The 57,671-nt window shown below is 54.7% G+C and carries 52 protein-coding genes (1 of these 52 running past the window's edge); 14 read left to right on the forward strand and 38 right to left on the reverse strand.

The genetic code is table 11. The features are described from left to right. Nucleotides 1-425: 425 nt before the first annotated feature. The 4 genes from GGR95_RS14900 to GGR95_RS14915 all read right to left on the reverse strand — a co-directional run bounded on the left by GGR95_RS14900 (nt 426) and on the right by GGR95_RS14915 (nt 7,010). The gene (locus tag GGR95_RS14900) at nt 426-1,232 is read right to left on the reverse strand and encodes a crotonase/enoyl-CoA hydratase family protein (protein ID WP_184567256.1); all 807 of its coding nucleotides are present in this window, start codon (nt 1,230-1,232) and stop codon (nt 426-428) included. Nucleotides 1,233-1,391: 159 nt separating this feature from the next. Continuing rightward, a complete protein-coding gene (locus GGR95_RS14905) occupies nt 1,392-4,514 on the reverse strand; it encodes an efflux RND transporter permease subunit (protein WP_184567258.1) in 3,123 nt (1,040 codons plus the stop codon). Beyond that, on the reverse strand, nt 4,514-5,680 hold the full coding sequence (locus GGR95_RS14910) for an efflux RND transporter periplasmic adaptor subunit (RefSeq protein ID WP_184567260.1): 1,167 nt from the start codon (nt 5,678-5,680) through the stop codon (nt 4,514-4,516). Before GGR95_RS14910 ends, GGR95_RS14905 begins: the two co-directional genes overlap by 1 nt. A 262-nt stretch (nt 5,681-5,942) precedes the next feature. Continuing rightward, a complete protein-coding gene (locus GGR95_RS14915; protein WP_184567262.1) occupies nt 5,943-7,010 on the reverse strand; it encodes an alpha/beta hydrolase in 1,068 nt (355 codons plus the stop codon). 261 nt (nt 7,011-7,271) lie between these two features. Here GGR95_RS14915 and GGR95_RS14920 point away from each other — a divergent pair, with 261 nt between their 5' ends. Next, complete coding sequence (locus tag GGR95_RS14920) at nt 7,272-11,228, forward strand: Hint domain-containing protein (protein WP_184567264.1); 3,957 nt, start codon at nt 7,272-7,274, stop codon at nt 11,226-11,228. A gap of 239 nt (nt 11,229-11,467) precedes the next feature. Then, entirely contained in the window at nt 11,468-12,235 is a 768-nt protein-coding gene (locus GGR95_RS14925; protein ID WP_184567266.1) for a tyrosine-protein phosphatase, read from the forward strand. Between the two features lie 41 nt (nt 12,236-12,276). Here GGR95_RS14925 and GGR95_RS14930 read toward each other — a convergent pair whose 3' ends face one another. Then, nucleotides 12,277-13,131, reverse strand: coding sequence for a 2-dehydro-3-deoxygalactonokinase (locus tag GGR95_RS14930; RefSeq protein ID WP_184567268.1), 855 nt, complete (start codon nt 13,129-13,131; stop codon nt 12,277-12,279). Nucleotides 13,132-13,286: 155 nt separating this feature from the next. Between GGR95_RS14930 and GGR95_RS14935 the strand changes: the two genes are divergently transcribed. Beyond that, entirely contained in the window at nt 13,287-14,270 is a 984-nt protein-coding gene (locus GGR95_RS14935; protein WP_184567270.1) for a class 1 fructose-bisphosphatase, read from the forward strand. Between the two features lie 3 nt (nt 14,271-14,273). Here GGR95_RS14935 and GGR95_RS14940 read toward each other — a convergent pair whose 3' ends face one another. The 10 genes from GGR95_RS14940 to GGR95_RS14985 all read right to left on the reverse strand — a co-directional run bounded on the left by GGR95_RS14940 (nt 14,274) and on the right by GGR95_RS14985 (nt 26,639). Further along, nucleotides 14,274-14,927, reverse strand: a complete 654-nt coding sequence (locus GGR95_RS14940; protein WP_184567272.1) for a GntR family transcriptional regulator — start codon at nt 14,925-14,927, stop codon at nt 14,274-14,276. A 70-nt stretch (nt 14,928-14,997) separates the two neighbouring features. After that, nucleotides 14,998-16,491, reverse strand: coding sequence for a glycerol kinase GlpK (gene glpK, locus GGR95_RS14945; RefSeq protein ID WP_184567274.1), 1,494 nt, complete (start codon nt 16,489-16,491; stop codon nt 14,998-15,000). Further along, on the reverse strand, nt 16,488-18,065 hold the full coding sequence (glpD, locus tag GGR95_RS14950) for a glycerol-3-phosphate dehydrogenase (RefSeq protein WP_184567276.1): 1,578 nt from the start codon (nt 18,063-18,065) through the stop codon (nt 16,488-16,490). Before glpD ends, glpK begins: the two co-directional genes overlap by 4 nt. A gap of 172 nt (nt 18,066-18,237) precedes the next feature. After that, nucleotides 18,238-19,638: a M20 family metallopeptidase gene (locus GGR95_RS14955; protein WP_184567278.1), complete on the reverse strand. Its 1,401-nt coding sequence runs from the start codon at nt 19,636-19,638 to the stop codon at nt 18,238-18,240. Nucleotides 19,639-19,642: 4 nt separating this feature from the next. After that, nucleotides 19,643-21,211: a gamma-glutamyltransferase gene (locus tag GGR95_RS14960; protein WP_184567280.1), complete on the reverse strand. Its 1,569-nt coding sequence runs from the start codon at nt 21,209-21,211 to the stop codon at nt 19,643-19,645. A gap of 17 nt (nt 21,212-21,228) precedes the next feature. After that, the gene (locus tag GGR95_RS14965; protein ID WP_184567282.1) at nt 21,229-22,218 is read right to left on the reverse strand and encodes an ABC transporter ATP-binding protein; all 990 of its coding nucleotides are present in this window, start codon (nt 22,216-22,218) and stop codon (nt 21,229-21,231) included. Next, nucleotides 22,215-23,222 (reverse strand): ABC transporter ATP-binding protein, encoded by a 1,008-nt coding sequence (locus GGR95_RS14970; RefSeq protein WP_184567284.1) that lies wholly within the window; start codon nt 23,220-23,222, stop codon nt 22,215-22,217. The genes GGR95_RS14965 and GGR95_RS14970 overlap by 4 nt, the downstream gene beginning before the upstream one ends. 2 nt (nt 23,223-23,224) lie before the next feature. Continuing rightward, the gene (locus GGR95_RS14975) at nt 23,225-24,121 is read right to left on the reverse strand and encodes an ABC transporter permease (RefSeq protein WP_184567403.1); all 897 of its coding nucleotides are present in this window, start codon (nt 24,119-24,121) and stop codon (nt 23,225-23,227) included. 7 nt (nt 24,122-24,128) lie between these two features. Further along, a complete protein-coding gene (locus GGR95_RS14980; protein WP_184567286.1) occupies nt 24,129-25,046 on the reverse strand; it encodes an ABC transporter permease in 918 nt (305 codons plus the stop codon). Between the two features lie 96 nt (nt 25,047-25,142). Next, on the reverse strand, nt 25,143-26,639 hold the full coding sequence (locus tag GGR95_RS14985; protein ID WP_246423410.1) for an ABC transporter substrate-binding protein: 1,497 nt from the start codon (nt 26,637-26,639) through the stop codon (nt 25,143-25,145). A gap of 203 nt (nt 26,640-26,842) precedes the next feature. Between GGR95_RS14985 and GGR95_RS19120 the strand changes: the two genes are divergently transcribed. The 9 genes from GGR95_RS19120 (at nt 26,843) to GGR95_RS15030 (ending at nt 34,419) form a co-directional block, all read left to right on the forward strand. After that, nucleotides 26,843-27,619 carry an IclR family transcriptional regulator domain-containing protein gene (locus tag GGR95_RS19120; RefSeq protein ID WP_184567288.1) on the forward strand — a complete coding sequence of 259 codons (777 nt, stop codon included), beginning with the start codon at nt 26,843-26,845 and terminating at the stop codon, nt 27,617-27,619. Nucleotides 27,620-27,774: 155 nt separating this feature from the next. Beyond that, nucleotides 27,775-29,184: a cytochrome ubiquinol oxidase subunit I gene (locus GGR95_RS14995; protein WP_184567289.1), complete on the forward strand. Its 1,410-nt coding sequence runs from the start codon at nt 27,775-27,777 to the stop codon at nt 29,182-29,184. 3 nt (nt 29,185-29,187) lie between these two features. Then, nucleotides 29,188-30,192, forward strand: a complete 1,005-nt coding sequence (cydB, locus tag GGR95_RS15000; RefSeq protein WP_184567290.1) for a cytochrome d ubiquinol oxidase subunit II — start codon at nt 29,188-29,190, stop codon at nt 30,190-30,192. A gap of 212 nt (nt 30,193-30,404) precedes the next feature. Continuing rightward, nucleotides 30,405-31,325, forward strand: a complete 921-nt coding sequence (locus GGR95_RS15005) for a nucleotidyltransferase domain-containing protein (RefSeq protein WP_184567291.1) — start codon at nt 30,405-30,407, stop codon at nt 31,323-31,325. A gap of 308 nt (nt 31,326-31,633) precedes the next feature. After that, a complete protein-coding gene (locus GGR95_RS15010; protein ID WP_184567292.1) occupies nt 31,634-32,068 on the forward strand; it encodes a hypothetical protein in 435 nt (144 codons plus the stop codon). After that, nucleotides 32,068-32,733 carry a MotA/TolQ/ExbB proton channel family protein gene (locus tag GGR95_RS15015; protein WP_184567294.1) on the forward strand — a complete coding sequence of 222 codons (666 nt, stop codon included), beginning with the start codon at nt 32,068-32,070 and terminating at the stop codon, nt 32,731-32,733. The genes GGR95_RS15010 and GGR95_RS15015 overlap by 1 nt, the downstream gene beginning before the upstream one ends. Beyond that, complete coding sequence (locus GGR95_RS15020) at nt 32,726-33,103, forward strand: biopolymer transporter ExbD (protein ID WP_184567296.1); 378 nt, start codon at nt 32,726-32,728, stop codon at nt 33,101-33,103. Before GGR95_RS15015 ends, GGR95_RS15020 begins: the two co-directional genes overlap by 8 nt. 3 nt (nt 33,104-33,106) lie before the next feature. After that, the gene (locus GGR95_RS15025) at nt 33,107-33,496 is read left to right on the forward strand and encodes an ExbD/TolR family protein (protein WP_184567298.1); all 390 of its coding nucleotides are present in this window, start codon (nt 33,107-33,109) and stop codon (nt 33,494-33,496) included. Next, nucleotides 33,493-34,419: an energy transducer TonB family protein gene (locus GGR95_RS15030; protein ID WP_184567300.1), complete on the forward strand. Its 927-nt coding sequence runs from the start codon at nt 33,493-33,495 to the stop codon at nt 34,417-34,419. The genes GGR95_RS15025 and GGR95_RS15030 overlap by 4 nt, the downstream gene beginning before the upstream one ends. A gap of 61 nt (nt 34,420-34,480) precedes the next feature. Here GGR95_RS15030 and phoB read toward each other — a convergent pair whose 3' ends face one another. From phoB to phnG, 18 genes are all read right to left on the reverse strand, one after another. After that, nucleotides 34,481-35,170, reverse strand: coding sequence for a phosphate regulon transcriptional regulator PhoB (gene phoB / locus GGR95_RS15035; protein ID WP_184567302.1), 690 nt, complete (start codon nt 35,168-35,170; stop codon nt 34,481-34,483). Then, entirely contained in the window at nt 35,170-35,886 is a 717-nt protein-coding gene (gene phoU / locus GGR95_RS15040) for a phosphate signaling complex protein PhoU (protein ID WP_184567304.1), read from the reverse strand. The genes phoB and phoU overlap by 1 nt, the downstream gene beginning before the upstream one ends. Before the next feature lie 11 nt (nt 35,887-35,897). Further along, nucleotides 35,898-36,695: a phosphate ABC transporter ATP-binding protein PstB gene (gene pstB / locus GGR95_RS15045; RefSeq protein ID WP_184567306.1), complete on the reverse strand. Its 798-nt coding sequence runs from the start codon at nt 36,693-36,695 to the stop codon at nt 35,898-35,900. A gap of 25 nt (nt 36,696-36,720) precedes the next feature. Further along, on the reverse strand, nt 36,721-38,022 hold the full coding sequence (pstA, locus tag GGR95_RS15050) for a phosphate ABC transporter permease PstA (RefSeq protein WP_184567308.1): 1,302 nt from the start codon (nt 38,020-38,022) through the stop codon (nt 36,721-36,723). Between the two features lie 10 nt (nt 38,023-38,032). Further along, nucleotides 38,033-39,409, reverse strand: coding sequence for a phosphate ABC transporter permease subunit PstC (gene pstC / locus GGR95_RS15055; protein ID WP_184567310.1), 1,377 nt, complete (start codon nt 39,407-39,409; stop codon nt 38,033-38,035). Nucleotides 39,410-39,479: 70 nt separating this feature from the next. Beyond that, nucleotides 39,480-40,517 (reverse strand): substrate-binding domain-containing protein, encoded by a 1,038-nt coding sequence (locus GGR95_RS15060; RefSeq protein ID WP_184567312.1) that lies wholly within the window; start codon nt 40,515-40,517, stop codon nt 39,480-39,482. 106 nt (nt 40,518-40,623) lie between these two features. Beyond that, the gene (gene arsJ, locus GGR95_RS15065) at nt 40,624-41,886 is read right to left on the reverse strand and encodes an organoarsenical effux MFS transporter ArsJ (protein ID WP_184567314.1); all 1,263 of its coding nucleotides are present in this window, start codon (nt 41,884-41,886) and stop codon (nt 40,624-40,626) included. Continuing rightward, nucleotides 41,883-42,881, reverse strand: a complete 999-nt coding sequence (locus tag GGR95_RS15070) for an ArsJ-associated glyceraldehyde-3-phosphate dehydrogenase (protein WP_184567316.1) — start codon at nt 42,879-42,881, stop codon at nt 41,883-41,885. Before GGR95_RS15070 ends, arsJ begins: the two co-directional genes overlap by 4 nt. Then, a complete protein-coding gene (locus GGR95_RS15075; RefSeq protein WP_184567317.1) occupies nt 42,878-43,729 on the reverse strand; it encodes an arsenate reductase/protein-tyrosine-phosphatase family protein in 852 nt (283 codons plus the stop codon). The genes GGR95_RS15070 and GGR95_RS15075 overlap by 4 nt, the downstream gene beginning before the upstream one ends. Before the next feature lie 47 nt (nt 43,730-43,776). Further along, nucleotides 43,777-44,919, reverse strand: a complete 1,143-nt coding sequence (locus GGR95_RS15080; protein WP_184567405.1) for an alpha-D-ribose 1-methylphosphonate 5-triphosphate diphosphatase — start codon at nt 44,917-44,919, stop codon at nt 43,777-43,779. A gap of 209 nt (nt 44,920-45,128) precedes the next feature. After that, complete coding sequence (gene phnN / locus GGR95_RS15085) at nt 45,129-45,689, reverse strand: phosphonate metabolism protein/1,5-bisphosphokinase (PRPP-forming) PhnN (protein ID WP_184567319.1); 561 nt, start codon at nt 45,687-45,689, stop codon at nt 45,129-45,131. Beyond that, the gene (phnL, locus tag GGR95_RS15090) at nt 45,686-46,369 is read right to left on the reverse strand and encodes a phosphonate C-P lyase system protein PhnL (protein WP_184567321.1); all 684 of its coding nucleotides are present in this window, start codon (nt 46,367-46,369) and stop codon (nt 45,686-45,688) included. Before phnL ends, phnN begins: the two co-directional genes overlap by 4 nt. A 9-nt stretch (nt 46,370-46,378) precedes the next feature. Then, complete coding sequence (gene phnK / locus GGR95_RS15095) at nt 46,379-47,155, reverse strand: phosphonate C-P lyase system protein PhnK (protein WP_184567323.1); 777 nt, start codon at nt 47,153-47,155, stop codon at nt 46,379-46,381. Next, nucleotides 47,152-48,003 (reverse strand): alpha-D-ribose 1-methylphosphonate 5-phosphate C-P-lyase PhnJ, encoded by an 852-nt coding sequence (locus GGR95_RS15100; RefSeq protein ID WP_184567325.1) that lies wholly within the window; start codon nt 48,001-48,003, stop codon nt 47,152-47,154. Before GGR95_RS15100 ends, phnK begins: the two co-directional genes overlap by 4 nt. Next, nucleotides 48,000-48,599: an HAD-IA family hydrolase gene (locus tag GGR95_RS15105; RefSeq protein WP_184567326.1), complete on the reverse strand. Its 600-nt coding sequence runs from the start codon at nt 48,597-48,599 to the stop codon at nt 48,000-48,002. Before GGR95_RS15105 ends, GGR95_RS15100 begins: the two co-directional genes overlap by 4 nt. After that, complete coding sequence (locus tag GGR95_RS15110; RefSeq protein ID WP_184567328.1) at nt 48,596-49,684, reverse strand: carbon-phosphorus lyase complex subunit; 1,089 nt, start codon at nt 49,682-49,684, stop codon at nt 48,596-48,598. Before GGR95_RS15110 ends, GGR95_RS15105 begins: the two co-directional genes overlap by 4 nt. After that, nucleotides 49,684-50,247, reverse strand: a complete 564-nt coding sequence (phnH, locus tag GGR95_RS15115; protein WP_184567330.1) for a phosphonate C-P lyase system protein PhnH — start codon at nt 50,245-50,247, stop codon at nt 49,684-49,686. The genes GGR95_RS15110 and phnH overlap by 1 nt, the downstream gene beginning before the upstream one ends. Next, complete coding sequence (gene phnG, locus GGR95_RS15120; RefSeq protein WP_184567332.1) at nt 50,247-50,702, reverse strand: phosphonate C-P lyase system protein PhnG; 456 nt, start codon at nt 50,700-50,702, stop codon at nt 50,247-50,249. The genes phnH and phnG overlap by 1 nt, the downstream gene beginning before the upstream one ends. 82 nt (nt 50,703-50,784) lie before the next feature. Here phnG and phnF point away from each other — a divergent pair, with 82 nt between their 5' ends. After that, nucleotides 50,785-51,507, forward strand: coding sequence for a phosphonate metabolism transcriptional regulator PhnF (gene phnF / locus GGR95_RS15125; RefSeq protein WP_184567334.1), 723 nt, complete (start codon nt 50,785-50,787; stop codon nt 51,505-51,507). On the opposite strand, the gene GGR95_RS15130 is transcribed toward phnF, so the two are convergent. The 5 genes from GGR95_RS15130 to phnC form a co-directional block, all read right to left on the reverse strand. Beyond that, the gene (locus GGR95_RS15130) at nt 51,504-52,121 is read right to left on the reverse strand and encodes an LbetaH domain-containing protein (protein WP_184567336.1); all 618 of its coding nucleotides are present in this window, start codon (nt 52,119-52,121) and stop codon (nt 51,504-51,506) included. The genes phnF and GGR95_RS15130 overlap by 4 nt on opposite strands. Further along, complete coding sequence (gene phnE, locus GGR95_RS15135; protein WP_184567337.1) at nt 52,108-53,448, reverse strand: phosphonate ABC transporter, permease protein PhnE; 1,341 nt, start codon at nt 53,446-53,448, stop codon at nt 52,108-52,110. The genes GGR95_RS15130 and phnE (GGR95_RS15135) overlap by 14 nt, the downstream gene beginning before the upstream one ends. A gap of 1 nt (nt 53,449) precedes the next feature. Beyond that, nucleotides 53,450-54,322, reverse strand: a complete 873-nt coding sequence (gene phnE, locus GGR95_RS15140) for a phosphonate ABC transporter, permease protein PhnE (RefSeq protein WP_184567340.1) — start codon at nt 54,320-54,322, stop codon at nt 53,450-53,452. A gap of 61 nt (nt 54,323-54,383) precedes the next feature. Then, entirely contained in the window at nt 54,384-55,289 is a 906-nt protein-coding gene (gene phnD / locus GGR95_RS15145) for a phosphonate ABC transporter substrate-binding protein (protein ID WP_184567342.1), read from the reverse strand. Nucleotides 55,290-55,342: 53 nt separating this feature from the next. Next, nucleotides 55,343-56,158, reverse strand: a complete 816-nt coding sequence (gene phnC / locus GGR95_RS15150; protein ID WP_184567344.1) for a phosphonate ABC transporter ATP-binding protein — start codon at nt 56,156-56,158, stop codon at nt 55,343-55,345. 224 nt (nt 56,159-56,382) lie between these two features. On the opposite strand from phnC, the gene GGR95_RS15155 reads away from it, so the two are divergent. Beyond that, nucleotides 56,383-57,671, forward strand: the 5' portion of a protein-coding gene (locus GGR95_RS15155) for a YbaY family lipoprotein (RefSeq protein ID WP_184567346.1). 136 nt of this gene lie beyond the right edge of the window; only the first 1,289 of its 1,425 coding nucleotides appear in the window; its start codon is at nt 56,383-56,385; its stop codon lies beyond the right edge, outside the window.

Consider the following 57,671-nt stretch of genomic DNA (forward strand, 5'->3'; position numbering starts at 1 on the left):
AACCCGTCCGCTGCCCCGTAGCTCATTGCTGCGCTTCGGTAGAGGCGTTCTAGGGTTTACTCAACAATCCCGCAACCCGATTCCGACATAAAAACCAAAAAATCCGAACCTTTCTGCCCTAACCGCCTGAAGAATACACAAATCTGTCATATTTATATGGCCATACTAAAAGTTCGCGCTACTGAATAAATGCGCTAGGGCTCGCGCAACTATGCCCCACAACACCACAAATCCCCCCAAATCCAACGCCATCCAGCCCGACCACACCCGAATCCGACACAAAAACACAAGAATCAAACCCAGAATCAGGAATCGCTGAACACCGGACCGCACAAAAAACTCTCAGCATTGAAGTTTAGAACGTGAAAGGAGGCGGGGGCTGACCCAATCTCGGAAACGCCGCTCCTATCGGAGCGGCGACCTTGTTATGTGTTGGGACGGACCCTTGCCGCGCTTTTATCTGCAAAAGCGGCAAGGCGGGCGCGGGCATCCGGCTGTGTATTCACAACGCCTGCCACAACGGCTTCGGCATAGGCCGCATCCATCGCCGACATGTTCTGCATGTGGCTTACCGCCGAACAGATGGCAAAATTCGACAGCGGCAAGTTTTGCGCAGTTTTGCGCGCCAGTTCCAAAGCCGCATCAAAACTGGAGCCTTCTACGATATATTGTGCCAGTCCCAGATCAACGGCCTCTTGGCCCTGATAGACGCGGCCCGTCAGCATCATGTCTATCATACGTGATTTACCAACCAAGTCTGTCACACGAATGGTTGCGCCCCCTCCGGTGAACAGCCCACGCTGGCCTTCGGGCAGAGCGAAGTAAGCGGTTTGATCCATCACACGGATATGCGCCGAGCTGGCAAGCTCAAGCCCACCGCCGACAACTGCTCCTTGCAGCGCGGCGATAACGGGAACACCGCCGTATTCCATTTTGTTAAAGGCTTCATGCCAACGCAAGCATACATGCATGAAATCGGCAGGGCTGCGGTCTTGGTCATGGTGCTCAATCAAATCGAGCCCAGCGCAGAAGTGATCGCCACTGCCTGCCAGCACAACGGCCCGCACACCAGCACGGGGCGCTGTGGAGAAGAACTCGACCAGTTCTTCGATGGTGTCGATGTCCAGCGCATTACGTTTGGTGGGACGATTCAGGGTCACCACCCAAACGCCATCATCATGGGCTTCTACCGCAAGGTTGGTGTAGCGGGTGGGATCAATTGTGAGGGCCATCGGCATATCCTATCCAGATCAGAAAACATTCTGCCAATTTGGTCCTTCATTTTGTTTCAGATCACAAGCTCCAGCACGCCTTGCCGTACCATCATGACGAAGTGACGCGGCGTCAGGATGATGTGTCACCCACCTTGCCTGACGCCAGATAACATCACCTCACTCTGCTGGTTGAGCCTGCGTTGCTTTGCGGTTTGCTTTGCGTTCTCCCAGCATCAACATCGCGGGTGTCACCACAAGGGTCAGCACCGTTGCTACGATCAACCCGCCCGCAATGGCCGAGGAAAGCTCTGTCCACCATTGGGTTGACGGGGCGCCGTAGACAATTTCACGGGTGAAAAAATTCAGGTTCAAGCCAATCACCATCGGCATAAGGCCAAGCGCGGTTGTGACCGACGTGAGCAAAACAGGACGCAAGCGTTGCGCCCCTGTGCGCAGAGCAGCCTCCCGGGGGGATTGGCCCATTTTCCTGAGGTCATTATAAGTGTCGATCAACACGATGTTGTTGTTCACCACGATACCCGCCAATGCAATCACCCCGATCCCGCCCATAACGACGCCAAAGGGCCTACCTGTAATCAGCAATCCCAGCAGCACGCCTGCGATGGAAAAGACGATCGCACTCATCACAACAAAAGCTTGGAAGAAGTTGTTGAACTGGATCACGAGGATCACAAACATCATAAAGATTGCCGTGAAAAACGCGCCCATCAGAAAGATCATACTTTCTTGCTGCTCTTCTGCTTCACCGGCAAAGCTAAAGGCGACGCCATCGGGTAAGTCAGCATCTTCCAGCGCCGCAGTCAGAGCAATCACCTGATCGTTGGGTAACACCCCTGGCGCGACGTTTGCTTCGATTGTGGTCACACGTTTTTCATCGATGCGGCGAATTACGCCCGTGCGCTCAGACGGCGCGAAGGTCACGAAGTTGGAAATAGGCACGAGACCGGACGCTGTCGGCACCCGCAAACTGGCCAGCTCAGAGAGCGAGCGTTCTTCGCGTGGGAAACGCACGCGGATATCCAACGATCCGTCCACATCATCAGGGCGATAGTCAGCCACTGTTATCCCTTGGGTCAAAAGCTGCACGGCTTGACCCAGCAAACTCACATCCGCACCAAAACGTGCGGCCTCTGCGCGGTTCACAAGAATTGACACCTCGACACCGGGAACGGGGCGGGTATCAGTCACATCGGTAAATCCCCCGACGCCATCCATGATGTCGCGCACCTGCTGAACGGCGTCTCCTTGTACGGATTGGTTACGCGCCGTGATCTGCAAGTTCACGGGTTTACCCGCTGTCGGGCCGCCGCTTTCGGTTTGGACCTGCACATCAATGCCCGCGATGTCAGACACGCTGCGGCGGATGTCCTCGCCGATCTCGGCGGCCGTGCGGCGGGTATCCCATGGCGTCAGTTCAAGCTGTAGGGTGCCGATGGTTTCCTCATCCCCCTGCCCCGCACTCATCATCGAGCGTGCATAGATGCTGGCGATCTCGTCATAGCCCAGAATGCGGTCTTCAACAGCACGCACCAGCGCGTCGCGCTCAAAAATTGAAAAGTTATCGCGAGCGCGGACTTGGACCTGCATAAAGTCAGGCTCAACCGATGGGAAAAAGCTGATGCCCTTGCCGAAAGCGCCATAGAGGCTAAAGCCCCCCAACAGCAATGCAATCGCCAACAACAGTGTCGCACCCGGACGCAAGATTGCCCACTCCAACAACCGCACATATCGCCCTGTGAAACCGCCCATATCACGCGGATCGCCCAGCTCGGCTGCATGCAACCCTGCTTTTGCAATTGCGGTTTGGGGTTGGCGTTTGCCTATCAGGCCGCCCACAACGGGAATAAACACCAAGGCCATGAACAAAGACGCGGTAAGCGTCAGGATTACAGTGATGGGCAGGAACTTCATGAACTCCCCCATCATACCGCTCCAGAACAGCAGCGGGAAAAACACACTTAGGGTGGTCGCGGTAGACGCAATGATCGGCCAAGACATGCGCTCGGCGGCATAGGCATATGCCTCTTTTGGGGATGCCCCCTCTTGCAGTTTTCTATCCGCAAGCTCGGTTGTGACGATCGCACCATCCACCAACATTCCAACCACAAGGATCAGCGAGAAGAGGACAACGATATTCATCGTGTACCCCATAACCCACAGCGCAATCACCCCCGCCAGAAACGCACCGGGAATAGAGAGGCCCACAAGGATCGCAGACCGTGTGCCCAGTGACAGCACAATCACAATCATCACAAGGATCACGGCGGCGATGACGTTGGCCTCCAGATCGCTCAACATATCTTTGACCTGTTTACTCTGGTCTTGCAGATAGGTGATTTCGATGTTGTCAGGCCAATCAACGCGCAGTTCTTCTACCCGCGCCTTTACCTGATCCACGGTATCAATGATATTCGCGCCCGAACGTTTTGTAACCTCAAGCGCAAGGGCAGGCTGCCCATTGATCCTCGCAAAGGAACTTGGGTCTTCAAAGGTGCGGCGGATCGTTGCGACATCGCCAAAGGTGACAACGGCATTGCCACGCACTTTGACAGGCATCGCCATCACATCCTCAAGGCCCTCAATCAGCCCCGGCACCTTCAACACAATGCGGCCTGACCCAGTTTCAATCGCGCCTGCTGCTATCAGACGGTTGTTTCGCTGTATCTGCCCGATCAATTCGTCAAATGACAGATTGTAGGTTTGAAATACTGTCGGATCGATCAGCACCTCCAAAAACTCAAACCGCTGCCCCCCGATTTCCGCCTCCAAGACCCCCTCAAGACCCTCGAACTCTTCCTGAAGCTGCTCTGCCAGCTTGTTCAGCGTCCGTTCTGGCACGGGACCAGACAGGATCGCCGTGATGATCGGGAAAAGGGCGGTATTGATCTCGGTAATAACAATGTCATTGGCATCTTCTGGCAACTCGGATTCCACGCGGTCCACGGCCTGACGCACCTTATCCAAGGCCTCGTCATTATCCCCGCCTGCTTTGAACTCCAGTTGGATGCTCGCAAACCCTTCGGAGGCATCCGACTTCATACTGTCCAGCCCTGCGATGGACGCAAACTCAGTCTCCATCGGTTCCAACAACAAGCGCTCGGCGTCAGAGGGGCTAATGCCGTCCAAACCCGTGGAAATATAGAAAAACGGCAAAGGGACTTCTGGGTTCGCCTCTTTGGGGATGGCACTGTAGGCAAAGGCACCCACAGCCAAAACCATCACAAGAGCCATGACCACGACACGCGCGCGCGAAAAGGCTGCGTCGATAATAACCTTCATTATTTTGGCTCCGCAGTCGCTGGCGCCACCGTTTCGCCCGCGTTAACATAGCCCTGACCAACAGTGATCACGTCCACCGCTTCTGGCAAACCAGTGACCCAAACACCGTCAAGCTGCGCCTTTACGATTGTGATCGGAAAGAAGGCGACAATATTTTCGGCATCAACAGTTTTCACGCCCAATGTCCCTTCGGTATCAAGCGACACGATAGAGGCGGGCAGAAAATGCGCAGTCGTCTCACCTGTCGGGATGACAACCTCGGCGGAAATACCCGCTGGAATGGCACCATCGTCATTGGCAACTTCGACTTCGGCAAGAAAAGTACGTGTTTCTGACGCTGCGGAGGAGCCTACAAATGTCAGCGTCCCTTCCCGTTCTTCTCCTGTGATGAAATTCACGGATGCCGCTTGGCCCACACTCAGACGGGTTAACGATTGCTGCGGCACCTGAATGGCAACAGTCAGCGGCGTAATGTCAACCAAACGCCCGACTTCGGCACCGACCGAGATGTATTCACCTTCGTTCAAATCAAGCGTTTCGATCCGCCCAGCAAACGGTGCTGTAATCGTCAACGCCTTGGCTTCTTGCGCAATCGCAGTGACTTGTGCTTGGGCCGAGGCAAGCGCCGCACGCGCCTGCGCCAAGCGGTCAGCGGTGGCCACGCCCCGTTCCAGCAGGCTGGCGGCATTGTCGAATTCACGCTGCGCACGCGCCAGCTCTTCTGCTGCGCGATTGGCGTCTGCGGTGTTATTGGTCGGGTCAAAACGCGCAATCACTGCGCCCGCGGCAACATCCTGCCCTTTGGAAACCAGAACCTCTGTAATGTCCCCCGCAGCTTCGGCACGCAGCATAGTGTCGCGATCAGGCTGTGCTTGCCCTTCCGCGCGGTAAAATTGCGTCACAGTTTCAGCAACGGAGGCAACAACAGCAACGGAAACAGGTTTGGGGTCTTCGCGTTTGGTGACGGGTTGTTCGTCCTCTGACGGCAAGACAAACCCGCTCCCCATCCATGCTACAATCCCAAGCACCAAGAAGCCCGCAATCCATGTCGAACGAGAAGCCCCTTTATCAGAGCTGAAGGTTAAATCCTGTCTAGATGGCTCGCTTGCATCTGTTTGCCCCTCGGATGCTCGCCCTGATAGGGTTTCTGTCGGCTTACTGGTCAACTGTCGGTTCCTCAAACGCGGCCGATGGTGGCCCCTTGCTGTGAAAGACTTAGCGCCAGCATTGCATCAAAGGAAACATACATGACTTCGCAAAGAGGTCATGTGTGGTTTCAACATCAATGGCAGGTACGGCGCTTCGTTCCCAAAAATACTCCACCCTATATAGGGCTAAATCACGCATTTCCAATTCGCCCAAAAATTAACTGCGTCAATCTTCAAAAAGGTCACAGTTTCAAAAGTGATCAGCAACACAAGCCTTCCATCAGCCCGAAGATGTACTGAGCCCCATATTACCCAGCGTAATCCGTACCGGGCCAAAGGTGACATTGACCGACATGGACGGTGAGGCGTTGCGAAACCCGCGCATTACGGCAATGGCTGTCGGTGAAGACCCGGCCAGAAAATGGTTGCCCCCGCTGCCCCCTGCTTCTGTCAAATCAATAACCAAAATCCCCAAATCCCCAAGCAAGTCTAAATCATCAACCGTTCCTAGCCGCTGTCGACCGCCTGAAAGACCTGCTGATATTTTCAACAACCGATCATTTTTAGCGACGGCAACGGTAAAGGGCTGCGGCAACGGCGCAAGGCTGCGTGCCTGCATCTTGAACAAATCAATGTCGATGTCAGGAGATATAAGCACGACATTCGCCAGTCGGTCCAATATCTTCCGGTCGCCTTGCAACGCAATCTGGCGCAGCGCTTCCATAACCAGAAAACCGCCCATAGAATGACCAACGATGGCTAGTTTTGGCTGATCGTGCTGCAAAAGCCGCAACAACGTTTCAACCAACCCGTCGCGCGCGTGCAGCGCACTATCCCGATCTTCGGTATAGGCCAAAGCATGTGCCGCAGACGCCCAAGCAAAGTGAATTTGCGGCCCTTTCATATCATAGTCCCAAGCAATCTGGGCCTGTCGATAAACACCTTCGGCGAAATTCGTGTTATAGCCGTGGACAAACAGCACAGCCTCTTGCGCCCCATGCGCTTGCTCGCGAACGGCGCCAGCAAGCGCCTCAAGATCGGGCAGCAACTGTGCGCCCACCAATGCAAAGTGTTTTTGCGGATCGGGGTTGTTCCCAGAGGGCCATTCAATGTGGCCTGTTTGATGCACAGGCGGAATTGAGACTGCGAGCTGGGCAAATTGCGCGCTATCCGCACGGTCTGCCCCATAGGCAATCGGTGCGGGATCAGCAACGCGTAAGGTCGCGACCAATAGCTGCTGTACCCCTGTCGCATCTTCAGCATCTGCGCGCCCGAATTGCCCACGTGGACTGCACGCAGCTAAGCCGCTGGCGGCCAAATAGGTAAGGAGAGCACGTCGGTTATTCATATTGCCGTCCACCCAAGGGACACCCTTTTCTGCGCTAACTCGCCCCAGCTATCACATTGTAATAATGATGTAAAATTCCTCATGCTCCTCAATCGTTAGATTTGAACACACAATCGGGAACCTGCGCTGCACAAACTGTGGCTCAAATAAGGAAATATTATGACATCTCCTCCTATCTTGTCCTCAACTTGATTTTCTTGACCGCGAATCTTTCATCAAATGCTGACGAAAGCCGAGCGCCGCAAATAGGTGTATAGTCTTATGAGTGTCGATATTTCCACGAACAGCCTCTATGAATATAATGGCGATCTTACTTCTCTGCTGAACCTGTCTATTCTCCCCGATGTCTCCGGCCCTATGTCAGGCACCATAACTGATGATAACGGGCTACTGGGTACAGGCACCCCAACCACAGTCACTATTGGTGGTGTGGAATCCGAAATTGTTTACATCGGTGCCGGAACAGTTTCTCTCACCATCGCGTTCATCACGCTCGACAGTCGCGAGATTGCGGCGTTTTCCATTGATGGTCAAATCTATCTCTACGCTCCTGACGGGTTTTCGTTGCTAGCCGGCGTCGTTGCGACCTTTGAATTTAATGAAGGCGTTCCCTTCAGGTTGTACGATGGGGCTGTGGATGGTTCGGATATTGGTCAAACCATGGGCTTTGGGTACTCCGATGTCGATGGTGACAGCATCACCACGGGCGCCGACACGATTTTTGGCAACGGGGGCTCGGATTACATTTCGGGGCTTGCCGGGAATGATCTGATTATCGGCGGCACTGGCAACGATACGGTATTAGGTGGCACCGGAAATGACACTATTCACGGCGATGAAGGTGACGATTCTCTTTTAGGCGGCGACGGCGCGGATTCCATCGAAGGCGGCATCGGGGATGATACGATCGATGGTGGCGCTGGAAACGACACCCTCTATGGAGACGAAGGTAACGACACCATAAATGGCGGCGCGGGCGACGACGCCATTTATGGTGGCGACGGCAACGACGTTTGGCGTGATAGTGGTGAGAATGGGGGATCTGATACCGTTTATCTTGAGGACGGCGATGATTATGCTGAGGTTGGATACCTCATCACCGGTGTCCCCGAAATTGTTGATGGCGGCAGCGGGAATGACACCATCGCCTTGGATGCGGCGATTACAAACACCCTCGACTTGGACCTTACCTTAAATGATGATGGGACCAGCAGCTCTACCTCGATTGGCAGCGTAATTTCCAATTTCGAAAATGTCCGCGGTAATGCGGGCGAAAACCAGATCGCGGGCAACATGCTCGGCAACCAAATCTGGGGTCTCGCGGGCGATGACTCTCTGAGTGGTGGTGGGGGCAGCGACACGCTTTCTGGTGGCGATGATAACGACACAATTGATGGTGGCGATGGTAACGACCTCATCTATGGGGGCACGGGCGATGATAGCCTAACCGGCGGTGACGGTGATGATCAGTTTTTCTATTCTAACGGTGCCGATACAATTTCCGATTTTGGCACCGATGACAGTGGTTCTGTCGATGACGGCGACCAAACAAACAACGACTTCATCAACTTAAGTGGATTTTATAACGGCACGAGCACGGCATCCGTAAACAGCGCCGACGCAGATCCAAGCAATGACTTTGCTGGGGCGCTAGAAATGTTGCGCGCAGACGCCGCAGACGGGCGCATCGACGCCGTCATCGGGGGAGTAGATTACAGTGCCCTGATTGGCGACATAGATTTAACCCTGCTTTCAGGAGGGTCTGCCGTTACCGGGGCGGATTTGACCTTTGACAATACGGGTGTATCAGGCGCGGGCGTCGGATCAGACGGGATCGTCAGCGGAACAGGTGGCAACGACACAATTGACGTAAGCTATACCGGCGATCCTGACGGCGATATGGTCGATGCGAACGACAACGCCGCTGGTAACAATGATGATATTATTGATGCTGGCGATGGCGACGACTTTATTATCGCTGGTGAAGGGGATGACTTCGTTCTGGGTGGCACCGGTGTCGATACTATTTATGGCGGCGACGGCAATGATCAGATCGATGCTGGCGAAGACGCGGGCATTGTGTCTGGCGGGGATGGCGGTGACGTCATTCAGGTTTTCGGCGGAACCCGTGCAGATGAGATCGACGGCGGCAGCGGGATCGACTATTTCTTTATCGTACAGGTTGATACCTCTGGCAGCGCAAATCTGGGTCTAATCGCGGGCGGCGATGGCAGTGACTTCATCGATGTCATTGATTCAGACATCGGCGAAATCTACGGCTCGGACATAAGCGGTACCGATCTTGGCGGTGCCGGATATGATACGTTTAACATTTATGGCGACAGTTCCGTTGACCTCATTTGGACCGGATATTCCAGTGATGAAACGGGCGGCACGGATTTCATCACCATCTCGGACACTTCCACTGTCGACCAAGTCTCGATCACCACGCTAGATCAAGACGTCGCCATCACAATCAACGACCAAGGACAATTGGGGAATGATACGTCCAATCCGACCGTCGACGGCTGGAGTGGCGCACAGACAGTTACGGTCAACGACAACGGTGTGATTGACGGCTCTGGCTCGTTCGATTTAGGGGCTGGTAATGATACCATCACGTTTAACGACGCGTCGACACTCGACACAGTGCTGGATGCGGGCCTTGGCGATGACCAGATCGCATTTCAGGGCAATGCCACTGCCCAAGCCAATGTGCTGGGCGGCGATGGCAATGATGTCATCATCTTCGCCGGCACCGCCACAACCACAGGTAACATCCAAGCAGGCGTGGGCGATGACCTGATCTTTGCAGGTATCTCGGATGACGTTATTTACGGCGATTCAGGCAATAACACCCTTTCTGGCGGTAGCGGCGATGATACGATCTACAGCGGTACGGGTGACGACGAGGCCCTTGGTGGCAGCGGCGACGACGTGTTCATTGCCACGGGTGCGCTATCGGACAATGATACCATCACAGGCGGTGAATCCGGCGAAACCACTGGCGATACGATCGATTATTCTGGCGTTACCGATAACCTGACGGTTGCCTACTCTGCGCTTGAGACCGGCACGATCTCTGGCGGGGCCGGTACGCATACCTTCAGTGAAATCGAGAACCTCATCTTGGGCAGCGGCGACGACACGGTTGTCGGGGCTGCGGGTGCTGACAACATCGATGGCGGCGCAGGGGATGACAGCCTCACTGGGGGCGATGGCGATGACACTCTTCTAGGCGGGGCGGGTAACGACACCCTTTCAGGCGGGGCAGGTGCCGATTCACTTGTAGGGGGCACAGGGGATGACACCTTTACTTACAATGACGGAGATGGTGCTGATACGATTTCAGATTTTGGCACCGATGACAGCGTACCAACTGAAGACGGTGATCCAACCAACAATGATTTTGTCGATCTCAGCAGCTTCTATGATGCCGCATCTCTTGCAGCGGTAAACGGGTCTGACGCCGACCCGAGCAATGATTTCACACATGCGCTGCAAATGTTGCGTTCTGACGCAGCTGACGGGACAATCGACGGCATCATCAACGGTGTCGATCATAGCGCATTGATCGGTGATATTGATCTCACCCTGCTTTCGGGTGGCGCGGCGGTTACAGGCGGTGACCTTACCAATGATAACACCGGTGTGGTTTGTTTCACATCCGGCACAGCAATCCGCACGCCGCGCGGCGATGTCCTGATCGACGAGTTGAAAGTTGGGGATTCGGTCACCACGATGGATAATGGGCCCCAGCAAATCCGCTGGATTGGCACCCGTGAGCTGAAACAGCCAGAACTAAACCAGAATCCGAGCCTGCGCCCCATCCTTTTCCCCAAAGGGGTTATGGGGGCCGAGCGTGATCTTTTGGTTTCACCGCAACATGGCATGTTATTTCGAAGCACCCAACATCTGGCACGCGCCAAACATCTGACAACCAGCGAAAAGCAGGTCCGCGTTGCCAATGGTAAACGTGAGGTCACATACATCCACTTGATGTTCGATGCCCATCAAATCATCTTTGCGGAAAATGTCCCATCCGAAAGCTTCTTCCCCGGTCCAATGGCCTTCAAAATGCTGAGCCACTCCGCCCGCCAAGAGGTATTGGAAATCTTTCCTGAACTTGGGCAAATCACAGATAGGACCTCAGCGTTTACGGCCTACGGAATGTTGGCGCGTGAGTTTTCAAATGATAAAAACGTCCTATGCCGTTAGATGCGTAGGCACTTCGCCACACGGGTTTTTATGCTTCCAGCAACCCTCGGTGGAAGCATAAAACCAAATATGCCTGCACACTTGGCCATGAAACAATGCGTAAGCGGCATTCTGACAGGCATGACCCTCAGCAAAGACAACAGGTTGACCCAAGCCCCGGCGCAACACTATCACAAAAAGAAACTGCTGCGCCCTATCGGCTTCTTGTACGCCTCAGAGCACGGCGATAAGTGGAGATCATGACAGCATCACACCCCGCAAGACAGCTCACCGTACGCGGTGCCTATAACATCCGCGATCTGGGCGGCTATACAACCGCCCAAGGCACGCCCGTTCCGTGGCGGAATTTCTTGCGCGCCGATTGCCTACACCGATTGGACAAAGGTGAACCCGAGCGCTTGCATTTCGAAGGCCTCTGTATGGTTGTGGACTTGCGCACAGCGCGTGAAGTCCGCGATGCGCCCAGTTGTCTGGAAGGTATGCGAGGGGTTGATTGGGTAAACCTGCCGCTCTTTGATGCGCTGTCCCCAGCCGCACTGGCCGAGGTAGATGTGCCAGAAGGCGGTCATCCGCTGCTGACCATGTACATCACTGCCGTTGAAACACGGGCAGAGGCGATCACCAACATCCTGAACCGAATTGCGCAGGTGGAACAGGGTACAGTTCTCTTCAACTGCACCGCAGGCAAAGACCGCACTGGCGTGATTGCTGCACTCTTGCTGGGTTTGGCTGGCGTGTCCCATTCGGACATCATCACCGACTACGCTCTGACAGAATCCCTGATCCCCGAATTGGTTTCCGAATTCCTTAGCCTGTCGCGGAGCAATGGTGGCGACGTACAAGCCTATGCAACGCTGCTGGAAAGCCCAGCGGATGCAATGGCCGGATTGTTGGCGCATCTGGATGCCAACTACGGCTCTGTCACGGGTTACCTAGACCATATTGGCGTACCTCTAGAGACTTTATCCCGCCTACAGGATCGCCTAGGTCTAAACGACAGCCATTAACGGCGATTTTTTGCGAAAGCTCGGTCAAAGGAACTTTTACTCTAATCCTTTTGCCCCGCATAAGCATGCGCCACCCCCCGAAAGGCCATATCGACAGCGTCGCAACACGGCGCAATGACACCCTGTGTCCGCAAAGCCGCTTGATACTGCTCTGCCACCGCAGCTTCTCCGATGATCGCAACATTTTGGCCCAGCCAGTAAGGCCGCGCAGCCGCCATTTCCATCCCGATCCACATGCCTGACAGGCGCGCCCGCGCCTTGGCGGGATTATGCCCCACCAGCCGCTCTTCTGCATGTAGGGAAAACAGCGCCGCGACCGCGCGTTCGGGACGTGACATTGCGTCAGACAATGCAACTTCGAACGCGGCATCGTCCCAACCTGTACCTTCCAGCGCACGGCTTAAAGCAGAGTCCGCTGCCAGCATCTCAATCACCTCACCGGTCATAAAGGTCTGAAAGCTCACAACTTCGCCAGCACTGATGTGAACCCAATTGCTACGCGCACCAGCCAAGCACAATACCCCGTCCCATTCAGGATTGGCCGCAAGAAACCCCAAAATCTGTGCCACCTGCCCGTCCATGACATCTGCGGGCTGCGTCTGCGCCATGCCATCAAGGCACATCACAGCAACACGCGGATCGATTTCTTGCAACGGCACAAAACTACTTGGCGGCACAGCCGGAACATTCACAAGATTCAACGCGCTTGGCCCAGCAAAAAGAATGGGTAAAACGCTGTTCTCTTCTAAAAAGGGGGCAAGCATTTGCAACAGCGAACCTGTGTACGATGCCGTTGTGAGCGTTTCACTCATGTCGGTGACTGCGCCCGCATTGTGCACGCGCAGATGCAGGGTCTTGCCGATCAAAACTGCCGCGGCCCATCTATCGTCGTTCATATCACACCCATTGTTTGTCGCGCTGACCGTACCTTGTGTCTGGGGGGGCAGCAACGGGCAGCCGCATCAGAATTTAGCTGCTGCACGCTTGCCCTCAGGAGCGATAGCCTCCAATGTCGCCACAACAGCCAGAGACGGCTTCAAGAGGGCAAAACATGACACAAACCACACTCCGCCAGCACCTACAGGCACAACAAACCGACACCGATTTAATGATCCTGATGGAAGACATCGCCACAGCTTGCCGCATGATCGCGGACCGTGTGCGCCATGGTGCTTTTGCTGGTGTTCTAGGGGCCGCAGAGACCGAGAATATTCAGGGCGAAACACAAAAAGAACTGGATGTCATTTCTGACGAGGTATTCCAGCAGATTGTCGGCGGCAACCCGTCACTGGCCGCGCTGGTATCTGAGGAAGTGGATGAAGTGAACTGGCGCAAAGAAGCGCCCCAAGCGGGCGATTTTGTCGTTTATTACGATCCGCTGGATGGGTCATCTAATCTAGATGTGAACCTGTCCGTTGGTACTATTTTCTCCATCGTCCGTCTGGATGCCGCCATTTCGCCCCAAGCAGATGCCGTCAAGATCAAAGGCACTGAACAGGTCGCAGCGGGTTATGCCATTTATGGCCCCTCTACGGGTCTGGTAATCACAACAGGTCAAGGCGTCGATGGCTTTACTCATCACCCTGGATCAGGTGAGTTTTTGCTGACCCAGCCAGAAATGAGCATCCCTGCCGAGACACAAGAATTTGCAATCAACGCGTCGCGCTATGACATGTGGGACACCCCTATTCGCGGTTACATCGACGATTGCCTACGCGGCGCAAACGGTCCGCGCGGTAAGAAATTTAACATGCGCTGGTGTGCTTCGATGGTGGCAGATGTCCACCGTATCCTGACACGGGGCGGCGTGTTTTTATATCCTGCGGATAGCGGCAACGCGGCACAGGGCGGTAAATTGCGCCTGATGTATGAGGCAAACCCGATGGGTATGTTGGTTGAGCAAGCTGGCGGTGCCTCATCAACAGGCACGGGCCGCATCCTCGAAGTTGCCCCCACAGGCCATCACCAGCGGGTGCCAGTGATCCTTGGATCACGCGATGAGGTCGCTGTGATCGAAGGATATCACAAAAAGTAGCGCCTATTCCGCCTCGTCGAGGCCTTTGGCAACTTGGCTATGGCCTTGCAAAATATCGCTGTGGATCGCTTCGCCCACTGCTTCATAGTCGCCATCACGCAACGCACTGATGGCGACTTCGTGCATATCGGGCAGCTCTTCCGTCTGGGCCTGTTTTACCATCACGCGCAACGACGGACCAATCCGCAGCCAGTGTGACGCCGCCGTTGCCATCAGAATTTCCGCCTCTGAATGGGCATAAAGCGCCCAATGGAACCTATGATTATGGCGCAGGTAGGATTGGATATCCCCTGCTGCAAGCGCCGCATTCACGTGAGAGTCGATTTCTTCCAACGCGTCGATGTCGGCAGACTCCATGCCCACTGCAGCCAAACGCGCGATCTGCGGCTCAATCCCTGTGCGGGCGTATGTCAGTTCTTGCAACTGTTCGATCGTCAGTTCAGGCACCATGATCCGGCGGTTATCACTTGCGCGCAATGCCCCTTCCGCTGTCAAACGGCGAATGGCTTCGCGGGCGGGCGTAATGCCTGCATCCAGCCGCTCAACAATACCTTGAATGGTCACAGCTTCACCCGGCAACAACTCTCCGAATAGGATCAGATCACGGGCTTTGCGGTAGATAATTTCATGTGAGGGTAGCGAGGAGGTTAGGGTCATAATGTGCCTGTGACTGTGACTGTGACTGGTAAAGTATCATGGCAAAGATTGATCCCTTTGACCATGGCGATCAGACGCTCAGCGTTGCGCGCACGGCGCGGCCCCATGCGGCATAACGATCTTCGCGGGTGCTTTCATCCATTTGCGGCGCAAAGGTCTGTTGCAACGCCCACGCTTTGGCAAAGCCCTCCATCTGAGGATAGAGCCCCGCCCGCTGGCCTGCCAGCCATGCCACACCCAATGCGGTTGTTTCCGTGATATGCGGACGGTCCACAGGCGCACCTGTGATGTCTGCTAAAAACTGCATCGCCCAATCGCTGGCTGCCATGCCACCGTCCACACGTAATGTCGGATCGGCATCATGGCTTTTCCAATCGGCATGCATGGCCTCAAGCAAGTCACGCGTCTGAAAACCGACGCTTTCCAATGCGGCGCGTGCCATCTCGGCAGGGCCGGTTGCACGTGTCAGGCCAAAGGCCGCGCCACGGCAATCAGGGTTCCAATAAGGCGCACCTAATCCGGTAAAAGCAGGCACTAATATGACGTTTTGCGATCTATCCGATTGCTCTGCTAAGACACTGGTTTCGGCGGCATCGCCGATCACGCCCAGCCCGTCCCGCAGCCATTGCACAACGGCACCCGCCACAAAGATTGAGCCTTCCAGTGCATATGTCGGCACACCGTCCAACTGATAGGCGATGGTTGTCAGCAAGCGGTGTTTGGACGCCACGGCGGTTTTCCCCGTGTTCAGCAACGCAAAACACCCCGTGCCGTAGGTGGATTTCAACATCCCCGGCTCAAAGCACGCTTGCCCGACGGCAGCGGCCTGTTGATCCCCCGCCACCCCGAAAATCGGAATCGCCGCCCCCAGTATGTCAGGATCAGTCTTGCCAAAATCGGCAGCGCAATCTTTGACCTGCGGCAGCATCTCCATGGGAATATCCAACAAGGCGCAGATGTCTTTGCTCCAGACACCTTTGTGAATGTCATAGAGCATCGTACGTGCGGCATTTGTCGCGTCAGTCACATGGGCACGGCCCCCCGTCAGGTTCCAGATCAGCCAACTGTCTACTGTGCCGAATTTCAGCAACCCTGCCCGCGCCTGATCCCTTGCGCCTTCATGATGATCTAGAATCCATTTCAGCTTTGTCCCTGAAAAATAGGGATCCAGCAGCAGACCTGTTTGCTCAGCAACCAATTCTCCATGCCCAGCCTCTTGCAAAGCATGGCACATATCTGCGGTGCGGCGGTCCTGCCAAACGATAGCATTGCCAATAGCCGCGCCTGTCTCGACATTCCAAACCACGGTGGTTTCGCGCTGGTTTGTGATTCCGATCGCGGCGATATCCGCTGCAGTACAATCAGCCGTTTCCAACACCTCACGGCAGGTGGCCAGCGTGGAGCGCCACAGGTCTTGGGGATCATGCTCCACCCAACCGGATTGCGGGAAATGTTGCGCAAACTCCTGTTGTGCGGTGGCGGCAACCTTCAGGTCTGCGTCAAATATAATCGCACGCGAAGAGGTAGTGCCCTGATCAATGGCCAGAATATTGTTTGCGGTCATGAGGCCTCCTTTACGCCACGCATAAAGACATCAAGCGCAGCAATTTGGGCGTTGTCCATCCGCAGTCCCAATTTTGACCGCCGCCAAATGACATCATCCGACGTGGTGGCATACTCGTAGGTCATCAGATAACGGACTTCAGCTTCGGTCAATGTCGCCCCGAATTCCTGCCCCAAATCCTCAGCCGTCTTGGCATCGCCCAAAACAATCTGCGCATGAGTACCATAGGCGCGAAACAATCGTTTGGCCCATTTTTCTGTCAGGAAAGGGTATTCACTAAGCAGCGCAGCAATCCTTGTACCCACCTCTGCCACAGGGAAATCCCCCCCAGGCAAAGCAACGCCAGCGGTCCATTTCGGCTCTAACGTTGGGATATAGGGTAATAGCTTGTCCATCGCGTCTTCGGCCAACACGCGGTAGGTTGTGATCTTGCCGCCAAATATATTCAGGATAGGCGCACCCGCGTCATCAACCTTGAGCACATAATCACGCGTCGCAGCAGTGGCCGATGTCGCCCCGTCATCATAGAGCGGGCGCACGCCTGAATAGGTCCAGACCACATCATCAGCGGAAATGTTACTCTCGAAATACTGGTTCGCAAATTGAATCAGGTAATCCCGTTCCTCTGGCGTACATTCAGGCGCTTTGGACGGGTCATCATGTTCGGCATCTGTTGTACCGATCAGGGTGAAATCTGTCTCATAGGGTATGGCGAAGATAATCCGCCCGTCGCTACCTTGGAAGAAATAGCATTTATCGTGATCGTAAAGGCCTTTGGTCACAATATGTGACCCCCGAACCAGCCGAACACCCTCGGTCGAATTAACGCGCACTTTGGTTTGAATAATATCGCCTACCCAGGGGCCCCCAGCATTAACAAGAATACGTGCGTGATGGGTTTGCAGCCCATATGGCCCCTCTGTCTGTACCTCCCACAGGTCACCCACACGCGCAGCCGAGATGACTTTGGTCTGCGTCATGATTTGTGCGCCGCGATCTTGTGCATCCCGTGCATTCAGCACCACCAAACGGCTGTCCTCAATCCAGCAATCGGAATACTCAAACGCATGTTCAAATCGCGCCTCTAGCGGGGCACCTTCAGCGGTGTTGCGCAATTTCAACGTACGTGTAGCAGGCAGCAAACTGCGCCCGCCAAGGTTGTCGTACATGAACAAGCCAAGCCGGATCAGCCAAGCAGGCCGCCGCCCCCGCATCCACGGCATCACCACGTTCAGAATTTTCGAAGTGGGCGTTTCCCCTTCAAAGCGCATGTCCCGGTGGTACGGCAGCACAAACCGCATTGGCCAAGAAATATGCGGCATCGCACGCAGCAAAACCTCGCGCTCCTTCAGGGCGTGACGGACCAGATTAATCTCAAAATATTCCAGATAGCGTAGCCCGCCATGGAACATCTTGGTCGAGGCAGAAGACGTGGCTGACGCCAGATCGTTCATTTCGGCCAGCCCCACGCTTAACCCGCGTCCGGCCGCGTCACGGGCAATACCGCAGCCGTTCACGCCCCCACCAATGATAAAGAGATCAAATGGCTGGGCACTATTGGGGGAATTGTGCATGAGATTGCCTGTCTTGTGACGAAAAATTTAAGGGCCAGCTTCCATACAGAAGCCTTACCGCGACCATACAACATGAGTGACCATAGTACAGATCACAGCGGGCCGGATATTTCGTTTAAGGGATCGAAAGGCCAGATTTGAACAAAAAATCCGATCAAATCTGGCTGTCTCTTTAGCTGCGTGGCGCGCCCGACGGTGTGCCTTTTGCCCCGATGTCCCAGAACAGACCAGCCATCAGGCGCAACGCATCACGGCTGAGGGACTTTAGCACATGCTCATTCGGCGCATGTTGTGAGCAGCTGCGGTAAGAATGAGGCACCCAGACTGTCGGCAAACCAAGGATGTCGGTGAAACTGTCATTAGGCAGCGATCCGGCAAGGTTCGGAAGGACATGCGGCTGTTTGCCTGTGGTCTGCACAATCGAATCCGTCACAAACCCCACCCAAGGGTGACTGGGGTCCAAACGTGTTGCGGCGAAGAATCCGCGGTCATGGGGGATGATTTTGACGGCTTCAAACCCATGCGCATCCAAATGGCGGCGTAGCGCGGGCAGAATTTCTTCTGGCGTTGTGCCAACCACGTAACGCAATTGGCACGTTGCGCGCGCAACATCGGAAATCGCGTTTACGGGCGCTTCTGGCACACCGCTTTTCATCGCCAACACGGCAAAGCTGTTCCAACCATAAGCGCGCTCAGCGGGGGATAGGCTTGCTTCGCCCCAATCTGTATCAATGGCAGGACCATCACTGCCCTCAATTGGCAACCCGTCCAGCGCAGCACGGACACTGTCGGTCAAGCTATCTGGACGCCATTCAGCAATCTGGATTTGTCCGCGCTTGTCGGTGATGCAGGCCAAAGCATGGGCCAAAATCATCGCGGGATCGGCCAGCAGGCCACCCCAGTTGCCCGAATGATGCGCCCCTTCGCGCAGGTTCAGTTCCAGATCAAAGGTAACCCCACCGCGCGACCCCATGAAAACAGTCGGCACATCCGGTTGCAAACGTGGTCCATCAGAGGCAATCAATACATCAGCAGTCAGGCGGTCTTTGTGGCTGTGAAAAACCTCGGCAAGGCCGCTAGAGCCTACTTCTTCGCTCATCTCGATGACAATGCGGGTATTGAATCCCAAGGTGCCGCGTACAGACAGCACGGCCTCCAACGCTGCGATATTGATCAGATGCTGACATTTGTTATCAGCGCTGCCCCGCCCATAGAGCCGGTCACCTTCTTCGATCAATTCAAACGGCGACAACCCCTCACGCCACATGCCCTCTTGGGCACGGATCACGTCGCCATGGCCATAAGTGAGAATGGTCGGCAGATCGTCGTCCTCGCGGCGTTCGCCAATCAGTAACGGACCACCACGGGGATCGGGGTTTTGGATGATCTCGGTGCCAAATCCCATCTTCTCCAACCGTGGTTGGATCGCCTCAACCAGATACCGCACCAGTTCTGGGGCTGCCTCGGGATTCTGGCTTTCGGTAGGGTATGCCACAAGCGTTCCAAGTTCGCTTTGGAATTTGCCTGTCTCGAAATAGTCGGTGATTGCATCAATAGCAGCATCGCGGGTCATGGTATTAATCCTCTAGTTCCAGTGCGGTATCACCCCAAGGTGACATGATTTCAGTACAACCCGTGTTTGTATCGCCGTCACGCATCACCCCTGCTGGGCAGGCAAAGGCATAAGGAAACACGCTACGCGGTGCTGTGGTCACATCATGATCTGCACGCAAACGGTCCAAAACCTCTGGCGCATGTGCCTCATCTGCGACGACGGACTGAGCGCCTGAAACGTCAATACGCGGATGGTGGAACGCATCGCCCACGCCCATCCCGTAATCCGCCACAAAGGACGCCATTTGTGTCATGGCAGATACGATCTTGCGGCCACCAGAGGCACCGAACGCGAATTTTTTATCGCCTTTTTCACCCAAGATAGGGCAGACATTCATCAAGCAGCGTTTGTCAGGCCCAAGTGAATTCGGGCGGCCTTGAGCCGGATCGAACCACATGATGCCGTTGTTCATCAAGAAACCAGTTGAGGGCGAAACGACACGGCTCCCAAAGATAGACAGCAGCGTTTGTGTCTGTGAAACCATGTTGCCGTCTTTATCCACAACCGAGAAATGCGTTGTGCATCCAGGGGCTTCGGGGCTTTCGCCATCGTCGCCCATCGTGCCCAACCGCGCCGCATAGGCCGCGTTCAAAGCATCCGCATAGGCGGCAAAGGCGCTTGGCTTATCGCTCAGGTCGCGCTGTTCGATGTCACCCATCGCATGGGCAAATGTCGGACCAGCAGTCAGCCCGTCCATCACATGGAACTGTGCATCACGGTAGCCAAAGCTGAGCGGTTTTTGAATTTGGGCGTTGTAAGCTTGCAAGTCTTCGCGGCTCAGGTAGCCCCCTTTGTCTTGCACGTCTTGCGCCATGGCCGCGCCAAGATCGCCGTCATAAAGCGCGCGTGCGCCTTCGCGTGCGATGATGTCCAGACTGTCTGCCATGCGGCTTTGATCCAACCGTTTCTCAGCCAGCGCCGTCCAGCCAGAGATGGTAGGCCATTGCCCGTCTTCAAGGAAAAGCGCTGCCGCGTCTGGGTCTTTGGCCAACATCCGCGTCACCGAAGCGATGCACAATGCCGCGTACCAATCCACTTGCAGGCCTTCGCGTGCATAAGCCACAGCAGGGGCCAGCAGTTCGGCCCATGGCAACTTGCCATACAGCCCATGCACTTTACCCAAACCATCCACAACACCCGGCACGGCGATGGCTTTGGCACCCTGCACGTTCACATCCCCAACAACTTTGTCCCAAGGGAACAAATCCCCTGCTTTGCCATCACCGGACAAAGGGAAATCCTCAACACGCAGACCTTTTGGCGAACGCATGCCATGGTTCACAGCAACGGCTTTGCCCTCACCTGCGCGCCACAGCATCATTGCACCGCCCCCCGCAGGGCCACTCATCCATGGTTCTAGTACCCCGATCACAAACGATGTTGCCACTGCCGCATCAACGGCATCACCGCCTGCGCGCAGCACCGCTGCGCCTGCTTCGGCTGCAAGGCGGTGCTGTGCAGATACGACACCACCTTTTGTCTCAATGACGGTTTTGGTTGTTTGCATCGTACGTGACAGGCTGGAGGCCATGGGAGGTTCCTTTGGTTTTAGACAGTAAGGTCCGCGCTATACATTGGGCTGTCGGGATCATGCAGGTGACATTCTACATGGCCACTATCGCGCGGGATCGGCGTAGGGACGCAGGTCTTGCAATGCGCTTGCGCAAACGGGCAGCGCGGGTGGAAATGGCAGCCCGAGGGCGGTGCAATCGGATTTGGATAGGCCGCGCCCAATTGCGTATCAGGCACACCTTTGGATGGATCGGGCGTAAGAACAGAATTAAGCAAAGCCCGCGAATACGGGTGGCGCGGCTCTTCAAACAAATCAGTGACGTTTGCTTCCTCAACGATGCGGCCCAGATACATCACAGCGACACGTGTCGCCAAATGCTCAACCACAGCCAAATCATGGCTGATAAACAGATATGTCAGACCAAATTCTTCCCTTAAATCATTGAGAAGGTTCAAAATTTGGCTTTGGACAGACACATCAAGCGCCGATGTAGGTTCATCGCAAATCACGATTTCAGGCCGCATGATCAAGGCGCGGGCGATGGCGACACGCTGGCGTTGACCGCCTGACATCTGGCTGGGATATGTGTTGAGAACACGCGCGGGCAGGCCGACCATGTCCAACGTTTCACGCACAGACTTTGCACGGCTGTTTGCATCACCGATGCCATGCACACGCAGCGGCAGTGAGACAATATCAGCAATGGTTTTACGCGGGTTCAAGGATGAATAGGGATCCTGAAAGATTGGCTGGATGCGGCGTGCCAGTGCCAAACGGTCCTGACCGCCAATCGCTTCGCCTTCAACCAAAACCTGACCCTCGGTCGGGGCCTCAAGGCCCAGCAGGATTTTGGCCAGCGTGGATTTGCCACAACCGGATTCCCCCACAAGGCCCAAAACCTCGCCTTTGTTCAGCGTGAGCGACACATCATTCACAGCTTTCAGCGGCTTTGGTTTGCCAAACATCCCCTGTTTGACGCTATAGGTTTTAGCGACGTTTTTAAGCTCCAATACGGGCGTGTTCATGCCAGCTCTCCTTCGGCATTAAGTGCCCCATCGGGATAGATGCACAAGAATTCATGAGGTGCCTCACCGCGTTCGGGGATCGCTTCGCGGCAGGTGTCAGTGGCATGCAAGCACCGTGTGCGGAAGGCGCAGCCAGAAACTTCGCCCACCAATGACGGGACAATACCCGGAATAGTGCCCAGAGGTTTGCCGCGCTCGGTCTTGCCCGGTTGCGGGATACAGCGCAGAAGACCACGTGTGTAAGGATGCATCGGCTGGCCGAAGACATCAGAAGCAGGGCCGGTTTCTACCAACTCACCCGCGTACATCACGCCGACTTTGTCAGCCACACGCGCAACAACACCAAGGTCGTGGGTGATTAGGATCATCGCCACATTCATTTCACGCGTCAGCTCAACCAGCAGGCTGAGGATTTGCGCTTGAATGGTCACGTCCAGCGCGGTTGTGGGTTCATCCGCGATAATCAATTCCGGTTCACACATCAGCGCCATCGCGATCACAACACGCTGGCGCAAACCGCCAGAGAGTTGATGTGGATATTGGCTCAGACGGCTTTCGGCGGCAGTGATGCCAACCTTTTCCAACAGCTCAATGGCACGCGCACGCGCCACTTGATGGCTGACCTTACGGTGCAAGCGCAGCGCTTCAATCAACTGATCACCAATGGTGTAGGCAGGGTTCAGCGAGGTCATCGGCTCTTGAAAGATCATCGCAATCCGGTCGCCGCGCAGGGTACGCATTTGGCGGTTGGACGCTTTGGTCAATTCAATCCCGTTGAAATCCATACGTTCGGCGCTGCGGCGGATATTTTTATCCAGCAAACCCATGATCGCAAGCGATGTCAGTGACTTACCTGATCCGCTTTCACCCACGATACACAAGGTTTCGCCGCGATGAAGATCAAAATCGATGCCACGCACCGCATGGAGCATTCCGCTAGCCAGCGGAATATCCAAGGCCAGGCCGCGCACGCTCAGAAGTGGTTTTTCGGTTTCCTGTGTCATCATCAGCTCCGGCTATCTGGGGCAGTTACATCGCGCAGGCCATCGCCCATGAGGTTGATCGCCAAAACAAGGACAAACAACACAACACCGGGGATCAGGACCAACCATGGCTCAAACAACATCATGTTTTTACCTTCACTGACCATCAGGCCCCAACTGGGTGTGGGGGGCTGAACGCCCAGCCCGAGAAAGGACAGCGTCGCCTCTAGCAAAATCGCATGGGCCATTTCCAGCGTCACGATCACAATCAGATTGTTTACGATGTTCGGCATGATTTCCGACAGAACAACACGGGAAGTGGAGGCGCCGATAGCTTGCGCCGCAGCCACATATTCACGCCGCCGCACCTGCAACGTTGAAGCACGCATGACCACCGCAAAGCGGTCCCAAAGCAACAGGCCCAGCACGCCGATCACAACCTGCAAAGAGCCGCCCAAGATGGCCACAACCGCAAGCGCCACCAGAACAACTGGCATCGCCAGACGCACGTTGATCAAGAAGGTCACAACCGCATCAACTTTGCCGCCAAAGTAACCAGCGGCAACGCCCATCGCGGTGCCGATCGTGCCTGAAATCAACGCAGCCACGAGGCCAATCAATAAAGACACACGCGCCCCGTAGATCAGACGCGACAGATAATCACGGCCAAGGTGATCCGTACCCAAAGGATGTTCCCACGTACCGCCCATGAACACAGGTTCAACCATACGGTTGCCGAGGCTCTGCTCATACGGGGAATGTGGCGCCAGCAGCGGTGCAAAGATCGCCACCAATACCAGCAGGAAAACGATGAACAGACCAAAGATCAGGCCTTTGTGTCCCACTACGCGCTTGCGCAAAACCTGCGCGGGTGTCGGGCCGGAAATTTCCTCCAGCAGCGGGTCTAGATTTTTTTGCATAGCCATTTCAGGAGCTCCTCATACGGGGGTCAAGCCACGCATTCAGCACGTCCGCCAAGAATGTGAAGATGATATAAAACATCGAAAAGATAAGGATCAGAGCCTGCACGGTGGGCAGGTCATTACGCGCGATGCTTTCCCACGCCAGATACCCAGCGCCATGTAAGGCAAAGACGGATTCAACAACGATAGAACCGCCCAACATGAAACCCATCTGAACCGCAGCCAAGCTGACCACAGGAATGATCGCATTGCGCAGCGCATGTTTGAACATCACGCGGCCCTCGCCAGCCCCTTTGGCACGGGCGGTACGGATGTAATCCGAATTCAAAACCTCAAGCATCCCTGCCCGTGTCAAACGCATGATCGCAGGCATCGCATAATAACCCAGAACAATTGTCGGCATCACAAAGTGCCGCCACGTACTGGCACCTGAGGGCGGCAACCAACCAAGCTGGATTGCAAATACTACGATCAAGATCAACGCAAACCAAAAGCTGGGCATCGCCTGCCCCGCAACCGAGATGAACAGCGCAACCCGGTCCACGATAGAGTTGGGACGTACCGCAGCGGCAACCCCTAAAGGAACGGCTGTGAGCAACGCAAAAGTTATCCCGCACAGGCCCAACGTCATCGTCACGGTCAGACGATCAGCAATCAAGGTAGAGACGGGGAGCTTAAAGTAGTAGCTTTCGCCGAAATTGCCTTGAACCGCTTGGAACAACCATTCGCCGTATTGCACCAGCATCGGTCGATCGAACCCGTAAAGAACGCGGATCGCCTCGACATCTTCGCCGCTGGCGGTTTCGCCAGCCAGCGCTGATGCGGGATCACCAGATAGGAAAAGCAATGAAAAGCTGATGAAGCTAACGGTGAAAGCCACGAGTAACGCGAGGCCCAACCTTTTTAAAATGAATGGCAGCATGGGCCGCGGTCTCCTTATCCGTTTTATCGGACGCTATATTTTGAAAATAAAAATGCCCGAAAGGTCACGCAGACGCTTCGGGCATTTTTGTGGAGTTTACTTCCAGTTCATGGTTGTGAACCGCAGCACTTCGTCCGCTGTCGGTGTGTATTCCACGTTCTGGTTGGTCACATAGTTGGTGTTATAGCTGAACATCGGCGCCCAATAGGCTTCGTCCGCGATACGCTTGAGTGCTTTTGTGTAATACTCTTTGCGCTTTTCAGGATCGTTTGATTGGTCAGCAACGTCCAGCCATTCCAGCGTTTGATCGTCACGCGTCATGTCAAGGCTACCGTGCTTGAAGAACTGGCTGACCATCGCGGAAGCATCGTTGATGGAATAGCTGCCCCATGTCTGGAAAGACATCGGCACTTCGCCCTTCATGTTCAACTCACGCAATGCGGAATACTGCAACATCTTGAAGTCGATCTTGATGCCAACGGCGTTCAGATAGCTTGCGATTGCTTCAGCATAGTCGCGGTCACGGTAAGCGTAAAACTCGGTTGTGAAACCGTCTGGATAACCCGCTTCGGCAAGCAGTTCTTTGGCTTTTTCAGGGTTGTAAGGATATTCGGTTACGTTCTGATCACAACCAAACTGGCTTGGGAAACACGGTGTCCAGACAACTTTGGACTTCCCTTTGAGCAGGTTATCAACCAGCGCGTTACGGTCGATGGCATAGTTAACGGCCTGACGCACTTTGACGTCCAGAAACGGGTTTGGATCCATTGAGGAACGGCCCGCCGCATCCATGAACAAGTACCCAACACGCATGGTGGATTCGTTGGAAACAACGAACTTATCACCCATTTCCGCCAGCTTTTCCGCCTGATCCGCAGGCACCTGCCAGATCAGATCAAGAGAGCCCGAAAACAGTTCCGCAATCTGGGTGTTCACATCAGGAATGGTGCGGATGTCAACTTTGCCAATGCTAGGCTGGCCTTTTGGGCTGTCATGGTAGTTTTCGTTCTTCTCCAGAACAAACCGCTGACCGGGCACAACTTCGACCACTTTGTAAGGGCCGGTGCCGACAGGTTTCAGGCCCATGCCTGACGGGCCTACTTCGGCGTAATATTCTGCGGGGTACATGGAAACCGGACCGGACAGGAATTCGATCGCCGCCGGGAACACTTCTTTGGTTTTGATGCGAACGGTGAAGTCATCAACTTTTTCAGCCGATTCCATCCAGTTCACGTTGCGCTGTGTTTTTACGCCGTTTTCTTCGTTGGCCACGAAGTTAACAGTTGCAACAACATCATCCGCGTCAAACGCATCGCCATTGTGGAACGTCACGCCTTCGCGGAGTTTCAGCTCAAGCGTTTTGTCGTCGATCCATTTCCACTCGGTCGCAAGGTTGCCCTTGTATTCGTTGGTGATCGGGTCGCGATAGATCAGGCCATCCCAGACAGCACGCTGCAAAACAACGCCTTCGCGGGATGAGTTGAAATAGCTGTCAACGTTTTCCAGCTCTTTGGTGTAGGCGACGCGCAATGTGTCATCTGACTTATCCGCCAGCGCAATACCGGTAGCCGATACAGACATGGCCAAAGCCATGGCCGTTGTTTTTAGGAATGTAGTTTTCATATCTTTCCCCCTGCCACGTGTGCCCGCGGCGACTATTTTATTTTTGCTAACCTTGCTGCAGTTATCATATAATGATACCAAGCATTGGCATATGATTATTTGAACCTGTGATTGTATAAAAATCAAGCCTCAATTCTTGATTTTACGAATCCAGCGTTGAGAAGGTGAAAAAAGTGGCAGAGCCTAAACAGAATACTCTCTTTGTCAGCACCCTTGCAAAAGGCCTACAAATTCTGAGAGCGTTTGACGAAACCCACACCGAACTGTCTCTGACCGAGCTGGCCAAAATCACCGCGCTAGAGAAAAGCGCCGTTCAGCGCCTTGCCAATACCCTGCATCTGGAAGGCATGTTGGACAAAGACCCCACAACCCGACGCTACCGACCGTCTCACGCGTGGTTGGAGCTGGCTTATTCGTATTACTGGTCAAATCCTTTGGTCGCACATGCGATGCCCAAACTCATTGATCTGTCACAACGCATCGGCGAGACCGTTAACCTCGCCGAGCTGTCGGGAAGCAGGGTAATATATTCTGCACGCCTGCCCTGCACCCGTACTATTTTTGCGGCCAGTATTCCGGGCCGAACAGTGCCTGCCTTGAACACATCATCGGGACAGGCCATTCTGGCCACCCTTCCCCGTCATGAGCGCGAGGCGGCAATTCGGGATTGGCCGCTTCATGAATACACATCGCGCACGACCTTGGATCGTGCAGAAATTGCGGACCAAATCGAACAAGTTATCCAAACCGGATACGCCATTACGCAAAACCAGATGATTTTGGGCGAGATCGCTGTGGCCTGCGCCATTCGCGGCCCCAGCTCCATAGGAGTTGCTGCGGTACAATGCTCGATCTCGACCCACCATTGGGATGAAGCACGGATCAAATCAGAAATCTTGCCTTGGCTTTTGGATGCTGCCAATGCCATCTCTCCGACGTTGCGGCCTTAGCCCATCCGCCCTTAACCGCTTGCTGATTCAAGTAGACTCACGCCTATGCGTCAATTTGGACCAATTGCCCCCACTCAACTTTGGACTATTATCCCCCTCAACAAGTGCCACCACACTGGTCCAATGACCAGCGCGTGCGCCTAGAGAGGTTTACCATGTTTTTCGACATCTCTGCCCTTGATCTTGCGAGGTTTCAGTTTGCCTTCACTGTCTCGGCACATATCATTTTTCCGGCATTCTCCATCGGGCTCGCCAGTTTTCTGGCGGTGCTGAACGGGTTGTGGCTTTGGAAACGTGATGAAGCCTTCTTGCGACTTTTCGACTATTGGAAAACCATCTTTGCCGTCGTGTTTGGCATGGGCGTCGTGTCGGGCATTGTCATGTCCTATCAATTCGGCACCAATTGGTCGGTCTTTTCAGACAAGACAGGACCGATACTTGGGCCATTGATGGGCTACGAGGTTCTTTCTGCCTTTTTCCTTGAGGCCGGTTTTTTAGGTGTCATGCTATTTGGCCGCGACAAGGTCGGCGACCGAATGCACATGGTTGCCACTACCATCGTTGCGATAGGCACGCTGTTTTCAGCGTTCTGGATTCTCAGCGTGAACAGCTGGATGCAAACCCCCCAAGGGTTTTCGATCAACGATGTCGGACAGTTTGTTCCTGAGGACTGGTGGGCAATTGTCTTCAACCCCTCCTTCCCCTACCGCTTGGTGCATATGGTGCTGGCCGCCTATCTCACCACTGCTTTTGTCGTGGGCGCTGTCGGCGCGTGGCATCTTTTGCGCAGCCGCGACAGCCGCGGCGCGGCCATCATGTTTTCCATGGCAATGTGGATGGCATTGATTGTAGCTCCGATCCAGATCGTTGCAGGTGACATGCATGGGCTCAACACACTGGAGCACCAACCCGCAAAAATCGCCGCGATGGAGGGCCATTACGAAAGCTTTCCCGAAGGCCGCGCACCGCTGATCCTATTTGGCATTCCCGATGACGAGGCTGGCGAAACCCGCTACAAAGTCGAAATTCCGCTGCTCGGCTCCCTCATCCTGACTCATAGCCTTGATAAACCCATTCTCGGACTGGATGCCTTCCCCGAAGACGAGCGGCCAAAATCAGCCCTGATTTTTTGGACCTTCCGTATCATGGTTGCCATCGGCTTTGGCATGTTGGGCATCGGTCTGTGGTCAGCGTGGGCACGCTGGCGCGGGCGCCTCTATGAGGCGACATGGCTGCACCGTGCGACAGTGGTGATGGGGCCATCCGGCTTTCTTGCCGTGCTCAGCGGTTGGATCACCACCGAAGTTGGCCGCCAGCCCTTTACCGTCTACGGGTTACTGCGCACCGCTGACAGTGCGGCTCCCCTTCAGGCCGAAGCTGTTGGCGCTTCACTGATTGCCTTTATCATCGTCTATTTCTTTGTTTTCGGCTCTGGTACATTTTACGTCATGCGCCTGATGTCCAAACGGCCCAAAGACGGCTTGAACATGGATGATATCGGTCCGACACGCGCTGCTGGCATCACCCCGGTTGCTGCCGAAACACACCAGAAGTCAGGAGAGTAAGCCATGATATTTGAATTGTCATTCATCTGGGCGGGCCTGATTGCCTTTGCCGTGTTTGCCTATGTTTTACTCGATGGATTTGATCTGGGAATCGGCATCCTGTTTCCCCTGCTCAAAGACCGCGAGGAACGCCACCTAGCGATGAACACCATCGCGCCTGTCTGGGATGGGAATGAAACATGGCTTGTGCTGGGCGGCGGCGGATTGTTCGCTGTGTTTCCACTGGCCTATGCCATTGTCATGCCTGCACTATACCCGCTGATCATTGCGATGCTGTTGGGCCTGATCTTTCGCGGTGTCGCATTTGAGTTTGTGCATCGGACCAAGCGCATGCAAACGTTTTGGGAAGTTGGGTTTTGGGGCGGTTCATTGGTCGCGACAATTGCCCAAGGCATGGCGCTTGGCGCATTGGTGCAAGGCATCGCAATCGAGGGCCGCGCCTATGCAGGGGGCAACTGGGATTGGCTCACCCCATTTTCAGCGCTGACAGCTTTGGCGTTGGTGGTCGGCTACGCCATGTTAGGCGCAACATGGTTGATGCTTAAAACCGAAGGGGCCACATTTGAACGTGCCCGCCGCTTTGCACGCCCCCTTGGCGTCGGGCTTTTGGCTTTGATCGGCTCTATCAGCTTGATCACACCGTTTCTACGCCCCGAGTATCTGGCGCGTTGGTTTGGCTGGCCTTCAGGTATCTGGAGCGCAATTGTTCCCTTGCTTCTCGCCCTTGCCGTCTGGCAATTGTGGAAAGGCCTGCGCGATGGTGACCATGCGCGCCCCTTCCTCGCAACGGTAGCGATCTTTGGGCTGTCCTATGCTGGGCTTGGCGTGAGCTTTTATCCCAACCTTGTGCCGCCCTCCCTGACAATCGTCGAGGCCGCCGCCCCTGATAAGTCACTCGCATTTCTGCTGGTGGGCGCCTCTGTTCTGATCCCAATGATTCTAGGCTACACAGCCTATTCTTACTGGGTCTTTCGCGGCAAAGTGCGTCCAGAGGACGGGTATCACTGATGCGGCGCTGGATTTGGTTCATTGGACTATATGTTGTCAGCATCGTGGTTCTGGGCTCCATCGCAATGGCCATCCGCATGACACTGCTCTGAAACCCAGTGCCGTGACGATTATTGACACTGCCGCCGACCTGCCGGACAACTCCCTTAGGTTCACCGCGATACGCGGGGATGCGAAAAAGGATCGCAGGCAACCCCTGCAGGGATGTTCAGATGAAAAATGGTGGCCCATTCGGGATCTACACAAGTGACAAAAACTATGAGCTTGGTTTTTGCACCGTTCCCCCGAAAACCAACCAGATCTGGGAAAGCCCCCAACCCGGAAGGTTCCTGATCCCAACCCGTGACAACTGCCTTGCGGGCGAACAGCCGCTTTCCCGCCTGCACCCTTCCGAAAACGTGCCAAACCCCGTCCAGATTTCCAATAGAGGGGACAGGCTTGCGCTACTCTTCACGCTCACACTATCGGCCGCTTCTAGTCTGATCTTTTTCGGCAGCCGCGCACAAGGAACCCACCTGTCGTCTTCCGACGTTGATCTTCTCATCATCACGCCCGACTGCGACTACGTTGGTGCAACGCATGGGGCGCTTTCCGTCTACACCGTCCCTCCAGAAGAGGCACTTCGACGGGTACGCAATGGGGATCTGTTTTTTGGCAGCTTACTGCAAACCGGTCAGCCCCTTTTTGACCCGCAAGAGCGTTTCGATGCTCTGACAAAAGCATTTACACCTCGCCCGCAACCCACCGCAAAGCGCGCGGCACAAGCCATTGGCACCCTAATGCTAAAAGACAGTTTGTTTGCCAGATTTCCCGAATTTGTCATTGGCCGTGCCTTGTGGTGCTTTCGCACGATCCTACTCGCCGAAGGGGAAAACCTGTTTCTCCTCCCTCATTCCATTCATGAAAAAGACCGTATTGCGCATGACCTTCTGATCGCAGCACGCAATAAGAAGGTGACAGCACAAACCGCTGCATTCGACGCTTTTACTGCATTTATGACCGGTCGCCGTTTGATAGAAGAAGACTGGTTAGACAAAGATTTTAACACTTGGAAAACCCGCTTTGAGGCATCTGGAAATGCCGCAGGGCTAAAGACTTTAACCATGCTCGAAGCACTTGCAAAACGCGCTTAGGCACCGCCTTTCTCAGCACTCTACACCCGCCTCCACAAGCGGAGACAATAGGCCCAAACGAAATACCCTATAAAAAAAGTTGGTTAATTTTTCGCCGCAAAGACAGCATTCAACCAACTGTTTTTAAATAATAAATACTCCACCCCCATCGAAACTCCCACCGAATCCACTCCCTATCAACCCTGCGGGAGCCTTGAACAGATAATCGGAATCTGCCATCACACGCTCAATTGGCTACCCGCCCCGATTTCGACTCAACTGACGTAGGGCGGGGGATGCTTTGGTTATTTTCTCGGACGGGAACGCATATGAAACGGCTTGGCATAATTAGTATTGTACCTTTGATCGCAGCCACATTAGGCGCCCCTTTGGCTGCTCAGGAAAATGATATGGCGGGCAAAATATCGGTTGAGCTGAATGCAGCGCAAACTGCTGATAACTCGTGCCAACTCACCTTTATGATTACCAACGGGCTGGCGACGCAAATCGATAAAGTAGTTTATGAAACTGTCCTGTTTGAGAAATCGGGTCAGGTAAATCGCTTGGCCCTATTTGATTTTGGCACCCTGCCCCCTGCTCGCCCCAGAGTACGTCAGTTAGTGCTGCCTCAGATCACCTGTGAGCAATTAAGCCGTGTTTTGTTCAATGGCGCGAACACCTGCGATGGTGAAGGTCTGGCCGAAGGAGTCTGCGCCAACAGCTTCACCCCTTCCAGCCGCACCGACATTGAGGTGTTGGGCTGATGTTGAATATCTCTCAATGGCTTGAGCCAATCCGTCAAATCGCCGAAATTGGTGGCCCCGTTGTTGTGATCCTGATGTCTGTTGGCGTCCTGACACTTGCGATCACCTTTTACAAAGTCTGGCAATTCTGGATGGCAGGCGTGGGTCGCCATCATGCCTTGCGCAACGCTGTTACCGCGTGGGATGCTGGGGACCGCACAGGTGCACGCACCGCACTCGACCGCTCCACCAGCTATCTCGCCCCCGTTATAGACAGCGCTTTTTCCGCAACGCCACAAATGGAAACACGCCTTCAGGCAGACGCTGAAACACGTTTCGCAAAACTGGAAAGCGGGTTTCGCTTCCTTGATTCCGTTGCACAGCTTGCCCCGCTTTTGGGCCTGTTCGGCACTGTTTTGGGCATGATCGAGGCGTTCCAATCTTTGCAAGATGCCGGTGCCCAAGTTGACCCTTCCATCTTGGCGGGCGGTATTTGGGTGGCCCTGATGACCACTGCTGTCGGCCTTGTCGTTGCGATGCCAACCGCCCTGATCCTGAGCTGGCTGGAAAGCCGCGTCGAGGCAGAACGGGTGATTGCAGACAAAGCAATCATGACTGTTCTACAGCCTGTCGGTGCCTCTGCCTCTCGTGAAACATCCGACGGAATGGTGCCTGCACATGGCTAAGGCCCGTCAACGGCGGCGCAGATTGTCTATGACCTCCCTCATTGATGTCATCTTCTTGCTGCTGTTGTTCTTCATGTTGACCTCGACCTTCTCAAAATTCTCCGAGGTCGAATTATCTGCGGCAGGGTCTGGCGCAGCTGCCACGTCAGACAAGCCCCCTTTGTTCATGCAGCTGGGCACAGATCAGCTTCGCCTGAATGGCAACGGGTTGGCCCTGACCGATCTGGCGACATCTTCGTTGGCACAAGCCGAAGAAGGCACTGTTTTGCTTGTCAGTCTGGAGGCCGAAGTGGATGCTCAGCGCTTAACTGATTTGCTTGTGGCCCTGCGTGGCTTGCCGCGTTTACGCGTCACGGTTTTGGGGTCTTGATCCATGCGTAAATTCGCCAAATCCAAACCCCAACGTGAACCCACCATCGCATTGATCAACATCGTCTTTTTGATGCTGGTGTTTTTCATGGTGGCGGGCACGCTGTCACAGCCACTTGATCCTGCACTACGCCTTGTTGAAACCCGCGATCTTGAAGGGCGTGCGCCGCCTGATACTTTGGTGATCCATTCTGATGGCCGCATGGCCTATCGCGGCGATGATCAGCAGAACGCAACCGCCTTTGTCGAAGCCTTGAGCGAAGAAGAGCGCGCTGTAGTGCGTCTGGTTCCTGACCGCGCATTGCCTGCAAAAACGCTGGTCTCTCTCACCCGCGAGTTACGGACAGCAGGGGCACAAAAAGTAATGCTGGTCACAGAAAGAGGGCTGCAATGATAGCCAGTTCAAAGACAGCCAAGGCCTTGTCCTTCATCCTTTCGACTGTTGTGCTTGTCGGTGGCATGGTGCTGGCTGCGCCTCCGATGAAAGTCGAAATAGAGGGCGGCGGCGAGACGGCGGCGGCAAAAATGGGCACGAGCTTTGAGGATATGGCGGTAGGCACGCTCACTGCCGAACCCGCTGAAGACATAGCCGAAGCACCCGCCCCAGCCGATACTGTCGAAACGGTCACTGCGGTGCAAACCGTGCAGCCCCAGACGACGCCCAGCCCACAAGTCACGCCCACCGTACCTGCCCCTGACGCTGTTGTCGCGATGGCGGCGATACCGCTTGCCCCGACCCCACTGGCGGCGGCGCAGCCGACCATGCCCCCCCAGATTGAGACGCCGACGATTACAGCCCAAGACCCCGCATCTGCCGCGCCGCCCCAATCGGTACGGCCCACACGGCGTGACCCCGAGAAAGCCGCCGCAGTGGTTGCAGCGCGTCCAAAACCCCAAAAGGTGGCCCGCCCCGCACCTGCGCGCAAAAAACCAGCGGCCCAGCCCCGTGGCAATGCCAAACGCAACAACACACAGGGTGCTGCAAATGGCAGCGACAGACAGGCCAAAGCAACAAGCCAAGGCACCACCCGCAAGAAGGCCACGCAAAGCGGTAACGCCGCGGTCAGCAATTACCCGGGTCAGGTCATGCGCCGCATCAGCCGCGTGTCCAAACCACGGGTAAAATCACGCGGTACGGCAGTCATTGCATTTTCAATCGGGTCCGGTGGGGGCCTTGCACGTGTATCAGTTGCCCGCAGCTCCGGCTCCTCTGCTCTGGATGCTGCTGCCGTCAACGTCATCCGCAAAGCAGCACCTTTTCCCGCACCACCGCGCGGTGCCAAACGTCAGTTTTCGATCCGCATCAAGGGCCGCTAAAACGCCGAAGCAAAGCCCACCTTATAGCAAGGCTGGCTTTGCTTCGTTTACCAATTACAATTTAACCTAACGCATATCCCGCACCGCGAATGGTACGGATTTGATCGCCCTCGCCGCTGCTGTTCAGCACTTTGCGCAACCGCGCAATGTGAACATCAACAGTTCTGGTATCCACGTAAATTTCACGGCCCCAGACTCGATCCAACAATTGATCACGAGACCAAACGCGTCCGGGCTTTTCCATAAAAGTCATAAGCAGGCGGAACTCGGTCGGGCCCAGTTTCAATTCATTTTCACCGCGAAACGCTTTGTGCGTTTCGGCATCCAGCATGATGTCGTCATAGATCAGATACTCTCCCGCTGCCCCGGGGCGCGTGCGGCGCAATTGGGCTTTGACGCGGGCCAGTAACTCAACGAGGGAATAGGGCTTAACAACATAGTCATCCGCCCCGATCTCAAGCCCTCTAACCTTGTCTGCTTCTTCAGTACGGGCAGACACGATGATAACCGGCGTCAGGCGAAACGCCGGTTTCATTTTTATTTGACGACAGATTTCAATTCCTGACGTCCCAGGCAGCATCCAATCCAAAAGGATCAGATCTGGACGCTCCTCTTCTACCAGCATGACGGCTTCGTTGCCATCACCTGTTTTGATGACACGAAAACCCTCCCGCTCAAGATTGTAAGAGAGAACTTCCCTTTGTGCGGGCTCGTCCTCTACCACCAATACAGAAGGTTGGGCCCGTGTCATTAGCCCTTGCTTTCCGATGTATCCACAGCAGGAACGTCTTGCTTTGGACGGTCATCATCAGGCATCTGGCCCGTGACCAAATAGATGGTCTGTTCCGCAATACCTGTTGCATGGTCCCCGACACGTTCAATGTTTTTCGCAATGAAATGCAAATGCATACCCACCGCGATGTTACGGTGATCTTCCATCATATGCGTCAGCAAGGACCGGAACAGCGTGTTGTAGATTTGGTCGGCTTCCTCATCGCGCGCAATGATTTCGCGTGCCTTTTCCAAGTCGCGCTGCACAAATGCGTCCAACGCATCTTTGATCATGGCTTCGACGAATTGCGACATCCGCCCCAGCGACGCCAACGTACCGTTGATCTCATTGCTGTCAGCCATCGCGATCGTGCGTTTGCCCATGTTCTTGGCATAGTCACCGCAGCGCTCAAGATGAGAACTGATTTCCATGACGGAAAGAACAGTGCGCAAATCGCTAGCTGTAGGAGAGCGGAGCGCGATCAATTTCGCCGCATCTGTCTTAACAACTTGATCAAGCTCATCAATGAAACGGTCGCCTTTGCGAACCATAGCTGCCTTTTCGACATCACGGGTTTTCAAAGCAGTGATGGCATCTGCCAATGCCGCCTCAACGAGACCGCCCATTTTGATGACACTAGCCTGAATGCTTTCGAGGTCCCGATCAAACGAAGACACAATATGTTTATCGTTCATAAGTCTATTCCTTATCCGATCTTACCGGTGATGTAGCTTTCGGTACGGCTGTCTTGTGGGTTGGTGAAAATTTGGTCTGTGTCGTTAAACTCAACCAGATTTCCGAGGTGGAAAAAGGCGGTTTTCTGGCTCACCCGTGCAGCCTGCTGCATGGAGTGGGTCACGATCACAACCGAGTAGTCACGGCGCAATTCGTCGATCAACTCTTCGACTTGCGCTGTTGCAATAGGGTCGAGAGCTGAACAGGGTTCATCCATCAGCAGGATTTCAGGCTCTGTTGCGACAGCGCGCGCAATACACAAACGCTGCTGCTGACCACCAGAAAGACCCGTACCGGGTTTATCAAGGCGGTCTTTTACCTCGTTCCAGATGGCACCGCGGCGCAAGGCTCTTTCAACGATCTCGTCAAGATCAGTTTTGGATTTTGCCAGCCCGTGGATACGTGGGCCATAGGCGATGTTATCATAGATTGACTTGGGGAAAGGGTTTGGTTTTTGGAAAACCATCCCAACCTGTGCGCGCAATTGAACAGGATCGATTGATTTGTCGTTGATGTCTTGGCCATCCAATTCGATCTTGCCAGTCACACGGCAGATGTCGATCGTGTCATTCATGCGGTTCAAGCAGCGCAAGAAAGTAGACTTGCCGCAGCCCGATGGCCCGATGAAGGCGGTTACCGTTTTATCCGCGATATCCACGTTCACGTCTTTGATTGCGTGCGTGTCGCCATAATGGACGTTTACATTGCGCGCAGTGATTTTTGTATCTGTCATCTTCACGTCCCGTTCAATTTTTCTCATATCGTTCATTTTAATATCCTCTTTTGCGGAGCGCTTACCATTTGCGCTCAAACTTCTGGCGCAAGAAGATCGCGACTGCATTCATCATCACAAGGAAACCAAGCAGAACCAGGATGGCCGCAGAGGTCCGCGAAACAAAGCCGCGTTCGGGGCTATCCGCCCAGATGAAAATCTGGGTTGGCAATGCCGTGGAGCTATCAAACGGGCTGCTGGCTGCCGACGTGATAAAGGCATTCATCCCGATCAGCAAAAGCGGCGCGGTTTCACCCAAAGCCTGGGCCAGACCAATGATTGTACCGGTAAGAATACCCGGCATGGCAAGAGGCAGAACATGCTGGAAAACTACCTGCTGCTTTGAGGCGCCCAAACCAAGAGCCGCTTCGCGGATGGAGGGGGGAACCGCCTTGAGGGCTGCGCGGGTGGCAATGATGATCGTCGGCATGGTCATCAGAGCAAGTGTCAGACCGCCGACAAAGGGTGCCGAGCGCGGTAATCCGAACCAGCCAATGAACACCGCAAGAGCAAGCAAACCGAACACAACAGAAGGCACAGCCGCGAGGTTGTTGATATTGACTTCGATGAAATCGCTCAGCTTGTTCTTTGGCGCGAATTCTTCCAGATAAATGGCCGAGCCTATGCCCAGTGGGAATGCGATCAAGAAACACGTCAGCAAGGCCCAGAACGATCCAACAAGAGCGCCCTTCAGGCCCGCCAGTTCAGGAAAGCGCGAGTCTGCGTTGGTGAACAAAGCAAGGTTGAAAGGTTTGGAAATTGCGCCCTGCTCTTTCAAGGCATCAAACCACACAATCTCATTGTCTTTCACACGGCGCAGCTGCTCTGGTGTTTCACGGTCAATCAGCCCTTTGTTCAACTGGTCAAATGTATCAGCAACAGGCACCTTCATGGTAATAGTTTTACCAATCAGTGAAGGGTCAGCAACAACAAGGTCACGCAGTTCAAACTGTGCACCGTTAGACAAAATCCCCTCAACTCCACGTTTGGTTGCCCTGTCATCCATATCAACGCCGGGCAGCATTTGCCCCAAAGAGGCCGCCAAAGCATCATCAAAGTTACCGCGTGGCAACCGCGCTGGTGTCACTTCTTCTGGGTCAACGAAGACTTCGAATGTTAAATGCGTCTGCGTGAACGCATACCGGCCTGTGGACACAAGCGAGGACACCAGAATGAACAGCGTGACAAAGGCGATGGCGATTGCGCCAATCCCGATCCATTGCAAGCGCTTTTCTTTGCGGCGACGGCCCTTCAAAGAGGCCGCGACCAGTTCCTTTGAAGTGGGTTTGCGGGGGACGCCCGCACCATTGGAAATATCGGTCATATCCAGATCCTCAATCGTAGGCTTCGCGGTACTTACGCACGATGCGCAGCGCGAAAATGTTGATCAGTAGGGTGACAAGGAACAGCATCATACCAAGGGTAAATGCAGCCAGTGTCTTGGGGTTATCAAAGGAGGTATCACCGATCAGTAAGGTCACAATCTGAACAGTCACGGTTGTTACACTATCAAGCGGGTTGATTGTCATTTTGGCCATCAGGCCCGCAGCCATGACCACAATCATGGTTTCACCAATTGCGCGGCTCACGGCCAGTAGAACACCCCCGACAATGCCGGGAAGAGCCGCAGGGAAAAGCACGTTGGTCATCATCTCGGCGCGGGTTGCCCCAAGGCCAAGCGCCCCTTCGCGCAATGTGTAAGGTACGGCAGACAACGCATCATCCGCAAAAGAAGAGATGAACGGGATCAACATGATCCCCATCACACTACCCGCCGCAAGCGCCGTGTTTGGTGCCACATCCAGGCCAATAGATTGACCCAGACTGCGAAGGGCTGGGGCAACAACCAGAATGGCGAAGAAGCCGTAAACAATGGTCGGAACACCCGCGAGGATTTCCAGCATAGGTTTGATGACAGAACGCAGTTTCTTTGGGGCAAATTCGTTCAAATAGATTGCCGAAAAGAGACCAACAGGCACCGCAACGATCAGCGCGATGAACGTGATGACCAATGTCCCAAGGAACACAGGCAGCCAGCCAAACGCGCCTTCAGCAGCAATCTGATCCGCGCGCAGCGGAATTTGCGGCTCCCAATTTGTGCCGAACAAGAATTCGGTGACTGGCACCGCATCAAAAAAGCGGAAGGTTTCATATGTCAGCGAGACAACGATACCGATTGTCGTAAAAATGGCGACGGTTGAGCAAAAGATCATCAGGCCCGTAACAATGCCCTCCACACCCTGACGGGCGCGAAATTGGGCAGAAACACGCGAGCGCGCAAATGCCATCAGGCCCAGCGCCATCAGCGCAACAGCAATGACCAGCAACCACGCAGAGCGGCCTTGTATCGCAACATATTGGTCTGCTGCGGCAATCTTCCAATCTTCAGGCGTGCCAAATATCTGACCGCGAGAAATAGATTTAATTTCAGCGAGAACCAACTGGGTACTGCCCGAGTCCAAACCGTCAAGAACACCGTCTTGTAGGCCGTTCATGACCATACGATCCATGACACTGCCTTGCAAAACCAGCCAAAGCAAAATGAAGGTCAGTACAGGCACAAGGATCAGCAAAGCTGAAAACAATCCGTGGTAGGTTGTCAGGGAATGAAGTTTGTTTCCGCCTTCGCGGATCGAACGTGCGGCAACGCGGTTGATTGCATAACCGACAATGACTGCAATAATGAGAAGGATAAAAGCGAGTGTGGTCATGGGCGTGTACTTTCCAAAAAATGCCCGGGGCGCAGATCTGCGCCCCGGGTCATCAGTCCGGGTCAGGACTTTATTCGGGAGCTGTCATGGATTTGGCGTTCAGAACTGCATCCTGAAGCTCGATGCGGCGCTCTTCGGCCAAGGCTACAAGACCACGTTCCGCCAAGTAACCGCCTGCTTCCAACGCATCATCCGACATGTATTCTTCGATGAATTCGTTCAGGTTGGCGATCACACCGCGGTGTGCATTCTTAACGTAGAAGTACAGAGGACGTGACACGGGGTAGGATTTGTCAGCGATTGAGTCGATCGTTGGCTCAACACCTTCAATTTTCACGCCTTTCAGCTTGTCCAGGTTCTCATACAAGAAAGAGTACCCAAAGATGCCCAAAGCATTTTTATCTGCTTCAAGACGCTGAACGATCAGGTTGTCGTTTTCGCCTGCTTCAACGAATGGTCCGTCTGTACGCATACGCGAACAGTTTTCTTTGACCCATTTGCTGTCAAAGCCACCTTCTTTTACATAGTCCAGCTCTTCACAGCCGCCATGTATCGCCAGTTCAACCCATGCGTCACGTGTACCGGATGTTGGGGGAGGGCCGTATGCAAGGATATCGATCGCTGGAAGATCAGCGTTGATTTCGTTCCATTTTTTATAAGGGTTATCAGCCCACTTGCCTTCAACAGGTACTTGCGCGGCCATTGCGAGGTAGATGTCGGCCAACGACAGGTCCCAGTCGAATTCATTGTCGCGCGAAACAACCAAGGACAGACCGTCAAAACCGATCAGCGCTTCGGTTACTTCTGTAACGCCGTTTGCTTGGCACAGCTCATACTCGGAGGCTTTCATAGCGCGTGAAGCACCGGTGATGTCTGGATGCTGTTCGCCAACACCGCCGCAGAAGATTTTCATGCCGCCACCAGTGCCGGTGGATTCAACGATTGGCGATGGTGCGCCAGTGTTGTTTGCAAATTGCTCTGCAACAGCTTGGGTGTAAGGGAATACTGTGGACGATCCAACAATGCGGATTTCGTCACGTGCAGCAGCGACAGTGGCAGAAACGGCAACGAGGGCCAGTGCCGAAACGGAAAGGGTGCGAAGGGACATAGTAACTCCTGATTAAACTTTTTGGGCCATAGCAGCAGACCCTGTGCACGGCCTACTGGGATTCTGTGACGCTTATGCAAAAGTTATGTTACGGTTTTGTGACAGATCAGGAGGACGCGGCTTTATCCCTAGGTTTCAGTTGTGCGGTCCCAAACCAACTGAATGCGATCATCAAAGCAGCGGCAGCCAGACAAAACGGCAGCCCTCCTATTTGATAGGTTAGCCCCGATAGAACTGTTCCCACCAAACGCCCCGCCGCATTGGCCATATAGTAAAATCCCACGTCCATTGTGACCCGCTTTGCATCGGTGAAGCTGAGGATCAGAAACGAATGCAGCGCAGAGTTCACGGCAAAAATACCGCCAAAAGCCAATAGCCCTAGAACAATAGTAACCGTGAGCGCGACAGAAGGTTCTGGCGTAAACCAAACCAAAGCAGCGAGAGTTGCAGGCACAAGGATCAGCACCCCCACCCATATCTTGGCCAGTGCCAAAATCTCTACCTCACTGCGGGACGCAGCCCTGAGGATACGCGGCGCCCATCCTTGCACAATCCCATAAAGGATCGTCCAAACCGCCATAAAGGTGCCGATCATAAAGAATGCTGCGCGGTTACCCTCTTCACTGCCATCCGACAAAACAGCGTAGAAATAGATGGGGATACCCACCACAAACCAAACATCACGCGCCCCAAACAGAAACAGCCGCGCGGCACTCAGCCAATTGATGTTGCGATTTTTCGAAAAGACTTCGGAAAACTTGGCGTCTTTACGCCCCACAGGCAGACCAGATGGCATCCCGATCACCACAGCGACCAAGATGACAAATAGAATGGCCGCCATACTGAGCACTGAAGGCACAAAACCAAATGCCGCCAGCAAAACCGCCCCCAGCAAAAAGCCACAGCCTTTGACTGCGTTTTTTGACCCCGTCAAAACCGCGACCCAGCGAAACAACCCGCCGCCCTCGGTTGGTGCTAGGATCTTCACCGCACTTTTGGAGCTCATCTTGGCCAAGTCCTTGGCCACACCCGATGCGCCTTGCACCAGCATCACAAAGACAACCGAGGCCGTGATCCCCCAACTTGGATCAAGCTGCGCCAACGCCAGCAGCGCGACCACCTGCAAGGACAACCCAGCATACAGCGTCGCAGTCAGCCCGAACCGTGCGGCAATCCAGCCCGCAGACAGGTTGGTGATCACGCCCGCAATTTCATAAAGCACAAACAGGTAGGCCAATTGCACAGGTGAAAAGCCAAGCGTGTGAAAATGCAGCAGCACCAACATCCGCAGCGCGCCATCGGTCAACATAAACGCCCAATAGGCCGCTGTTACAGTGATATAGGCCGCAAATCCGTCAGGGCGTGTCACAGCTTGCCGCCCACCATAAGCGCGACATCCACAAGGCGGTGCGCATAGCCGTATTCATTATCATACCACGCATAGATTTTCACCTGCGTACCATTCACAACCATCGTTGAAGGCGCATCAATAATACTGCTGCGCGTATCATTGGTATAATCGGATGACACCAAAGGCCGCTCTTCATAGCCAAGGATGTTTTTCAACGACCCCTCAGCGGCGGCTTTGAACAGGCTGTTCACCTCCTCAACCGTAGTTTCACGCGCCATCTCAAACACGCAATCGGTGATAGAGGCATTCAGCAAGGGCACCCGCACCGCATGGCCGTTCAACTTACCTTTCAATTCGGGATAAATCAGCGTGATCGCTGTGGCAGAGCCTGTTGTCGTCGGAATCAAGTTCGTCAAAGCCGACCGTGCACGCCGCAGGTCTTTGGCAGGGCGATCTACAATTGTTTGGGTATTGGTGACATCGTGAATTGTCGTTATCGACCCATGTTTAATGCCGATCCCCTCCAGCAGCACCTTCACAATTGGCGCAAGACAGTTGGTGGTACAGCTTGCTGCTGTGATGATCTGATGTGTGTCGGGATCATAGGTTTCATCATTCACGCCGTAGACGATATTGGCAGTTGGCCCGTCCTTGACTGGAGCGGATACAATCACTTTTTTCACACCAGCGGCAAAATACGGGGCCAGTTTGGCTTGGGTTTTGAACGCCCCCGTGCAATCAATCACGACGTCCACACCTTCCAGTGGAAGCTGCGCCAGATCACGGGTGGCGACCACGGGAATACGCGTGCCGTCAATTGTGACGGACGTGTCATCTGACGAGAATTCCGCAGGCCAACGCCCATGGACGGAGTCGAATTCAAGCAAATGCGCATGCATCGCCGCATCCCCGACTGCGTCATTGATAAAGGCAACTTTTGCGCCTTTTTCTAACAAAGGGCGTAGGGCCAGTTTGCCCATGCGGCCAAGGCCGTTAATTGCATAAGTTGTCATGGCGACACTCCTTGTTTGCCAGTATCTCTGCCGATCTCGTCGATTTCCAATTGCAACGCCCGACGCGACAGCGCCTCAAAAGGCAGCGTAGTGAATCTATTGATCCGGTTAGAAAGCACAGCATATGTTTGCTGAAAAGCCAGCCGTTTTTCTGCCTCTGACCCTACCACCTTTACCGGATCAGGCAGGCCCCAATGCCCCGACACGGGCTGCCCCGGCCAAAGCGGGCAATCCTCATTTGCGGCAAGATCACAAACCGTAAAGACAAAATCCATTTGTGGCGCGTCGGCACCCTGGAATTCCTGTATATTTTTTGACCGTAACAGCGCCACTTCGTGACCGTTGGATTTTAGCATCTCAACTGCATATGGGTTCAGTTCAGACCGCTGTGCCACACCCGCCGAATGGGCGGCAAACCTGTCGCCTGCCATATCACGCAAGATCGCCTCGGCGAAAACAGAACGTGCAGAATTGCCTGTGCAGACAAACAGCACGTTAAATTTATGATCCTCCGCGCAGGCACCCAACTGTGCCAGCGCGTTGAATTCAGGCGGGCAAAGATCAGCGCGCCCGCCACAACAATCCATGAAAATGCCCGACACAACATCGCGAGCGGCTTGCAGGTTGACGCAGTATAGCAACCGCGTGCCATCGCGCCGCTGCGTGATCAAACCAACTTGGGTCAGCGCCGAGAGGTAAACCGAAGCGGTGCTGGCCTTCAGGGTCAAAATATCTGCTATTTCACCCGCAGGCAGTGCATCTGGGCAGCGCCGCATGAGCAATCGAAAAACCGCCATCCGCTGCGGGTGACTGAGGGTCGCAAGCCGATCTGTGAGTATTAATTCCATATTTCATGAATAATGAAATTAGATCAGATTCGTCAACCCAAATCACTTCACCCCACCCGCGCTCCTTTGCTCCAGACGCCACGGATCAACGGTGTTTTCCCATGCAGCCTGACCCGCAGCAGATCGCCTCGTTTGCCTGCCTTCACCTGCCCACGGTCCTTCAGGCCACCCGCCTTGGCCGGATTATGGGTGACACAGGCAATTGCGCGTGGCAAATCCTGCCAGACATCCGCCAGCGCAAATGCAGAAAGCAACAGCGCCGCTGGAACGTAATCGGACGACACGATATCCAGCAAGTCTGCTTTTGCCAGTTCCAAGGCAGACACATTGCCCGAATGTGACCCGCCACGAATGATATTTGGTGCCCCCATCATCACCGATATACCACGCTCACGGCAGGCTTGCGCTGCCTCAACCGTTGTCGGAAATTCGCCAAACCGCACCCCGTTGACGAGCGAGGTTTGAACCTGCTCTGCGGTGGTATCATCATGGCTCGCCAGCACAGCCCCGTATCGGGCCGCCTCGGCCACCGCGCCCGCCTCGTGACGTGCGCCATTTTTACGGTGCAGTTCCTTGAGGTTGGCAACGTGCTCGTCAAATTCCGCGTCGTTCAGGCCGCGTTTCTTTGCAACATAGGTCTTAAGCGCACTCAAATCGCGGAATTGGCGCTGGCCTGGTGTGTGGTCCATCAGGCTGACGATGCCCACGCGGTCTTCTGGCCCAAAAAGCGCCATCTCCTCCAGCAAAGTCTCCGAGCAGATTTCAGCACGCAAATGCAAAAAATGGCTGATCCGAAACAATCCAGCGGCACGCGCCTCTAGAAGTTCATTCGCTAAATTACGGGCATAGGCATCATAACGTGCTTTGCCACCGTGAATGGAGCCGACGCGCAGCGCATCAAATACCGTGGTGATCCCCGTTGAAGCCAACTCTCCATCATGCGCAATCAACGCTGCCAGATGTGGCCAATCGACTTCTGGTCGCGGCTCGATGTGACGCTCCAGATTATCTGTATGCAGCTCCACCAGACCCGGCAGCACATAATCGCCCTCACAATCAACCGCACCCGTTGGGACGTAATCGCCCTCAACGATTTCAGTGATCACGCCGTCAATAGCGGTCACGCGGCCATACATGACACGATCAGGTAAAACGATCTGCGCATTCGCAAGGCAGACGTTGCCAGACATGTCAGTGTCATCTACGTCGGCCTCAGGGTTCGCGGCAAAATGGGAACTCATGTTATATACTCGCTTCGTAATAGGTTTTGTAATGCATGACAGCCCGCGATTTCGGATCTGGCCTGTGGGGGCGGCAGCAAACATCGCCCCGCCATAGACCCACTTCACGACAGTTCCATGACAACACTTGAAATTCAGGTTGAACTTTGACGAACCGCTTAATGCGCTCCACAGGTCACCTCCTGTGTGCGCAACGCCTCAACCGCCGCCAAAACAGTGTCATCCAATGCCCCGTCATTTGAAACGGAAATGACATTCAATCCAGCAGGCAACGGTTTCACAGCCTGCAACAACCGCTTTTCGATCTCAGCCGTTGTTTCACGCCCCCTGCCCGACAGACGTGCCGCCAGCGTTTGCGCAGATGCGGTAATCTGCAACACGATAAGAGTGGGAAACGCCTGTGATGCCTCGATCAGAACGCCACGCGATAGGTTTGCAAGGCAGGTGGCACCCTTTTGCACATCAGCCTGTGCAGTGACAGGCACACCGTAAAGCAAATCATGTGCCCCCCAATGAAGGCAAAATGCGCCTTGCTTTACCATGACGCGAAAGACATCGGGGCTGACTGCATCAAAATCCTCCCCGCCCAATTCTGCTGCGCGGGTGATTGTCCTACGTACCAGATTGATGTCGGGCATCGCGGCGCAAATACCTGCCATCACGCTGTCTTTGCCAACACCCGAGGGGCCGACGACAGCAATAAGGCGCCCCCCGCTCATGCTGCCGCCTGCGGAGAAAACCCTGTCACGTCGATCTCACGGTCACACACACGCGCACGGGCCGCTTCGTCGTGGAAAATCCCGATGATCGCCGCCCCCCGCGCTTTCGCGTCCTCGATCAATTCCAGAACCACGGCACGGTTTGTCGCATCAAGACTGGCAGTCGGTTCATCCAACAACATTGCGGGGAATTGATGGGCAAAGCCGCGTGCAATGTTCACGCGCTGCTGTTCACCACCCGAAAACGTAGTGGGCGACAACCCCCATAGGGTCTGCGGTATGTTGAGGCGCTCCAACAACTCCTGAGCGCGGGCTTTTGCCTTGTCTGCTGGCGTGCCGATTTTCAGCAAAGGCTCCGCCACCACATCCAATGTCGGCACACGTGGCACCACACGCAAGAACTGACTGACATACCCCATGACCTCGCGGCGCACACGGATCACCTCGCGCGGTTGGGCCTGCACCAGATCGACGTCACCCACACGAATGACCCCGCTTTGCGCCATATAGTTCCCATAAATCATCCGCATTAGGGTCGATTTACCCGAACCAGATGACCCCGTCAGTGCCACACATTCACCAGCGGCAACAGCAAAGGATACATCTGTCAAAACATCAATCACTGCCGCACCCTGATTGTGCAGCGTGAAGGTTTTATACACGTTTTCTAGTTCAATCATGATCTCACCTCAGACTTGCAGAACCGAGCTGACCAGCAGCTGGGTATAGGGATGTTGCGGGTCGTCCAACACTTGGTCGGTTAACCCGTTTTCAACAACTTGCCCCGATTTCATCACCATCAAACGGTCAGCCAACAGGCGTACCACAGCAAGGTCATGCGTGACGATGATCGCCGACAGCCCCATGTCGCGCACCAATCCACGCAGCAAATCCAGCAGACGCGCCTGCACCGACACATCCAGACCACCTGTAGGTTCATCCATAAACACCAGTCGCGGCCCCGTGACGAGGTTGCGGGCAATTTGCAAACGCTGCTGCATGCCACCCGAAAAGGTGGAGGGACGGTCGTCAATACGGCTGGAGTCGATCTCGACACGGCCTAACCAATCGGTAGCCTTATCGCGGATATCGCCATAATTCCGCGCACCCACAGCCATCAAGCGTTCACCCACATTGCCGCCTGCACTGACGCCCATGCGCAGCCCATCGCGGGCGTGTTGATGGACAAAGGCCCAATCCGTACGGCTGAGCATTCGGCGCTCAGGCTCGGACATCGTGACCGTATCGCGGGGGCCATTTACGCGAGTGTCAAAAACCACCTCCCCCGCATCTGGCGTCAGATGCCCTGCCATACAGTTCAGCAAGGTAGATTTGCCCGAGCCGCTTTCACCGACAATGCCCATCACCTCACCGGGGAACAGATCAAACGACACGTTTTCGCAGCCGATGTGGTTGCCATAAGTCTTGGCGATTTTACGCACACTCAGCAGAGGTTGATCGGTCATGCTGCGTCCTTTCCTTTGTGGCCTGCATTCTGGCGCGCTTCACAGAAATCCGTATCCGAGCAAACAAACATCCGTCCGCCTGCGTCATCTACAATCACCTCATCCAAATAGCTGTCTTCCGCAGCGCAAAGGCCGCAGGGGTGATCCGCCTTGGATGGGTCAAACGGGTGGTCTTCAAAATCCAGACTGGTGACACGGGTATAAGGCGGCAGCGCATAAATCCGTTGCTCGCGACCTGCGCCAAACAACTGAATCGCAGGACTGTTGGAGAGCTTCGGGTTATCGAACTTCGGAATCGGAGACGGGTCCATCACATAACGCGCCTCAACCTTAACCGGATAAGCATAAGCGGTTGCGATATGCCCGTGACGGCTGATGTCTTCATACAGCTTCACATGCATCAACCCGTATTCCTCAAGGCTGTGCATCTTGCGCGTCTCACTTTCGCGCGGTTCAAGAAAACGCAACGGCTCGGGGATCGGCACTTGGTAAACAAGGATCTGCCCCTCGCCCAGATCCGCCTCTGGGATACGGTGGCGGGTCTGGATCACAGTTGCTTCTGCCGTCTTGGTCGTCGTCGCCACTCCCGCTGTGTGTTCAAAGAACTTGCGGATCGAGACAGCATTTGTGGTGTCATCCGCCCCTTGGTCAATAACTTTGAAACGGTCCTCTGGTGTCAGCACCGCCGCAGATACCTGCACTCCGCCTGTACCCCAGCCATAAGGCATCGGCATTTCACGGCTGGCGAAAGGCACCTGATACCCAGGGATCGCCAGCCCTTTCAGGATCGCACGACGGATCATGCGTTTGGTCTGCTCATCCAGATAAGCAAAATTATAATCGGTCATAATATCCCTCGTGAGACAAGCTTTTGCTCTAGATCGTCCGCGCCAACGAAATGGATCGCATCCATCCCTACGAACTTTGCGCCGTCGCAATTCGCGGCAAGGTCATCAACAAAAATGCAATCCTTCGCGTCCAAACCAAACTCCTCTAGGCAAAGTTTAAAAATGGCGAGGTCAGGTTTCACCAGCTGATGTTCGCCCGACACAATTGTAGCTTTGATCAAGCGCACCGCAGTGCTAGCCGCCTTTACAGCCTCAAAGGACTCGCGCGCGGCATTGGTGATCCCATAGAGACCAACACCTTTTACATGCAGGCGTTCGATGATTTCGGTTGTGCCAGCCACAAGCGTACTATGGGCTGGCACTAATCCCGCCGCATAAGCTTCGTAAACATGCACGTATTCGGGATGCTGCACCTCCATAAGAGCGATGCCCTCTTCCCAACTGCGGCCACGGTCTTGTTCTTTGTTCCATGTCGAAAATCCGGTTTTTTCAAAGACATCTTTCATCTCGTCTTCGGTTTCGAACAGATGAGACAACGCAAGAAACGGGCGCCATTGAATGACAACATTCCCGTAATCGAAGATTACATTTTTCACTCATTCGCCTCCTGCTTTGGTGTGGCACCTGCATCGCGGCGTAGCTTGCGCACCAATTCCAGCTCGGACTGAAAGTCGACATAATGGGGCAGCTTGATGTGCTCCAAAAATCCGGTCGCTTGGATGTTATCCGAATGATAAAGAACAAATTCTGCGTCTTGCGCTGGGGCGCCAACATAATCCTCGCCCAATTCCTCCCACCGCAAGGCGCGATCGACCAAAGCCATAGAAATCGCTTTGCGCTCGGTCTGACCAAAGACCAAACCGTACCCACGGGTAAATTGCGGCGGTTCGGTTTTAGAGCCTTTGAACTGGTTAACCGTTTCACATTCCGTCACGGTAATTTCGCCAATATCGATGGCAAAGCCCAATTCGGGGATGTCCATTTCAACCACCACATCACCGATGCGCAATTCGCCCACAAAAGCATGGTTACGGGCATAGCCGCGTTGGGTGGAGTAAGCCATCGAGAGAGTAAATCCCTCATCCGCACGCGCCAATGCTTGCAACCGCAAAGCGCGGTCCGCAGGCATTTCCAACGGTTCACGCGTCAAATCGCGAGGCGTTGTATCATCATGCGGCGCCTCTTCGATCAACCCTTCACGGTTAAGAAACCCCGTGACATGGGGTACTTTTGCCTGTGCTGCTTCACGCTGGGGCGCTTGCGCCACTTCACCATCAGCGGCCAGTTTAAAATCCAACAAACGGTGGGTGTAATCAAACGTCGGCCCAAGGATTTGGCCCCCCGGCACATCCTTGAACGTTGCTGACACACGGCGGTCACAGGTCATATTGGCTGTGTCAATTGGCTGCGACGCGCCAAAACGTGGCAGAGTCGTGCGATAGGCACGGATCAGGAAAATCGCCTCGATCAGATCACCGCGCGACTGTTTGATCGCCAAAGCGGCAAGGTCAGGATCATACAGCGATCCTTCGGCCATCACACGGTTTACCGCCAGCGCCAGTTGCTCACGGATTTGCGGGACGGACAGTTCCATCACAGACGTATCGCCGCGCCGTTCTTCTGCTAACCACGCATGAGCGTTTTCAATCGCGCGTTCGCCGCCTTTTACTGCAACATACATCAGCGCACCTCTGTTGATCTGGGGAGCGCGGCAAGCCGGTCACCGCAAGTGAAAAAGAAATCTAAGCCAAGCGGGAATTGCGCCGCGTTTGTTTGAAAAGCAGAAACATCAGGCACAGCAAAATGCGCCTCATCCTGAATACCCGGCCCTGTGAGGGTGGCCCCTTCAAGACGCAACTCAGGCATTTCCACCACCAGAGTGGCAGAACGGTCGGGATATTCCGAGGTCCCGATTGGGAAAACGGACAGCGGCATCAGCGCCTCCCATGTGCCAAAGGCATAGGCGCAATCGGAGGCTGCGCAAATGGGTGCGCCCGTGTGAAACGTGATCCAGTCCCGCACAGCGCAGCAATCCACGTCACCCGCCAAATAGATCGGCGTATCCGTGTCGCATAGCGTCAACAGTACAACACCCGCCGCAACCGACAACGGCGCAGGCGGCTGTGCATCTTGAAGCACATGCACGGTCGCGGGGCGCGCCATTGCCTCCATCACACCGCGAAAGGCAGTTGCGGATTGAAGTGCGGGGTTACTGAAACCCCCTTCTAAGGATTGCGTATCCATCAGTCTTCGCCCCTTACCATGGTAAAGAAATCCACCTTTGTGGCGGCTGCTTTTGCTGCGCGTGTGGTGCGGGCTTCTGTGCGCTCGGCCTCCAGCACATTCAGCACGGCAACCCGTATGTCAGCCGCATTTTCCGTTTGCATCAGTGCATCTACCAATGCCGCCGCTTCGGCACATGCTTTACGGCGACCTTGAACATACCCGTGACCCACAGTGCCATCTGCCAAGCGCAAGCTACAGCGCGTCACCGTCACTTCGCCGAGGTTAAAAGGCGATCCAGTGGCACCGGCACGGCCTCGCACCATGACGCTGCCAATCTCTGGCATGCGCAGCCATGTGAAATCTGGCCGCGCCATGACCTGATCCAAAAGGGCCCCCACGCGCCCCTCTGGCGACTTGGCCAAAGTGCCTAACCATTCCTTGCGGGGGTTTATATCGTCGATGGTATCTTTCATCTCGACAACTTTTCCTATTACTATACAACTATACTTATTCTAGCGAAGTCCCTTCAAAACACCCAGAGAAGATTTGTAAAAGTTGCGTAACACACAGCCCCCCCGCACCCCGATCTGGCGCGCCATTGGCAACGCTTTGCGCCAAGACATATCCGAGGGGCGTTATGCCCCTGGTGATAAACTCCCGACCGAGGCCGCACTGGCAGACCGTTTTGGCGTGAACCGCCATACGGTGCGGCATGCGCTGTCTGATCTGGTGGAACAGGGGCTGGTGCGCACAAGGCGCGGTGCAGGTGCATTTGTGGCTGCGATGCCCACTGATTATCCTATCGGCGAACGTGTGCGGTTTCGCGAAAACCTGTTGGCCGCAGGGCGCACGCCTGAAAAACGGCTGCTTTTGATTGAAGAACGCGCTGCCACGCTGGGGGAAGCAAAGGCGCTAAATGTGGCTGAGGGCGAAGTGATCTGCGCCTATCACGGAATTTCGTTGGCGGATGGGCAACCCGTTGCGGTGTTTGAGAGCCTATTCCCTGCCAGCCGCCTGCCCGGCATTGCAAATGCGCTGTCCGAAAATCACGGCGTAACCGCAGCCCTGACCCAGATCGGGGTTGCCGATTACATCCGTGTTTCCACACGGCTAACGGCAGTGTCGGCCACCGCGACGCAAGCCTTACATTTGCAAGTTAGAGAAGGTGATCCGCTGTTGCGCAGCACTGGTGTGAACTTAGACACAGATGCCCAGCCCGTCGAATACGGGCGCACCTTTTTCGCGGGTGACAGGATCACACTCACGCTTGAAAGTTAGCTCTCGTATTTATCCAGAAAAGCTTCGGCAGACAGCGTACGGAAATCAGGAAGAGTTTCGCGCAGCTTGTCATGGGACCAATCCCACCACGCCAGTGTGATCATCCGCTCGGCAATCTGTGTCGGCTGGCGATAGCGCAGATGCCGTGCGGGCGTGCCAGCGACGATCTCATAAGGCCCCACATCACGGGTAACCACACTGCCCGACGCCACAACAGCGCCGTCTGCCAATGTGACCTCTGGCTTGATCATTGCCCCGTTGCCAATCCATGTATCGTGACCAACGTAAGCGCGCCGCGACTTGCGATGTTCAAAAAACGCCTCGTCGTTCTGTGCGTCATCCCAATAATCGGCAGAGCGATATAAGAAGTGATGGCACGCCGCCGTGTGCAGCGGGTGATCCGTAGCACCGATGCGGGTAAAGCTGGCGATGTTCGAGAATTTTCCAACTGTCGCATTGGCAATATCGGCATAACGATCACAATAGCTGTAATCACCAAATTCACTATGCGCGATACGGCTGCCTGCACCAATTTCAACGAAACGGCCAAAAGTGGTATCCGTCAGGCTGCACCCCTCGTGGATAAAGGGGGTTTCAGATTTAAGACGTGCCATGACTATCTTTTCCACCTATCAGACGGCCCCGCAGCCATCCCGAAAACCAATCCATCAACATCACCACACCGATGATCAACACGATATAATAGGCAACTTCTTCCCAATCCTTTTGGGTTTGGATCGCCTGTGTCAGCATCAAACCGATACCGCCACCTGTGATGGCACCAATGATTGTCGCCGAACGGGTGTTCGACTCGAGGAAATAGAGAACCTGCGCCAGCAGCACGGGCACAATCTGCGGGATCACGCCAAAGCGGTAGCGTTGCAGCGGTTTGGCACCTGTAGAACTGACACCTTCGATCTGTTTTTCGTCTACATTTTCCAGAGCCTCGGAAAAGATTTTACCAAAAGTGCCCATGTCGGTAACAAGGATCGCAAGCGCCCCTGTCAGCGGACCAGGGCCAAAGGCGCGGGCCAGAACAACTGTCCAGATCAACGCATCCACACCACGCACAAAATCAAACAACCGCCGCGCCACGCCGCGCACCAGCATGAAGGGAGAGAAGTTCTTGGCGGCAAGGAAAGCCAGCGGCAGGGCAATGATCGCAGCGCCAAACGTACCAAGGAACGCCATCAGGATCGTTTCACCAATGGCCCACGCCACATCCTTATGACGCCACATACCGTTGTTCCAGAAATCCGAAATCGCGCCGGAAATATTGCTGCGCGTCGGATCAATGCGGCTGCCGAACACAATCTCGGGCAGGCTGTGGCCACTATACGGACTATCCAGCGTGAACCAGAACAGCTCCCAACCCGCGAAGTAACGATACACTTCGGTACGTGAGCGCGTCATGCTCAGGCGTCCTGCATCTGTTGTGACAGTCATCCGTTGTTCGGAAAGGTTGATCCAATCTGGAATAGGCTCTTGCAGATTGGTCTGGATGATACCGTCGACCAGTTGCGCAGTGATCGTGCCAAAATCAGGGATCTCAAAAACCGTCGCATTGTCAGGTAGAAAACGCACAACATAGCCATCGTCCAGATCAATAGTCACGTTTTCGGGATCGGCGACTTCTACCCACGCAGGGTTCGTGCCTTCGGCATAGGCACCCTTACGCTCGCCCTCAATCGCGGAAGACGTACCGCCACGGCGGTTGTCGCGGGTGATGTGAACTTTGTATGACCAGCTATCCGATGCAAGAATACCCGCATTTTCAAGGCTTGCGCGTTTCGCAAGCCCCAACACATCAAACGAAATAGCGATATACAGCAGATAAGCGAGGATCACCGCTGGCACAGCAAAGGCTGTCAGGCGTTTGCGGCGAAACGCGCCAGAGGCGGAAAATTTGGTTTGGTCCAGCATTGCAGTCGCGTCGGTCATCTTATTGGCCCTTGATCATTTTAGTGCGGTAGCGGCTGGACAGTTGGTCAAAGAACACGATCGTGCCAAACAGCAGAATGAAGATTGCAGCGGCTTCGTCAAAACGCCCCGGCCCCCAAGACATGGCATTGCGCAGCTCTGCACCAATACCGCCCGCCCCGACGAAACCCAGAATGGCAGAGGCCCGGATGTTGATTTCAAAACGCAGCAACGTATAGCTCAGAAAGTTTGGTGCGACTTGCGGCAGCACGCCCAACCACATCCGTTGCGACCAAGTGGCCCCCGTTGAGGAGAGCCCTTCAACAGCTTTGAGATCAGCGTTTTCAGCAACCTCTGAGTAAAGCTTACCCAATGCGCCCGCAGTATGGAACGCAATCGCGATCATCGCAGGCACCGGTCCACCGCCTAGAATAAAGATCAGCACCAATGCGATCACAATTTCAGGCACCGCACGCATGATGTCCATGATCCGGCGGAACACAGGAATCAAGCGCGGCCATTTCGCCAACCCGCGTGTAGAGAGCAGTGCAAGGACCAAGCCCATCATTGCACCGATAAGTGTCGAGGCTGCCGCGATGTTAATCGTCTCTAACAAGGCGGGAAAGAAATCGACCATCAAGGCTGGCAAATTCGCACGCTTTTCCCATGCCTCTGACAGAACGTCAGCAGGGAAGTCGAAAATTTGATGCCACCCCGCCCAAAAACCGCCCGCATTGCGATTATCAGCGACAACAAAGCCCGACACCATCAACAGAACGAAAATGCCAAGAGTCAGACCACCGTACATCCGGCGGCGGCGCACTTGGACCAAATAGCTCTCTTGAATTTGGGTGATCTGGGACGGGGTTGCTCCCGTTAGCGCGGCATCAGTCATGGGTCACTCCAAGTGAAAAGGGGCAGCGTCATGCGCTGCCCCGATCTGGAAGGTTTGTGGCTTAGTTGCCCTGAACAGCTTTGCGTACTGCGATAATGTTCTTATACGCGTCATGGGTGATCGGCTCAAAGCCCGCAGTGTCGCCAGCTGCCATGTTATAGGCGCACTCTGGGTCTTTTTCCTGCAAGCCCGCAAGGAATGCGGTCACATCGGTTTTAACCTTTTCAGGCAGACCACGGCGCAGAACAATTGGGCCTTCTGGGATGATCTCAGATTTCCAGATTTCAACCAGATCGTTCATGTCGACCAAACCTGAGTCAGATGCTTTGCGCAGCGCCCCCGAGTTGTAACCGTCCAGCCAGTCACCCTGACCGTCAGCCCATGTCACGCCTGCGTCAACATCACCATTGTTTACCGCAACGATTGTCTGCTCATGGCCGCCCGTAAAGCGAACTTCGCCGAAGTAGTCACCGGATTCCATTGTCGCACCCACAGCTTTGGGGATCTCAACCGACGGGATCAAGAAACCGGAAGTGGAGTTTGGATCACCAAAGCCGAATACTTTGCCCTTCATATCGGCCAGCGATGTGATGCCGCTATCCGCGCGTGCAAACCCGATTGAGTGGTAACCATAAGAACCATCAAGGTTGGTTTTAACCATAACAACATCAACCGCTTCTGGGTCTGTCATATATGTCTTGGCATAAGCAGAAGCGCCCAACCATGCCATATCAATAGAACCACCCAAGAGACCCTGGATCACGCCGTCATAGTCTGCAGGTGTGAAAACTTTGGTTTCAACGCCCAGCAATTCTTCAACATAAGCGCGAACACATTCGTTTGAGTTCATGCGGTCTTGAGCGTTTTCACCGCCAAGAATACCAATGCGGAATTCGGTGATGTCTTGCGCTTGGGCAGCACTGACCAGCGCTGTTGTCGCCAGTACGAAAGCAAGTGTCTTTTTCATCGTAGTCTCCGTGATAGGAATTGGCCCGCAGAATTGCGGAAAAGATAACTGGCTCAGGCGTAGGTTTCAGCAGCGTATGTCTGCGACCTGTCCAGTGTTTCGATTTCGGTGGATGTTGCGGCTTCGGAAAAATCCGCGCCTGCGCCGTAAATGTCGCGTGCAGCACCAGTGGTCAGTTGCTCTGGCGTGCCATCAAACACGACACGCCCGTCGCGCATGCCGATCACGCGGTCACAATAACGACGCGCAGTATCCAGCGTGTGCAGGTTGGCGATAACCATACGGCCATCTTCTTCGTGAATGCGGCGCAGGGCCTGCATGACGATTTGCGCGTTCATGGGATCAAGCGAGGCAATCGGCTCATCCGCCAGAATGATTTGCGGGTCTTGCATCAAGGCACGGGCAATCGCCACACGCTGCTGCTGGCCACCAGAAAGCGCTTCTGCACGTTTCTCGGCCTGCTCGGCGATGCCAAGACGATCCAGAATTTCGATGGCTTTGTGAATGTCGCTGTCAGGGTACAGGTTGAACATCGTTGCCAGGGTTGAGCGACGGTTCAATGTGCCGTGTAATACGTTGGACACAACATCCATACGCGGCACCAGATTGAACTGCTGGAAAATCATCGCACAGCGTGATTGCCAGTTGCGGCGTGCCGCACCTTTCAATCCGGTTATTTCCTGTCCTTCAAACGTGATGGAGCCAGAGGTAACATCACTGAGGCAATTCAACGCACGCAGCAGCGTCGATTTACCCGCGCCAGAACGCCCGATCACACCAATCATCATTGAGCGATCAATGTTAAAGGACACATTTTCAACGGCGGTCTTATCACCGAACCGCTTCGTTAACATTTGGACATCAAGCATATCGTACCCCTTGGTTAGGGAGGTACTAATCCTGCTCGTTGACAGTTTTCCTACATTTATGTTTCAATTATGTGAAACCTTGCAGCACTCTCTGTTTTGATATGGCCTTTCCGCTGCCCTTGGAATTGGGCATGGGGGCCAATACATCGATACTAACTGCACGCATGTGTCGCCACGACGAAACTCGATGCCGCAACGTGCTGGAAATGATATAAGGTCACTCAATGTTCTATTCCCGCTTTGCCACTTACCTAATGGCCCTTTTGTTCTCCTCTGCCGTGCCCGCCATTGCCGATACCGTCACCGGAACCGCAACCTTCCGCGAGCGGATCATGCCCCCTGCACAGGCACGGTTTGTTGCGGTTCTGTCTGATGTTTCCCTTGCGGACGCCCCCGCCGTTGAGCTTGGCCGCTTTGAGACAGAGAATGCGGGCGGACCGCCCTATTCTTTCTCAATTGACTATGACGCCGCCGCGATTGACCCACGCCACACCTACGCCGTGCGCGCAACACTGTGGGTAGGCGAGCAAATGATGTTCACCACCGATACTTTCACGCCCGTACTGACACGCGGTGCTTCGGCTGAGGCCGAGATCGTTATGGTCCGCGCATCCGCCGGCAAATCGGACGCCCCAAAAGAGAAAGCGCAGATTGGCGCACATGGCCTACAACTCCCCGCAAGCTTTACGGGCACCCTGCCCTGTGCAAGCTGTGAAGGCATCCGCTATCAACTGAACCTCTGGCCAGACCAAGGCTATACGCTACGCCGCGAATGGTTGGGCACTGATGCCACCGCGAATGATGCTGTCGAAGATGATATCGGCTATTGGTACGCAGACCCTATGCGCGATGCGATTGTCCTTGGAGGACTGACCGACACAGCCACACAATGGCAGGTCAAAGCCCCAAACCGCCTGAGACAGTTGGACATAAACGGCGATGTCATAGAATCCTCTTTGCCCTATGAGTTGATCAGCGAAGGCACTCTGACTGAAACGGATGTCAAAGACGTCTTTCTGGGCGGCATGATGACCTATTATGCTGATGCCGCCGTGTTTGAGGAATGCCGTACAGGCCGCCAGTATCCAATAGCGATGGAAGCTGATTATGCCGCGATGGAGCGTGCCTATCTGCGCGACCAACCCGCTGCTGGCGAACCGCTTTATGTAAATGTCGAAGGCTCACTACTGATGCGCCCGGCCATGGAAGGGCCAGAGCAGCGCAGCCTTGTCGTTGACCGCTTTGTGCGCACCCGCGCGGGTATCACCTGCGAACGTCAACGCGCCGATGCCGAGCTGACAAACACCTATTGGCGGATTGACAGCTTGGCAGGCCAAGAGGTGAGCACCTTGCCCACAGGCCGCCGCGAGCCGCATGTGATCCTTCGGTCAGGCGACGAACCTCGCTACTCTGCAACGGTTGGCTGCAATGGCATGATGGGAGACTACAAACAAAACGGCGAGAGCCTGAGCTTTGGCAGTGGCGCATCAACTATGATGGCTTGCGCACCACC

The sequence above is a fragment of the Sulfitobacter undariae genome, from assembly GCF_014196805.1.
Classification (GTDB): domain Bacteria; phylum Pseudomonadota; class Alphaproteobacteria; order Rhodobacterales; family Rhodobacteraceae; genus Sulfitobacter; species Sulfitobacter undariae.

Excerpts from the sequence above, each read along its gene's own strand:
- GGR95_RS14900 (WP_184567256.1), bottom strand. The coding sequence starts at position 1,232 with ATGGCCCTCACAATTGATCCCACCCGCTACACCAACCTTGCGGTAGAA.
- GGR95_RS14980 (WP_184567286.1), bottom strand. The coding sequence starts at position 25,046 with ATGCTGCCATTCATTTTAAAAAGGTTGGGCCTCGCGTTACTCGTGGCT.
- GGR95_RS15015 (WP_184567294.1), top strand. The coding sequence starts at position 32,068 with ATGTTGAATATCTCTCAATGGCTTGAGCCAATCCGTCAAATCGCCGAA.
- GGR95_RS14915 (WP_184567262.1), bottom strand. The coding sequence starts at position 7,010 with ATGAATAACCGACGTGCTCTCCTTACCTATTTGGCCGCCAGCGGCTTA.
- phnK (WP_184567323.1), bottom strand. The coding sequence starts at position 47,155 with ATGACCGATCAACCTCTGCTGAGTGTGCGTAAAATCGCCAAGACTTAT.
- GGR95_RS15080 (WP_184567405.1), bottom strand. The coding sequence starts at position 44,919 with ATGTCTGGCAACGTCTGCCTTGCGAATGCGCAGATCGTTTTACCTGAT.
- GGR95_RS14955 (WP_184567278.1), bottom strand. The coding sequence starts at position 19,638 with ATGACCCGCGATGCTGCTATTGATGCAATCACCGACTATTTCGAGACA.
- glpD (WP_184567276.1), bottom strand. The coding sequence starts at position 18,065 with ATGCACAATTCCCCCAATAGTGCCCAGCCATTTGATCTCTTTATCATT.
- GGR95_RS15110 (WP_184567328.1), bottom strand. The coding sequence starts at position 49,684 with ATGTATGTTGCAGTAAAAGGCGGCGAACGCGCGATTGAAAACGCTCAT.
- phnN (WP_184567319.1), bottom strand. The coding sequence starts at position 45,689 with ATGAGCGGGGGGCGCCTTATTGCTGTCGTCGGCCCCTCGGGTGTTGGC.
- GGR95_RS14995 (WP_184567289.1), top strand. The coding sequence starts at position 27,775 with ATGTTTTTCGACATCTCTGCCCTTGATCTTGCGAGGTTTCAGTTTGCC.
- pstA (WP_184567308.1), bottom strand. The coding sequence starts at position 38,022 with ATGACCGATATTTCCAATGGTGCGGGCGTCCCCCGCAAACCCACTTCA.
- GGR95_RS15130 (WP_184567336.1), bottom strand. The coding sequence starts at position 52,121 with ATGGCACGTCTTAAATCTGAAACCCCCTTTATCCACGAGGGGTGCAGC.
- GGR95_RS14935 (WP_184567270.1), top strand. The coding sequence starts at position 13,287 with ATGACACAAACCACACTCCGCCAGCACCTACAGGCACAACAAACCGAC.
- GGR95_RS14940 (WP_184567272.1), bottom strand. The coding sequence starts at position 14,927 with ATGACCCTAACCTCCTCGCTACCCTCACATGAAATTATCTACCGCAAA.
- GGR95_RS15020 (WP_184567296.1), top strand. The coding sequence starts at position 32,726 with ATGGCTAAGGCCCGTCAACGGCGGCGCAGATTGTCTATGACCTCCCTC.
- GGR95_RS14905 (WP_184567258.1), bottom strand. The coding sequence starts at position 4,514 with ATGAAGGTTATTATCGACGCAGCCTTTTCGCGCGCGCGTGTCGTGGTC.
- GGR95_RS14920 (WP_184567264.1), top strand. The coding sequence starts at position 7,272 with ATGAGTGTCGATATTTCCACGAACAGCCTCTATGAATATAATGGCGAT.
- GGR95_RS14985 (WP_246423410.1), bottom strand. The coding sequence starts at position 26,639 with ATGGCTTTGGCCATGTCTGTATCGGCTACCGGTATTGCGCTGGCGGAT.
- pstB (WP_184567306.1), bottom strand. The coding sequence starts at position 36,695 with ATGAACGATATGAGAAAAATTGAACGGGACGTGAAGATGACAGATACA.
- phoB (WP_184567302.1), bottom strand. The coding sequence starts at position 35,170 with ATGACACGGGCCCAACCTTCTGTATTGGTGGTAGAGGACGAGCCCGCA.
- GGR95_RS15070 (WP_184567316.1), bottom strand. The coding sequence starts at position 42,881 with ATGACAACTTATGCAATTAACGGCCTTGGCCGCATGGGCAAACTGGCC.
- GGR95_RS14970 (WP_184567284.1), bottom strand. The coding sequence starts at position 23,222 with ATGACACAGGAAACCGAAAAACCACTTCTGAGCGTGCGCGGCCTGGCC.
- phnL (WP_184567321.1), bottom strand. The coding sequence starts at position 46,369 with ATGATTGAACTAGAAAACGTGTATAAAACCTTCACGCTGCACAATCAG.
- phoU (WP_184567304.1), bottom strand. The coding sequence starts at position 35,886 with ATGAACGATAAACATATTGTGTCTTCGTTTGATCGGGACCTCGAAAGC.
- GGR95_RS14975 (WP_184567403.1), bottom strand. The coding sequence starts at position 24,121 with ATGCAAAAAAATCTAGACCCGCTGCTGGAGGAAATTTCCGGCCCGACA.
- GGR95_RS15060 (WP_184567312.1), bottom strand. The coding sequence starts at position 40,517 with ATGTCCCTTCGCACCCTTTCCGTTTCGGCACTGGCCCTCGTTGCCGTT.
- phnC (WP_184567344.1), bottom strand. The coding sequence starts at position 56,158 with ATGCTTGATGTCCAAATGTTAACGAAGCGGTTCGGTGATAAGACCGCC.
- GGR95_RS15100 (WP_184567325.1), bottom strand. The coding sequence starts at position 48,003 with ATGACCGATTATAATTTTGCTTATCTGGATGAGCAGACCAAACGCATG.
- phnE (WP_184567337.1), bottom strand. The coding sequence starts at position 53,448 with ATGACCGACGCGACTGCAATGCTGGACCAAACCAAATTTTCCGCCTCT.
- pstC (WP_184567310.1), bottom strand. The coding sequence starts at position 39,409 with ATGACCACACTCGCTTTTATCCTTCTCATTATTGCAGTCATTGTCGGT.
- phnE (WP_184567340.1), bottom strand. The coding sequence starts at position 54,322 with ATGACTGATGCCGCGCTAACGGGAGCAACCCCGTCCCAGATCACCCAA.
- GGR95_RS14925 (WP_184567266.1), top strand. The coding sequence starts at position 11,468 with ATGACAGCATCACACCCCGCAAGACAGCTCACCGTACGCGGTGCCTAT.
- GGR95_RS14930 (WP_184567268.1), bottom strand. The coding sequence starts at position 13,131 with ATGAACGACGATAGATGGGCCGCGGCAGTTTTGATCGGCAAGACCCTG.
- glpK (WP_184567274.1), bottom strand. The coding sequence starts at position 16,491 with ATGACCGCAAACAATATTCTGGCCATTGATCAGGGCACTACCTCTTCG.
- phnH (WP_184567330.1), bottom strand. The coding sequence starts at position 50,247 with ATGGATACGCAATCCTTAGAAGGGGGTTTCAGTAACCCCGCACTTCAA.
- GGR95_RS15025 (WP_184567298.1), top strand. The coding sequence starts at position 33,107 with ATGCGTAAATTCGCCAAATCCAAACCCCAACGTGAACCCACCATCGCA.
- GGR95_RS15010 (WP_184567292.1), top strand. The coding sequence starts at position 31,634 with ATGAAACGGCTTGGCATAATTAGTATTGTACCTTTGATCGCAGCCACA.
- phnD (WP_184567342.1), bottom strand. The coding sequence starts at position 55,289 with ATGAAAAAGACACTTGCTTTCGTACTGGCGACAACAGCGCTGGTCAGT.
- cydB (WP_184567290.1), top strand. The coding sequence starts at position 29,188 with ATGATATTTGAATTGTCATTCATCTGGGCGGGCCTGATTGCCTTTGCC.
- GGR95_RS15030 (WP_184567300.1), top strand. The coding sequence starts at position 33,493 with ATGATAGCCAGTTCAAAGACAGCCAAGGCCTTGTCCTTCATCCTTTCG.
- phnG (WP_184567332.1), bottom strand. The coding sequence starts at position 50,702 with ATGAAAGATACCATCGACGATATAAACCCCCGCAAGGAATGGTTAGGC.
- GGR95_RS14965 (WP_184567282.1), bottom strand. The coding sequence starts at position 22,218 with ATGAACACGCCCGTATTGGAGCTTAAAAACGTCGCTAAAACCTATAGC.
- GGR95_RS14960 (WP_184567280.1), bottom strand. The coding sequence starts at position 21,211 with ATGGCCTCCAGCCTGTCACGTACGATGCAAACAACCAAAACCGTCATT.
- GGR95_RS15075 (WP_184567317.1), bottom strand. The coding sequence starts at position 43,729 with ATGGAATTAATACTCACAGATCGGCTTGCGACCCTCAGTCACCCGCAG.
- GGR95_RS15005 (WP_184567291.1), top strand. The coding sequence starts at position 30,405 with ATGAAAAATGGTGGCCCATTCGGGATCTACACAAGTGACAAAAACTAT.